The sequence below is a fragment of the Gemella sp. 27098_8_155 genome, from assembly GCF_041433725.1.
GTDB classification, from domain to species: domain Bacteria; phylum Bacillota; class Bacilli; order Staphylococcales; family Gemellaceae; genus Gemella; species Gemella haemolysans_D.
In genome coordinates this window covers 115,344-159,753 of sequence record NZ_JAPWCA010000003.1, presented here as the reverse complement: position 1 = coordinate 159,753, position 44,410 = coordinate 115,344, and the positions used below count along the sequence as shown (strand labels likewise).

The window sequence follows — 44,410 nt, the reverse complement described above, 5'->3', positions numbered from 1 at the left end:
CCAGGATCAAACTCTCCAAATAAATTTGTTAGCTTGATTAGCTCATTAAAAAGTTTTATAGTTTCTTTTTAAAACTGTCCTTTTTTGGAATTAACGTTGACTTAATTCGTTTAGTTTTCAATGTTCAAATCGTTGCGATTAACAACTTTTATATTTTAACATTTTTAAAATTCTTTGTCAAGTCTTTTTTAAAATTTTTTTTAAAAATGTTTTTTTGTCTTCATCGGAAGACTTAACTATTTTATCATTTCTTCGAATGTTTGTCAAGAAGTTTTTTTTTTTTTTTTAAAACTTTTTAACCGTTTACTTCGTTGAAATAATTGATGTTGTCTTTTCTTTAAGACTTTTTTTATTTTACCATTTCTTTTTTATTTTGTCAAGAAGTTTTTTCAATTTCTTAACATTTATTATTTTGAAATGTTTTATTGTTCGTCTTCTCTATCAGAAGACTTTTACTATTCTATCATTTAGTTCTAATTATGTCAAGCTTTTTTAAAAACTTTTTTAAAAAGAATTTATATTAATAGTTATCCTCCATCAGAAGACTTTTACTATTCTATCATTCTAGTTTGATTATGTCAACATATTTTTTAAGTTTTTTCTTTTTTTAATCAGTTAATCATTTAATAATTGTAAAAGAGAATACTATTCTACTATAGTATCCTCTTTTCTCTGCTTTATTTTCTTCTATATATTGTAAAAATCAAATACTGTAACAGGAAGATTACGTTTATGCTCTGATTTTAAATAGTGCCCTTCTATTATCTTTCTAATATCATCAGGTACATTTTTACCTTCTAAATAGTCATCTATATCATCATATGTTACACCTAGGGCTACTTCATCCGCTAAAGCCGGTCTATCTTCTTCTAAATCTGCAGTTGGTTTTTTCAAATATAAGTGTTCTGGACAATCTAAAGCTTTTAATATTGCCTTACCTTGTCTTTTATTTAATCTATATAATGGTACAATATCCGCTCCACCATCACCGTGTTTTGTAAAAAATCCTGTAATTGCTTCTGCTGCGTGATCTGTTCCAACAACTATACCTTTATTCATTGTAGCAATTGAATATTGAGCTTTCATTCTTTCTCTTGCCTTCTCATTTCCTTTAGCAAAATCAGAAATTTCTACTCCTGCTTTTTTTAACGAATTTACACTAGCATCTACTGCGTCCTTAATATTCACTGTATATACCTTATCAGGATTTATAAATTGCAATGCATCATTACAATCGGCTTCATCAAATTGCTCACCATACGGAAGTCTTACTGCAATAAAAGTATATTCTTCTCCCATTTCTTCTTTCAGTTCATTAATAGCCATTTGACATAACTTACCACATAACGTTGAATCTTGACCACCCGATATACCTAAAACAAGACTTCTTATAAAACTATTTTTCTTTATGTAGTCTTTTAAAAAGTTAATAGACAGTCTAATCTCCTCATCAACATTAATTTCAGCTTTACATCTTAATTTTTTTATTACTTCTTGTTGTAATGTCATATTCTCACCTATTAATTTGATTTTTTTGTTACTTTTTTCAATATTGTATTTCTATTTTCCCAACATTCTGTACTTAAATCCACCGGATAGAACTCAGGGTTTAATAATCGTAAGTACTCATTCCATAGTAGTTTTTTATTTTCTTTAAAGTATTCTGCACTTTCTTGTACTGTTGGAACTTCATAGATTTGCTTTCCATCTTTAAAAATATCTACATGTAGATCTCTTGCTTCAAAGTTTTTAACTTCTTTTTCTAAATAGGTGTGTGTCGGGTGGAATAATTTTATACTTGGCTCTGCACTTACATCTTCTTTTTCTAGGGCAATGTAATCACCTGCTGCCATTCCTGTATCTTTATTTATTATTCTATAAACTTTTTTAATACCTGGAATAGTTAATTTACCTGGATTTTCTGAAACTTTTAGTCTATCAATCATCTCTCCGTTAGAATTTTCTAAACATGCAAGTTTATACACTGCACCCAATGCTGGATTATCGTAAGCAGTTATAAGTTTAGTTCCAACACCCCATGCATCAATTCTTGCACCTTGTTGTTTAAGGTGAGTAATTGTATCTTCATCTAAATCATTAGAAGCCACTATTTTAGCATTTGGATAACCCGCTTCATCTAGCATTTTTCTGGCAGCTTTTGAAAGATATGCGATATCTCCTGAGTCTAATCTAATACCTAAGAAATTAATTTCATCTTTCAATTCATCTGCAACTTTAATAGCTGTCGGAATTCCTGAACGTAATGTATCATAAGTATCAACTAAGAAATAGCAATCTTTATGTGCCGCAGCATATTTTTTAAATGCAATTTCTTCATCTTCATACGCTTGAACGAATGAGTGAGCATGCGTTCCACTACATGGAATATTAAATAGTTTTGCTGCTTTTACATTACTTGTCGCTTCAAATCCACCAATTACAGAAGCTCGAGTCCCCCATATTGCTGCATCAAATTCATGAGCACGACGTGTTCCGAATTCCATACAAACTTCATCTGGACATAAGTGTTTAATTCTGGCAGCTTTTGTCGCTATTAAGATTTGATAGTTAACTATATTTAATATAGCAGTTTCCATAATTTGAGCTTGAATTAGAGGTGCCTCAATTCTTAGAAGAGGTTCATTCCCGAAAACAATCTCTCCTTCTTGCACACAACGGATATTACCTGTGAACTTCATTTTGCTCAGATAATCTAAATAATCCTCTGCATAACCTAATTCACGTAAAAAATCTATATCTGATTCAGAGAATTCAAACGAGTTCACATAATCAATAATTTTGGCAAGTCCAGCGAACACTGCATATCCTCCACCAAAAGGTATCTTTCTAAAATACACATCAAAATACGATTTTCTCTCATGTATTCCATCTTTGAAATACGCATATCCCATGTTAATTTGATAAAGGTCGGTATGCAATGCATCACCTTGATATTTATTCATAATTTCCTCCGATTTATGTATCATTAAATTTATTATCTATATATTAACATTTTAACAACTTTTTAACAAATATTTATACTTAAATATACACAATTAAATACTACTAAATTAACCCTTATATGTCTATACATTACGTATATTAACTATTCATACTGTTAACAATGAAAAGTATTTTTCTATAATATATTTTTTAAAATTCTACTCAATATAAAAAAGAAGTAACAAGTATTACTACCCGTTACTTCTTCGATTATTAGTGTTTGAATTTCTATTGGTTGCTCTTTGAGTTTGATTTTTCTCATTATTATTAGCGACTTCTTCATCTTTATCTTTATCATTTTCAGAAGATCTATCTTCCAATTTCTTTGTATCGCTAGTCTTTTTCGTATCATTAGTTTTCTTATCCGTTGTTTTGCTATCTTCCGCTTTAGTAGATTTCTTATCATCTTTTTTTGCTAACTCAGGAATTTTACTATCATCAATTCGTCCATTATTGTCTTCTATTTTTTCTAAATTACCATCCATAATAGATTTTATTGCAGCTTGAAGAAAGTTCTCCTGTAATGGAATATTAAAAATTAATTCACCTTGATAACTAAGACCATACTCTTGTCTTACCAAATCAGTAATAAAATATGGATCTTTTAACTTATCAATCACTAGCTCGTTAACTTTATTTTCTTTATCTAGATTTTCAATCATTTTATTCTGCTCTGCTAATTGCGAATTAATTTGTTTTTTATCACGTATGTACAGAAATGTTTGCAACAATGTTACAGATAATGCAAAAGTCATAATAACTAATATAATAAACTTACGTCGTTTTCTATATTTTGCCTTAGCTTTTAGCACATCTTTTTTAAATTGGCTATTCTGTTCTCTCATTTTCTAGTTCTCTTGATTTTTCTGAAAGAATTTTAAACATTTTTGTTGCATCTTCTTTTTTAGTGCTGTCTTTTAATTCTAACACCTCATACTCTACTTCTTTTTTCGCAAAATAAATAGTAATTTTATCCCCTATTTTTAAAGTACTAGATGGTTTTGCTTTTTTACCATTAATAGCTATGTGCCCTTCTGATGATATCTCATTAGCAACTGTTCTTCTCTTAATAATTCTTGATACTTTTAAAAATTTATCCAAACGCATTTAATCACCCCTAAATATTAGTACATTCTATTATCACATATTTACTTACTTTTCGCAAATAAAATCCTCGATAAATATTTCAAATTTTAAAATCCGCTATTTTATCCTATAAAAAACGAGAGCGACTTAAAATCTTGATTCCACAGAAATCAATACCTCTAAGTCAACTCTCTACATTTGTTAAAGTATTAAAGATTTAACAAACTACTTTATTATCATGAGTAGAATAATCCTACTATGCCCAGTTTCCATCTTTGAAAATAGCTATTTCTTTACCATCTTCTGTGTAACCAGTAATATTTGTTGTTGCTTCTCCTATCATAAAATCAACGTGAATTAAACTATCGTTAGCTCCCGCTTCTGCTAATTGTTCATCAGTCATTTCAGGACCACCTTTAACACATGTTGGATATGCTTTTCCTAACGCAATATGACAAGCTGCATTTTCATCAAATAATGTTTCTAAGAATAATATTTTCGTGTTAGATATAGGAGAATCAAATGGAACTAAGGCCATTTCCCCAATTCTTCTTGCCCCTTCATCAGTGTCTAATAAATTCTTAAGAACATCATAACCACGTTCTGCCCCGAAATCTACTACTTTACCATTTTCAAATTTTAACCAGAAATTATCAATTAGTACTCCACCGTAGTTTAATGGTTTTGCATTATATACAATCCCACTAGTTTCATCTTTGTGAGGCATTGTAAATACTTCTTCAGTTGGAATATTAGCTACAAAACGATCAGCCTTTTTAGCATAACTTCCCGCACTTTGCCAAATATGATTTTTCGGAAGTCCTACATATAAGTCTGTTCCTAAATCATTTGTAATATGTAGTTTCACCAATTCATTTTCATGTAAGAATTTAGCTTTTTCATCTAGAACTTTAATATGTTCTTCCCAATCTGCAACTGGGTCATCTCCAGTTGAACGACAAGCACTTAGAATTTGATCCCAAAGTTTTAAGTATGCTTCTTCATCACCTAGTTCAGGATATAGTCTTTTCGCCCATCCAACTGTTGAAGCAGACACAACACACCAAGGGCATTCGTCACTCATGATAGATTTCATGTAGTTACGCATCGCTTTAGAACGACCTACCATAGAAGCTTTTAATTTTGCACTATCTACTCCCGCTAACCCATCTGGATCATCACCGATAATAGATAAGAATGCTGCTCCTCCATCTAGCTCATCTTGATATTTGTCAATGTACCATTGTCCTACCGTACTTAGAGTTTCTTCCGTTTGATAATTCAAGTGTAATTTTGTTAACTCTTGATCACGCCATTCTACAGACACTCTTTTAGCCCCTAATTCATAGCATGCTTCTACTACTTTAGCAACAAAATCACGTGTTTCTGTACTAGCTCTAACTAAAACTGGTTGATCTTTTTGAATATTTAATCCAACTTTAGCTATAAGTTGTGCATATTTTTTTAATTGTATGTTTAAATCCATATGATTTACCTCGATTTTTAGACTAAATTTTGAAATAATCGCTAAATTTATTTCAATAATATATATTATACCACTTTTTATAAAATATTAGTAGAAGGTTCCAAGCGAACTTGAAACCTCCTGTTAAAATTATACTTCTCTAGTAGCTTGTTTTAGCCATTCTAATTCTTCACCTTCAAAGTGTGGTGCTAAAACTTCAAATACTTTTTTATGATAATTGTTCAATTCATATTTATCTTCACTTGTAAGAATAGATACATCAATAGCTTCTAAATCCCAAGGAACAAAAGTCATTACTTCAAATTCTAAGAATTGACCATATTCGTTTTTAACAGTATTTCTAATAATTAATTCATTTTCTAAACGAATACCATGTGAACCTGAAATATATAATCCTGGTTCATTAGTCATAGTCATACCATGTTTAAATGGCTCTGATGCACGATAAATTCCCCAGTGGATTCCTTGAGGTCCTTCGTGAATATTTCCTAGGTATCCTACCCCATGTCCAGTACCATGGTTGAAGTTTTCATAATCATACCATAATGGAGCACGAGCAAATAAGTCTACGTTTGCCCCAGAAATACCTTCCATGAATTTAAGTCTTGACAGACGTAAGTGACATTGAAGTACTCTAGTATAATCTCGTTTCAATCTATCACTAACTTCACCCATAGCTGTTGTACGAGTAATATCAGTTGATCCTTCTTCATAGTGTGCACCAGTGTCAGTTAAGAAGAAAGTACCAGTGCGTAATGGAATAGATGTTTCTTTAGAAGATGAGTAGTGTACGATTGCCCCATTTTCCGCATGTCCACAAATTGGCGCGAAACTTGGGCAGATAAATCCACCTTGTTCTTTTCTGAATTCTACAAGTTTATCAGATGCAGAAAGTTCATCTTCTTGCTCACTAATACCTTGTTTAACTAATTGTTTTAACCAATAGATAAATTTAGTATGAGCAATACCATCTTTTACGTGAGCTTTAATTGTGTGTTGTAATTCAACTTCATTTTTTATAGCTTTCATTAGAATTGTAGGATTTCTACGTTCTACTAATGTAATTTCTTTTGGAATATTGTTGAATACTGCATAGTTTAAGCAATCTGGGTCAACTAAAACAACGTCATTTCCTGAGAATTTTTTCACATCTTCGTAAACATTATTGTAAGGTTTAATATTTACATTGTTTTCAGCTAGGTGTTTTTTGATTTCATCTGATAATTTTCTTTCATCAACATATAAATCTACTTTATCTTCATAAACAACAGCATAACTTAATAGTAATGGGAAGAAATCTACATCCATACCACGAATATTTAATAACCAGCCAATGTCATCAAGAGTAGTAATAACATGGATATTCGCTCCAACTTCACTCATTTCTTTACGTACTCTTTCAAGTTTACTAGCAACAGATTCCCCAGCACGTTCCAAGTTTAAATAAAACGCAGGTGCTTCCGATAACGATGGACGATCTGTCCAAATTTCATCTACTAAATCTACTTCATATTTTACAGTAGCATTTTTGCGTTTTAATCTTGTAGCAAGGTTTTTACCTTCCCCAAAAGTTACTACACGGCCATCGAATCCTAACACACCATTTTCTGGAGTATTTTCTGTGATAAATTCTGCTATAGTTGGAACTCCTGGTTCACGCATTTTTTGTAATTCGATACCAGTTCCTTCTAATTGTTTTTCACCTTGTAAGAAATAACGACCATCTGTCCATAACCCTGCAAAGTCTTTAGTTACTACCAATGTCCCTGCAGACCCTGTGAATCCACTCATGAACGCACGAGCTTTGAAATGTTCCCCTACATATTCACTATTATGAAAATCAGCTGTAGGAACCATATAGACATCAATTCCATTTTTTTCCATTAATTCTCTTAGTTGAGCTATTCTTTCTTTTACTGCCATTTCCCTTACTCCTTTGTTATTTGTATTATATTTTCTGCAACTTTTAAATTTAGATGTAGCAGTTACATTTTTTACTACATTTATTTAATTATTACACTTATTATTCTATCATATAATGAAGCGTTTTTCATTATCAATACAAGTCATTAGTTATATTTTTTATTAAACTTACAACTTTAATATGTTAGATTTAATTAAACAATTAAACTCGAATCATCATTTTCATGTTTAACTATCATCTATACTATTTTAATAGTTCTTTAAAGTAATCAGTCGATCTAACTAAAGAATCTACGATTGCAGGTTCTCCTGATGAATGACCTGATACAACAATATCTAATTTACAATTATTTAATTTTTTACTTAATTCATATGCTCCTATAGCACGACAGTCAACGTCATAACGACCATGAGCTATTGTAGTTGGAATATCTTTAATAACATCAATATTATTTAAAATCCAATCGTCATCATCCCAGAACATATTATTCATCCAGAAATGACATTCAATTGTCGCCATAGAAATAGCATAATTGATTTCACCAAAACTTTGTTCTAGATTTGGATCAGGGTATAATGTTACTAAGCTTCCTTCCCACATACTCCATTCTTTTGCTGCTACTTCTCTCGTTTCTCTATCTTCACTTGTAAGTCGTTTATAATATGCACGAATCATATCATGACGTTCTTCTTTTGGAATAATACTTTCGTATCTTTCAAAAGATTCAGGATGTATATTACTTGCTCCACCTTTTTCATAAATCCAAAGTATATCTTCCCTACGACCTAAGAATATTCCACGTAATACTAATCCTAAAACACGTTCAGGATGTTTAATCGCATAACAAAGTGATAAAGTAGAGCCCCAACTACCACCGAATACTAGCCATTTATCAATATTTAAATCTTCTCTAATTTTTTCAATATCTTCAATAATGTGCCAAGTATCATTATTTTCTAAACATGCGTGAGGTGTAGATTTTCCACTTCCACGTTGGTCAAATAATATTATACGATAAAACTCGGGATCAAAGTATTGTCTGCAACTCGGTGCAGTTCCACAACCAGGACCTCCATGTAAAAATACTACAGGTACTCCATTAGGATTACCACTTTCTTCATAATAAATTGTATGTGTGTCATCTACTTTCAACATTTTAGAGAAATTCTCTTTAATAGCAGGATATAATGTTCTTAATTCCGCCATAATGACACCTCCTTTTGCATTTTTTCTTACAATTTAATTTTAACATATAATTTATATTTTTTCATTATTAATAAAAAATAAAATTTTATATTTTACTATTTTATAAATGAAATATTTTTTAGTGAATTTAGTTATAATACAATAAATAAAAATATTTCATAATTTTACAATACAACTACAAAAATCTATTTATATCGTTATATAAATGATTTAGATTTTATAAAATTATTTATTAGACGATAAAAAATAAGTAGAAATAAAATTCCTACTTATTTTTTATTTGTTTTATTCTTCTACTAGTGTTTCACCTTCACGTAATTCTACAAGAGAAGCTAGTTTTTTCTCGAATAAGAATACTAAAACGGCTACAACTACACAGACAATACCAATTCCTAATGAAAGTTTAATAATTGGTACTTCTGCAATTGCCGCATATAGAAGCCCATATCCTTTTGCAGCACCGAATGTTGCTACAATCCATACAGCCATCATAATTGATAGGATATGTTTTGGAGAGTATTTAGATACGAATGAAGCTCCAAGTGGAGAGAAGAACATCTCAGATACACTTAGTACAATGAAGAATAACACTACCCAAAGAATACTAGCTTTTTGAGTTTCTGGAGCTCCCACTCCACGACTAAATTCAGTTAATGCTAATACCCCAAATGTTGTTCCAAGAAGGAATAACGCAATAGATGCTTTTTTGTATAAGCTCCAGTCTCCTTGTGGACGAGTAGCAAGTTTATACCATAAAGCTCCTAAGATTGGACCTAAAACGATACAAGCTAATCCATTAATAGAATCTAACCAAGATGTTGGCACTGTAAATGTTCCTAACTTATCATCAATGAATTTTGGCATATAATCGTATAAAATTACGTATGTTAAATACCAGAATGTCCAGAAAACAACAGATAATAATGAAATAATTATGATTGAGTACACACGACGAACTTCGTATTTTTCTAATGAACGGTGTACTTTAGGTTTATTATCTTCATGTTTGTGTTCACCTTGAGCAAAAGGATGTTTCCCTGCATCCCCAAGAGATTTATAACCTAAAACGAACCAAATTGCTCCAATAATACAAATTAGACCTGCAAGTTTAAAACATTGTAAGTATCCGTTTGAGCTTGCTGTAGCAAGTTTTAAATATATAACCCCTACGAATGTTGTTCCAATAAATGATCCGATATTAATAAATGAATACATTGTTGAAAAAGCATCATCTTTACGTTTTTCATCACCTTCGAACAATTGCCCTACAACTGCTTGAAGATTACCTTTGAAAAACCCTGTTCCTAAAGAAACTAGAACAATCATAACCCAAAGAGCCGAATAAGAACCTACAAATCCTGCATATCCATATCCTAACCCCATCAATACAAGTCCAAGCGGAATCAAGTATCTTGCCCCTACAAATCTGTCTGCAATAAAACCAAACAGCACCGGCGCCAAATATGTAAAGGCTACAATATTAGATTGCATTGCTGCACCCTCTACCTTACCTAAACCAAGTCCACTTTCTCCCATTCCTCCAGCTATTACTGCTACAGTTACATATGTATATAGTAGCCAACGAGAAGAATAGTATGCACATCGTTCAAAAGCGAACGTGATTGAACTCATATAGAAACTCCACGGTTTACCTTTTTTAACCGCTACTTCTGACATAAAAACCCCTTCTTTCTTTAGTGATTAACCACCATTTTTTCTTTATTATATCACAACATATTTTATCATTCAACTATTTTCCGGAAAACGTTACAGATATTCTCATAATCGCTATTGTATTTACTTATTGTAAATGATATAATTATATTAAAGTTCATAATATTTTTAAAGGAGTTGTATAATATGAAACTTTCAAGAACTAATAAAATTTTATCTAAAATGAAAGAACAAGGGATTAACCAAGCACTTATTAGTGACTCTTATTCAATCTTCTATTTAACAGGACACCTAGAACATCCAGGTGAAAGATTTTATGCAGTACTTCTTGATGAAAATGGGAACCATAAACTTTTCATCAACGCTTTATTCCCACTGGATAAAGATTTAGGTTTAGAAAAAGTAGTTTATTCTGATACTGATAAACCTATAGAAATTCTATCAAAATCTATACCTAACGGTTCTGTTGTTGGTATTGACAAAGTTCTTCCAGCTAGATTTTTACTACCACTGATGGATTATTTACCAGAAAGTAAATTCGTCGATGTATCTCAAATCGTTGACCGCGTTCGTATGATTAAAGATGAAGAAGAAAAAGAACTTATGCGTCGCGCTTCTCTTCTAAACGACGAAGCTTGTCAACGAGTTATCAATAGTATTTCTGCTGAAAAATCTGAAAAAGATATTGTAAAAGATCTACTTGAAATCCACGAAGATTTAGGGGTTGAAGGTTTATCATTTGATCCAATCATCGGATATGGTGCTAACGGAGCTAATCCTCACGGAACAGTTGGTGATAGATATCTAAAACCTGGCGATTCAATCATCATCGATATGGGGGGAATTAAAGATAACTACTGCTCTGATATGACACGTACTGTATTTTGGAAACAACCAAGCGAAAAAGCTCGCGAAGTATTCGAAACAGTATTAGAAGCACAAAAACGTGGTGTTGCACTAGTTAAACCAGGTGTTAGATTCTGTGATATAGATGCAGCTTGTCGTGACTATATCACTGAAAAAGGTTATGGAGAATTCTTCACACACCGTACAGGACACCACATCGGTCTTGAATGTCACGAGTACGGAGATATTTCAAGTGTTAACGAAACTAAATGTGAACCTGGAATGATTTTCTCTATTGAACCAGGTATCTATCTTCCTGGAGAATTCGGTGTTCGTATCGAAGACCTTGTTCTTGTTACAGAAGATGGTTGCGAAGTATTAAATAAACTTAACAAAGAACTAGTTGTTATCGGGGAGTAACTAGTTAATATTGTAAGGGAAATCACTATTTAATAGGAATTTAAATTTGTAACGAATAATTGTAAAAAAGCATTGTATAGCAATACACTAATAACTTAACTCATAAAAAATAATAACTATAGTATAAAAGACGACTGATAAATTTATCAATCGTCTTTCTTTTATTATTCAAAATGTTTCTTTAAGAACTCTCCTACAATTTTCCAGTATTGTTCTCGATATTTTCTTTCTGCTTGAACGTGTTTCATACCAGGAAAACTATGAAATTCTTTTTCTGAAGTTATTAAATTATAAGCTTCTTTACCATGTTCTAAAGGAACAAAACCATCTTCCTCCCCATGTAATACTAATGCTGGAAGTTTCGTTTCTTTCAAACCTTTCGTCGCGTCTACATCTCCAAAGAAGTATCCCGCACGAATTTTAGTTACTGTATTCGCTGCTGGAATAACTGGGAAACTTGGTAAATTAAATAATTTTTTTAATTGATAAGTAAACTCTACTTTCAAATTCACATATCCACTATCTTCTATAAAAGTTTTTACATTTGATGGTAAGTTTTTACCTACTGCATTCATTACAGTAGCAGCTCCCATACTAATTCCAAATAACGCTGTATCAGCATTATTATTTTCAGCTGATATTTTCTTCACCCAATTAACTAGGTCATCAGAATCATAGCCACCCATTGAGATAAAATCACCCTCACTATTACCATGAGCAATTAAGTCTGGGGCAAAAACACTATATCCCATATCATAGAATTTTTTAATATAGTTAGCCATTTTCTTAGCATCACTAGTATATCCGTGAACTACAAAGATCCACTTCTTAGCAGCGGGATTAACAAACTTATAACCTACCAGCTTGTTCTTGGTAACAGACTCCATTTCTGTAACTTGTTTTGTCTCATCAAACCACTTGTTTATGGTTGTTTTATCCTCTTTACTACCATCACTATCTTGATTTACTATACCACTTTTATCAACTTTCGGATTCAACCCAAAGTTATAGAAATAATTTCCAACAAAACCAAATGCAACAACTAAAACAATTAGTAATGTTGCCAATATTTTTTTAAAATGCTTTTTCACTTTCGTCTACCTTTCATTTTCAACTTCAATAAAACTATTATACTATTGCTTCTAATAAAAGTAAACAAAAAATAACACCAATAGAGACTTCTAATATCTCTATTGATGCACTTTTTATTATTCTATTCCGTATTTTTCTTTAATAGCATCTGCTACAACCATGCCTGTAAACCATGCCACCATTAAATTATATCCACCGATTTCTCCATGTAAATCTAGTATCTCACCCGCGAAATATAAATTCTCTATTTTTTTGTGACTACAAGTTTTCGGACTTACTACTTTTAAATCTACTCCTCCCGCAGTTGTAAATGCGTATTCTAAAGGCATCGTCTTAACATCAATTAATTCATAACGTTTGATTTTCGTTACAAACTTCCTTAACTCCTTCTTACTAACATTTTCTGGGAAATATTTTTCTATCATAAAATTGTAAAAGCTCTTAGGTAATTTCCCTTGTAGGAATTTATTATCTTCCCACAATTTAGCAAATAGTTCCTCTTCATTTAGTTCAGGATAAAAATCCAAGTAAAACTTATCTTCAGGATGCCTTGCTACAAACTCACCCATAGATATTGATAACGGACCACTTAATCCTTTATGTGTAAACAACAAATCTCCGCTTCTTTCATTTTTCTTATGGAACATCCTTACATTTTGCAGTGCAACTCCTGATAACTCTGTAAAATCTTCAAATACTAAGGCTACCTCACTAGGATATATTTTCGTAATCTTAACCCCGTGTTTTTTCAGAATTCTATGTAGTGAACCATCACTTCCACTCTGAGGGTATGTTTTTCCACCTGCACACACTACGATATTCTTTCCGTAATAAGTATCTACATTTGTTTTTACACCAACTAATTTATCATCTTCAAATACTAAGTCTTCTACCTTTTCCTTATAGTTAATCTTTGCATGGTCTATTTTAAAAGCATTAACTACATCTCTAGCCTTCTCACTAGCTGGATATAATCTTCTATTTTCTTGTTTTAATTTCAAATTATGTTTATCAAAAAACTTCTTAACATTATATTTATGATACGCACTTCTTAAAAATCTACCATTATGCACAGCGGCTACAAAATCTTCAGCATTATCGCTACTCATAACATTACAACGCCCATTTCCTGTTAAAAGTAATTTTATCCCCGCTCTTCTATTTTGCTCAAGAACCAGAACTTTCAAACCACTATCATTAAGCCTATCAGCTATCATAAGCCCCGCACTACCAAGACCTATTACAATTACATCATATTTCATCTTAAATCTCAACTTTCTCTTATAAAATCAAACATCATCTAATTATAACACGTAATGATTTAGTTTCAAATTTTTCCTTATGGAAATTATAATAAGATTATTTACTATAGTTAAAATTTCTTAAATCTCCTCCTTCTTATTGGAATTTTTCCTTATTTTGTAATATACTAGAGTGTATATGTTTAGAATTATTTTCTCATTCATTCATTATGAACTGAATAGTGGGCTAACATTATTCTAAACAAGTTTGAAATAAAGGATTGAAATAATGAAACTAAAAAAAATTAGTATTTTGATTTTACTTCTTGTTTTCTTAATTCCAAACTTCACAAAAGCTGAAGATAACTTCCTAGATAATAATGCGGTAATTGATTTTAGCGACGTTAATTCTCATCTAGTTGTTTCGGAATTAAATACTGGAAAAATCATTTCTAAACGTGGAGAAAATGAAAAAGTATCAGTAGGTAAACTTCCTAACTATCTTGCACTTTACCTACTTGCTGACAATTTAAAAAATAATAAAATAACATTAGATTCAAAAATTGATATTAAAAATAGTGATGATATATTAACTAAATATAAATTTGAATCAGCTATTACCGTTAAAGATGCTATCTTCTTATTAGAAAATGAAGCGTCAAATGGTCTTAACCAAGCAATCTTTAGTCATTTCAATATCGATATTACAAAAGCTAAGGATATACTTGCAACTATGTCTCTTAACGATACAAAACTAGAGACTTTTGATAACAACAGTTCTACTAATATTAGTACTGCGAAAAATATTTCATATCTGACTAGTTTAATATTAAAAACTTATCCAGAAATAACAGAAATAACAAAAAATCCAGAACACACACTTGCTACTGGAGAAAAAATTAAAAATAGTGTTGAGTTTAAAGAATCTGATAAATTTAGAGTTTTAGGACTAGATTATTCTGAAAAGAACAGCGTTACATATGCATATAGCGGTAATACTAAACTTATCATTACTGTGCTAAACCAAAGTGATGATAAAGCTGCTTATTTTGATAAACTTCAAAAATCTTATGACTACTTATTTACAAACTATCAATATAAACTAGCACTTAAAGCTGGTACTTATACAATAAATAATGAAAAAATTACCTTCAATGAAGATATTTATGATTTATTCTATGAAAAACATTCTATAAAAGATGTAACATATTTACTAATGAATAAGAAAATACTTCTTTTCCAAAAATATGAAACTACATCTGCAAATGAAGGAACAGTTTTTTCTGAGTTCGCCTCTAATAACAACACTGGTACATTCGATAAAGTTAAGTCAAACTTTATCAACGATGAGAACTTTGATAAAAAAGATAACTACGAAAAAACTACTATTGTTATAGATCGTACGAAGTACTTTGCTACTGGTATACTGGCAATATATACACTTGTTTTTGCAGCACTATACGTTATGAGACAAGTGGTTAGAAAGGATTAGATATGGAGCAAAATAATTTAGTTTTTGAAGTAGAAGGTGCTATTTACGAACTTGTCTACAATTTTAAAGATGCCTTCCAAAAAGAAACGTTTGAAGAGAAATTAGTAGACGTTTTAAAAAATAAACCCTATATTGTCGGAGATATTTCTCATGAAAAACTACGACTTACTGGATTTATTTTAACAAAGGATAACAATAATCCTAAGAACATAAACAACCTTGAAGATTACATTCTAGAATACTGTAATTTTGGAGCACCGTTCTTTGTAGTAAAAAAACGAAACTCATAAAAGAAATAAGGCTGACCCAAAAGTCATAAAATTTAACAAAGTGTATATGAGAACTCATAGACGCAGTGGTTTATTGATATCTAAATTCGCTTTATAAAAGCTTTTTAGATATCTAATAAACTGCGCGGGGGTGACTCGACAAAATCGATTTCTACGAAATCACGATTTTTGAGTCACTCCCATTTTTCTATATAAACTTAGCGCATACAGCTTCTGGAACAGTAATCTCTGAATCAACAACTGTTAACTGTCCTGTCGTTTTATCTATTCGATATACAGTAATCGTTCCACTATTTTCATTCGTCGCTAGCGCAAACTTATTATCTTTTGATAAATCAAAATCTCTAGGCCCTTTACCAAAAGTACTAATAGTTTGAATTTGTTTTAATCCATCTTTAGTATTTTCAAAAACAACTATCGCATCTTGTCCTCTGTTAGAAACATATATATACTTATTGTCATTTGAAATTTTTATCGCACTACCTTTATTTTCTAGTGTAAACCCTTCTGGTAATGTAGAATAATATGTTGGATTAGCTAAATTCCCCTTTCCATCATAATCAAATGTAATTATTTCACTAGTAAGTTCCGTCATTACAAAAGCTTGTTTTTCATCACTACTAAATACTATATGACGAACTCCACTTCCATCTTTAGCTTTAAAAGTAGCTACTTTTTCTAGAACTCCCTCATTAAGTTTATACGATGTAATTTCATCAGTTCCTAAATCACATGAGAAGACATACTTTTCACTTGGAGTAAAGCCAGAGAAATGAACATGGGGTTTTTCTTGTCTTTCATGTACTCCACTTCCTTCATGATGGTCAGTCGATAGAAGTTTTACTAATTTCCCATTTTCAACAGAGTAACTATCAATTGTACCTAAATGATAGTTGGCTGATAATAAAGTATTTTTCTCTGAGTTCAATTCCACATAACAAGGAGGATTTCCTTCTTGAGCTACTGATGTTAATTCTTTCAAGTTACCATTCTCTTCAACCTCAAAGCTAGAAACAGCTCCTTTTCCATCTACTCTAGATACACTATATAAATACTTGTTATCATTAGATAATGCTAAATACGTTGGATTGTCAACCTTTGCTGTATTTCTAACTTCTAATACTTTCCCTTCTTCTGATAAGTCTACTAAGTATATCCCTTCACTGTCTTGTTTTGTATATGTTCCAATATATGCTCTTACCATTATTTTTCCTCCTACTTTCTATATATTAATTATAACATTTTCCAAAAAATTTTTATAAAATTTTCTCTCACCTATTATTCGTATAAACCAAAATTATCATTTTTTTTGAAAACTAAAAATCCTGTTTTACGGATTTTTCATCATTTTCATAAAGTTAAAATTCGTTTTTTGTTGTTTTTTTGTCAAAAAATCAATTTTTCAAAGAAAAAAACTCCAAAAATTCTAACATTTAAGATTTTACATATCTCAAACTTCTTGTTATAATAGACTATATTAATTAAAGTATATTTTAGGAGGAAAACCGTGAAACACGAATTTATATTAGTTCTTGACTTTGGTAGTCAATATAACCAACTTATCACTCGTCGTGTACGTGAACTTGGTGTATATTCTGAACTACATGACAATGAAATTTCTATAGAAGAAATCAAAAAAATGAACCCTAAAGGAATCATCCTTTCAGGTGGACCAAACTCAGTTTACGAAGAAAACTCTCTTACTATTGATGATGAAATCTTCAACCTAGGTATCCCTGTACTAGGAATTTGCTACGGAATGCAACTTATGCAACACAAACTAGGAGGAAAAGTAGAATCTGCAACAAGTAGAGAATACGGAGCTCACAATGTTGATGTAACTCCAGGAGCTAAACTATTCGAAGGCACTCCTGCTTCTCAACAAGTATTAATGAGTCACTCTGATAAAGTAGTTGAACTTGCTGAAGGATTCAAAGTTGTCGCAACAAGTGATAACTGCCCAATCGCAGCCGCTGAAAATGTAGAGAAAAACTTCTACTGCTTCCAATTCCACCCAGAAGTGCGTCACTCTGAATACGGTTATGACTTAATTAGAAACTTCATCCGTAACGTGTGTAACTGTACTGGCGATTGGACAATCCAAAACTTCATTGATGAGAAAATCGAAGAAATTCGTGCAGAAGTTGGAGATCAAAAAGTTCTTTGTGCGTTATCTGGTGGTGTAGACTCATCAGTTGTAGCTGCCCTACTAGACAAAGCAATCGGTGATCAACTTATCTGTATGTTTATCGACCACGGTTTACTTCGCAAAGGTGAAGCTGAAGCTGTAATGAACACATTCAGTAAAGAAATCGAAGGTGGATTCAACATGAATCTTATTAAAGTCGATGCTAAAGATAGATTCTTAGGAAAACTTAAAGGGGTAAGTGATCCAGAACAAAAACGTAAAATCATCGGAAATGAATTCGTTTATGTATTCGATGAAGAATGTGCTAAACTACATGACGTACCATTCTTAGCTCAAGGTACTCTTTACACTGACGTTATTGAATCAGGAACTAAAAACGCTCAAACAATCAAATCTCACCACAATGTAGGTGGATTACCAGAAGATATGCGTTTTTCTCTAATCGAGCCTCTTAACACTCTATTCAAAGATGAAGTTCGTGCATTAGGAGAAGCTCTTGGTCTTCCTCATGAAATTGTTTGGCGCCAACCATTCCCAGGACCTGGACTTGGTATTCGTGTCCTTGGAGAAGTAACAGAAGAAAAACTTCAAATCGTACGCGACAGTGACTTCATATTACGTGATGTTATCGCTAAACGCGGATTAGAAGGCGAAATTTGGCAATACTTCACATGTCTTCCAGACATTCGTTCAGTAGGAGTTATGGGAGATGTACGTACATACGACTACACAGTTGCAGTTCGTGCCGTAACAAGTATCGACGGTATGACAGCAAGCTGGGCTCACATTCCATTTGAAGTACTAGAAGAAATCTCAGCTCGTATCGTAAACGAAGTTGCTCACGTTAACCGCGTAGTCTACGACATTACTAGTAAGCCACCAGCAACTATTGAGTGGGAATAATATTATAGTAAAATATATAGATAAAAGCCTTGATTTTTAAGGCTTTTTCTTTTAAAAAAATTAAGCAAAATAAACTTTTAGGCATAAAGTACCCTGCCAACTCCCCTGCCGAAGAGTAAAATTTACAATGTATGTAAGTAAACAGAATAAAGAATGAATAACACCATTCAACTACTAAAATAGTCGTAACCTTTAATTTAAGGTTGCGACTATTTTTTTGCCCAAATTGACTACTATGGGTATACCCATATTGGATAAAATCAAATTCTACTAAATCAACAACCAAAATGTCCGTTATACATGTCTAAAAACTAAATTACAGGAGGTTCAAAAAAATGAAAATCGGATATATACGAACGTCAACCATAGACCAAAACCTAGATAGGCAAAAACAAATTATGAAAGACCATAATATTGAATTGCTGTTTAGCGAACAAGAAAGTGGAAAAGATACAAACAGACCTATTTTAAATGAAATGCTAAACTCTATTCGTGCAAATGATGAAATTGTCATAGCCTCACTCGATAGACTTAGCAGAAATTACAAAGATTTAAAAGAAATAATACAAATAATAAAAGATAAAGGAGCAACTCTAACAATAGTAGATGCTCCTTTTCTTAATTTTAATACTGGTAACTCTACCCTAGACATCGCTATGTTCGACATACTCCTTTCTCTACTTGGATATATTGCACAGAATGAACGTGAAAAGATACTCGAAAGACAACGTCAAGGAATAGAACAAGCCAAGAAACGTGGTGTCTATAATGGACGTCCCCTCAAATACCATGCAAATGCTAAAAACTCTCAGGATAGATTTATATACGAAAGTGTAGTATCTATGCTCCAAGAGAAAAAACCTGTTCAATCAATTGCAAAACATGTGGGAATAGCAAAATCCACTGTGTATGAAATCAAGAAACGAAATAATTTCCTTTAAATTTTTTATTGCATTGTTTATCGAAATTTACTTATTTTTATTTATATATTATAACTTTGAGAGTTTAGCTTTTCTACATGGACATTTTAACCTTATTTTGTCCTTGTTATTTTCTATAATTTTTGTATCTAAACTTATCAAAATATTTTATGTATAATAAAATCATGAAGAGAGGAGCGACTTTGTATGAAGGACAAAATTAATTCACATAATACCTCTGATAATTGGCACTCTGTCTACGCTGATATAGCAAACCTTGTCGGAGAAGATAATACCATAAAAATATACAGATACTTTAGAGGAATGAATATCAACTTTCCTATGAAGCTATTTACAAAAACAGGTCTAGAGAATATAATAAAAAACGAGTACAATGGTTCTAATGTAAAAGACCTAGCTAGAAAATATGGCTACTCTATGCGTCATATCAATCGCATTGTAATTGATAATAAATTAAGAAATAAAAAAGGAGAATAAAGGTGAATAAAAAAATAATCACAATAGTATCAAGCATAGCAGTTATCCTTATTATTGCTGTTGGTTTCTTCTTTTTCCAAAGTTCTGGAAAAAATAGTATAAAAGCTGAGCATGATAAATACTTAGCTCTTATCAATGATACCCATGATTTTAATGGCGGACTTAAAGGATTAGAAACTTTAGATAATGACAAAGGACAAGAAGCTTTCAAAAATATTAAAATTGAAATAAAGATCGCTAAAGAATTAAAAAATGCTGACTCCAGTCTTGATAATAAAGATGTGGATTCTGCTAAAAAATCTATAGATAAAGTTGATTCTCTTACTACTGATAACTCTTTTGATAAAGCTATTGAGTGGCTAAAAGAAGATATCACTAATTATGAAAAAGCTCTAAAAGAAATTAAAGAAGCTAAATCTGATGATATTAATTCAATACTAGATAAATATAAATTTAAACATAGTTCTTTAAAAATTGTCCTTACAGAAGGTTCTCCTTCAAAAACTGATAGCTCTAAAACTAAAGTATCAGAAGATACAAATAAAACTACTCAAAAGAATACTGATCAATATAAAGTCGATAGCTACGATTCAGCTTTAGCTCAAAACTACAATCACTATCAAGATGCTATTTTTGACTACATAAAAAAATCTAGTGAGGCTGTTTCTGAAGCTACTGGTGTTCATGCAGATAGAGTATCATATGGAGGAATTGATTCTAGAGGAATAATTGTAAAAATTTTTGATAACCAAAAAGGTGAAGTAGGTCACTATATTTTCACATATAACATTAATACGAATATGTGTACATTGGATAGCGTTCAAGCAGGACCAGTAGTTACATACAAAGCTATATATCACGTTTAATAAAATTGTAGCTTATAAAAATCCGCATACTAGTTCGATTAGTTAACGCTACAACTAACGTGCACGTTGAATTTTAAAAAATAATAATCTAAACCTCAGGACATTTATATGTACAAATGTCCTGAGGTTTTTTATCTTATATTATCATTAATAATCTAGTAAAATTTAAAAAGAGTTAGTTATAAATAAATAATAAAAAAGGAGATGTCACATGGCAACTATTACACCAACATTAGCAACAAGTTTAGAGGAAATAAATAAAGAAATTGTAAACTCAACAACATCAATAATAATTACAAATAAAAATCTATTTCCTGCTATAAAGAAAAGATTTAAACATATAAAGCTAGATAATAAAATAAGTAAAGCTTCTAAAATTACTGGATTCAGTATGTTAGCTCTGACGATCTTATCAGCTGAAATTACTGTACCTGTTGGGCTTACACTTGCTGGAACAAGTTTCCTATTAAGTAGAATACCTGGTTTCGTGAAACAAGCTGGTCAATATAAGGTTTTAGATTTATCACAAAAATCTGACACAGAAGATTTCTTAGTTCTATTAAAAGTTAAAGGACAAAATTCATTTAATGAAAACAATGATGTTCTTGACTTAGAGAATTTCAAAGCACCATTATCTGAAAATAATAACGAGGTTCACAATGAAGACAGTATTTAATATAGAGTATAATAATTATTTAATAGAATTAAAAATGTTAGGAGACTTTATATTTCTTTATATAGATAATATTGAACAAGATTTTTCAGAATTTGAAAGAAAAGTCACATTATCATATAATGGTAATGATACAATTAAAATATCATTAAAAAAACCTCGATTTCACAAGCAATGGAAGCTAAATGTAATATTTAATAATCAAGTGATTAATGAAAAATTCATTACCTCAACGGGAACAATAATAACAAATGATACAACAAAAAAAGAAAAAGGTGTTTTTATAAAGAGATAATCACAACCTAAACTAAAAAACCTAATTGGCATAAAAGCTAATTAGGTTTTTTTACTTTTTATAAAAAGGAGCATATAAAAACAATGACAAAAATACAAGTTGTACAACTTAAGCAAGAAATATTAAAAGAAATACATATCAATAATAATACTACCTTCTCCTCTCCCGATGTTTCTGGAGAGTTTTTTATTGACTATATTGGTAACTTTGATAGAGAGGTATTTGCAGTTGTTGGTATGAATGTGAAAAATAAACCAACTTACTGTGAAATTTGCCACATAGGAGTATTAGATTACTCACCTGTTCACTTTAGAGAAATATTTAAAGGTGCTATACTCGCTAATTCAAGTTCAATAATAGTTAGTCACAATCATGTATCTGGTAATTTAAAACCTAGTAATGAAGATATTAAGATAACTAAAGCTTTAATAGAAGCTGGAGAATTATTAGGTATTAATGTATTAGATCATATAATTGTAAATGATACAGACTATCTATCACTCAAAAAAGACAATAATAACTGGGGAGGTACACTATGGTAGACAACACTCAAATTTCTCATTTACTACAAGAACAGCTAAATCTAAATATTAGAGAGGACTATTTAACATCTGAAAGCTATCTATTAGGTACAGATGAACTAGATTCAGAGTTATTACCTACTAACTTTTATAATGTAATGAGTCCCGCTTCATATCTAATTATCTTTTTCTATTACAATGACATTACTATCTATGTATTTTATAATTCAGACTGCACTAAGAAACTCTTAACTGGAATACTTAAAAATGAAAGGTTGGTGTATTACAAATATGAATAAAAATAATTCAAAAAAGGAAATCGGTATATTAGATTGGCTAAAAGCCATATATGAAATAACCGTAATAATAATTAAACTATACAAAAAAAGAACAGCATAGAGAGGACTATGAAATGACTGAAATACTAACATCAAATATCCAAATAGAAATATTTATGTCGGATGACAAAAAAGAAAGATACATATTAAAAAAGGTTTGGAATACAGAGAAACCAATAGCAACTATTATCACTCTTTATCCGAGTACTAGCGACCTTATTATAAATGATTCTACAACTACATTTATTACTAATAACGTATTTAAATGTGGCTTTGGCGGATTCTATAGTGTTAACCTATATTCTAAGATTTTAACGGAAAAACGGGAGTTTGGAAAGCAAGATACTAAAGTTAATGATAATTATATACTAAAATGTGCTAAAATCTCTGATAACATTATAATTGCCTGTGGCTCACTTCCTAAGACAAATAAATTAGTACAAAATAGACTAAACTCAATTATCGAATTACTAACAAAGAATAAACTAAGAAAAAAAATTCTCTTCCTTACTGATAGTAATAAACAAGATAACTTCCATCCATTAGCACCTAAAGTACGAGCAAAATGGGAGTTTATGTGATATAATTTGATTAAAATGTATGGAGGAAAATGATGAATAATAAGGAAAAAACATTTACTACAGATTGGAAATTTTTTAAAAACTATATTATTTATGTAAATGAAAGAAATACAAAAGTTGATGAAGATAAGTATGAGAAAAAATGTTACATCGGACTTTTAGATCAATCACAAAAAAGATTAGACTTGTTAAGTAATAGAATCGACAAATCATTATACACAATATATATACATAATTCATATTTAGATGTATTAGACTTAGATTTTGTAAAAAAATATGAAGAATCTAATAAATCCATATTAGATTGTGAAGACTTTACACTATATAAAAAATCGGAATTTAAAATAGAAGATAAAAGAATATCTTTCCTAGTCTATATTATGTCCTCGTTCTTTCATATAAATAATCTCCATACTAATCTAATCGCTACAGAAGATAACTTTGACTTTGTGAAAAACAAAGACTACAATATACATCAATTATATATCGATGACTTGTTTCTATATATTCTTCTAAAAGCTATACAACTAATAAGAACACCGAGTAATTTAAAGCATAATTTTATAAACGAATTAATCAAAGAATATAATCTTGCCTTAAAATACTACTGTGATAGGCTAGAAAAGCTACATTTAAAAACTACTTCTGAAAATTTTATGAACTTATTTTCTCACAATTCATATTTATTTTCCTCAATTGAAAATGTTAATGAGTCTATATTTACAAAGAATATTACTCTTGAATATGAAAATAGCATAGATGTAAAAGAATATTATTCTGATTTCACTGATATTGATATTTTATATATGTTAAGAATTGTAATTAATATCTTCAAAAATGATATCCAAATCGATAATTATAAGTCATATACATCTGGAACTTCAAAAAAAGATTTCTACTATGCTCACCTTAAGAATAAACTTGACGTAAAAGTAGATAACATAAAAAATACAATTGAAAATATACACTCCCTTCTACAAAAATATACTATTGAATATAATCCAGAAATTGACACAACAGTAATTCTGTTAAATTATTTAGAGATAATAAACTACTGCATATTTTTACTGAAGGGATTGAGATCAGAATTAAAGCGATTTATTCCTTTAATAGAGTCCGAGGACGAAGACATAATAGATAATATAAATTCATTACTTGAAACTATAAAACATAGTATCTCCTCATTAAATACATCATCTAAAATCCTGAATATCTTATTACTAACCGAAAACCCAAATTCAAGAGAAAAGCTTATCACTAAATTGGTTTCATCTATAAATGAAGTCTCTTCACATATAGATGATTTATATATAAAAACAAACCTCCTTTCCGCTGAACCCAAGTCTATAGCTGAAGCTATTAATATTGCTACTAAAAACAATAAAGAACCTATGACAACTAAAAATCTTTCTACGCTACAAGACAAAATAAAAAATAAGTTACAGCAATCACAGAACAAGACTACTACTCTACTATCATTTATCGAACTATTTAATCTAGAGCAATATTCTATTTTCGATTCACTCGTAATCATTAATCCTGAAATTGAGACCATTTATCTAGAATTAATAAACGATATAGATAAGAAATTAATAGAAACTCACCTTGGATCATTTCCATTTATAAAATCAATATTATAGATAAATACAAGTATTATTATTTAATAGTATAATACTTGTATTTATTTTTTAACATTTTATTTTCGTACTTAACATTATGTATTTTACTGTATATATTTAGTACGTTTACTCCGATGATTTGTTCTTATCAATCCCCTATACTATACATTGTAAGACGCATAAGATGCTCTTACAAAAAAATTAATAGATTACCTAGTTAACCTATTTAAGCAGTGAACTAAAATAAATAATAATTAAATTTTATGTAACAGTGCTTTTCATGTAATGGGTTATCTGGGTTACTTGGGTAACCCAAGTAACCCAAGTAACCCAGATAAAAATATAGGAAACTATCTGTACTGTTAAATTTAATATGATGGTCTCCCTCTAAAAATACTGGGTTGTATAGGAAACAAAAGTAATCTAAAAAATATATAAAAAAACCGGAGGAAATTAAAATGCCTAAAATAAATAAAGAATGTATACAAAAAACATTAAGTATACTTAGTAATAATGGAGTAGATAAAATTAATATCCGTAGTATTGGAGGAGGAAGAACAACAAATACCATCTTTTCTACAAACGAATCGGAAAATATACTAAAACATATTGAATCAATCAATAGCAAAGCTAATATTTACATTACGTTTAATTATTTCAAAATAAGTAATAAAGAAGCTATCAGTGATAATGATATTGAAAGAATTAAGTTCATTCTATTAGATATCGATCCAGAACGTCCAAGGGGGACTGCTTCTACCGATAAACAAAAAGAAGAAGCGAAAAAGGTATTTGATAACTGTCTACAGTATCTGGAAGATAATAGTATCCAATATTATTATACTTTTGATTCTGGAAATGGGTACCACGCCCTGATACCTATTGATATTGAATGCACTAAAGAGAACAGTAGAATCATTAAAGAGCTACTATACCACCTAGATAGCAAGTTTTCTTCAGAAAGAGCTCATGTAGATAAAAGTGTACATAATCCAGCTAGAATAACTAGATTATACGGTACACTTAACACCAAAGGGATACAAAATGGACCTGAATATTGTAGAATATCTAAGTTTCTATATGATAAAGCAGACGGTAATACTAATGATTTCAATAGTATAAAAAGTATAATTAGTAAAAACAAAGTTGAAGACATAGACTTTGATAATACGATGAATCATAAACCATACTTACTTGTCAAAAATCCTATGGAATGGCTATCTTCTCACAATCTAACTGTTGATAAGATAAAAGATTTAGATGGAGGTTATCTGTATAAGTTTGATAGATGTCCAATGAGAGATCATCATAATTCAGATAAAGGATACTATTTCATAGTAAGAGAAAATAACAAATGTTATTTCGGGTGCCATCACGCAAGTTGTGAGCACCAAGACATCAATACTTTTAATGAAAAATATCCTTGTCCTGAGAGTTTACTATTAAGGGAAGAATGTTATTCATCTGATCCACCTACTATAGATAGACTCTTGAACGGGGAAAAATTCAAATTTGGTAAATATATACTAAATAAAAATGGAGTTGTTAGATTAACTAAAGATGGAGAAGAGATGATTTCTTCAAATCCAATTTATGTAAAAGAAGCGGTGTTTAACGTAGATACTGAAATTTTTTACTACAATGTTGAAGTAATAGGTATCGGAAATAAGATTATTAATTTCCCATTGAATGGTAAAGAATTAAATCCTAGAGTTTTAGGTAATATACTTGCAGAACGTGGAGTTTTTGTTACTAGTGAGTATAAAATTCACCCCTACATTAGTCAACAAATACGTAACACTCCTATAAAACATATTCACAACAAAGTAGGATGGGTTGAATACGAATCACTTTCATACAACTTAATGAATAGTTTTGGAGCTATAGAAAAGAGTACATTAAATGCTAACAGCTCTTTCAAATTAGCAAATTCTGGTAGTTATGATGAAATTCTTTCACTTGTTAATGATAATGTGTTAGGTACCAATATGGAAATTGCATTAGCTATTGGTTTCACACCTATCGTAGTAGGATATCTAGCTAAAAATGATTTACCAGATATTGGTTCGCTGATGATAAATTTAATGGGTAGAAGTTCAACAGGAAAAACAACTGCTCTGCACTTTATTCAAAGCATTTATGGTCACCCTATTTCTAACATGTTAACCTTCAATACAACAGCTAATGCTTTATTAACTGAGTTGCAAGATAATTATGGTGTAGCTACAGTAATTGACGAACTTTCTAGCTCCGATATTTTTGATATGAGTCAACTAGTCTATCAGATAGCAAATGGTAAAACAAAAGGACGATTAAGTTCAAGGTCTAAACCTTTACCAAAGTTTCTGTTTAACACTACCGTGATATGTTCATCAGAGATTAGTTTTGATACTCGATTGAATGACAATCCTGGACTCAAAGTAAGGCTCATAGAAATAGACTTAGATGAACCCTGGACAAAAAATGCAGAAAGTTCAGAGAGGATAAAACGCCTAGCAAATATTAATTATGGAATCCTATCCGAAAAATTTATAGAAAATTTATTCTCTCAGGAACAGAAACATGAACTCATAAAAGAACATTTTCAAAGTTCCAAAGACAAGCTAACTAATGTTTTACCAGATTCTGAGTATAAGTCAAGAGTAGCTAATAACTATGCTATCATATTAGCAAGTGCTACACTCGTGAAAGATTTGTTGAAAATTGAATTGAACATAGAAAAAATAACTAACCTTTTTGTAAAATTGGAAAATAAAGCAATCCAAAATAGAAAAGGTATTCCATATAATATTAAAGAAAAAATCACAGAGTTTATTCATCGTAATAGTAATAGATTCTACTATGATAAAGCTAATATACGTTCAAGTGGAAAAATAGGACTTATAAAGTCTGACTCTTCTAAGGTTTATGCTGATATTTTTGTTGGAGTTTTTGAAAAATTTCTTAGACAAGAACTAAACGTTGAAGACACTAAACTCGTTATAAAAAGACTTATAGGTGAAAATATTATACTTACGAATGATAAACAACGTAACAACACTCGTCGATATATAGCAGGAAGTCGTGAAAATTGCTATCGAGTTAAAATTGCAGAGGAAGATTACCAATTGATTATCAATAACTTGGCTCCAAGCGATAATACTTTATTAGACTCATCTACAGTAAGAAGTAATTTAATAAACCCACTTCCTAACGAATCGGTTGATGACATAGAGCTATAAAAAACACCCTAACTAAAATTAAGGAGGAAAGAAAATTATGGTTACAGTAAACTATAAAGACATTATGAATCTAGGATTCCCTAGACACACAGCTCGTTCAATAATAAAACAGGCAAAAATACAATTAGTTAACAGAGGTTTAACGTTATATGCGAATAATCGCATCGGTACAGTACCAAGAGAAATTATAGAGGAAATATTGGGAATACAATTCCCTATTAAGAAGGAGGGTATATAAATGGCTACTACTAAATATCCAGGAGTTTATAAGAACGAAAAAACTGGTTATTTCTTTTACAACGTAGAATTAGGTGTAGACCAAATAACTGGTAAAAGAATTCAGAAGAAAGGAAGTCGTGACTCTCACGGCTTACCTTTCAAATCAGCTAAATCATGTCATGATATGTTGGTATCGGTAAAAGCTGAATTTAAAAAAACAAGAGGTGGTGCACATAATTATAATATGACCTATGAACAATTTATGAATAGCGTCTACCTACCATATTATAAATCATCTGTAAGTGAAAATACTTGGAATAACAGAAAGCTCATTTTCCCTATTTTTGTAAATAGATTCAAAGCTAAGAAACTACGTGAAATCAGTATTGCTGATTGTGAGAATTTTAGAATATATTTACTGAATCACAGCGGATACTCTCAAGCTTATTGTTCCCAATTATATGGTTCATTTAGAAAGTCACTAGATTATGCCGTATATAGACAATTCTTAAATGAAAACATATCAAAAAGAACTCATGCAATTCCTAAGGGGAAACACAATATACCTTACTGGACTAAATCTGAATTTGAAAAAGTCATATCAACATTTAATAAGTCAGATTACTTAGAACACCTGCACTTTACAATGCTATGGCTATACTATGTTACTGGTATTAGAGTTTCTGAAGGATTAGCATTATACTGGTCTGATATTGATTTTTCAAAGAAAACATTAAGAGTGCATCATAATTTAATTATGGACTCTAAGAAAGTTTATACTAGAAGCCTTACTCTTAAAACTGAGAATAGTAAAAGAATCATCTCATTAGATGATGATACAGTTACTATACTTAAAGATTGGAAAAATAGACAACATAAACTAACTAACAGTTCATTTGTAATGAGTTATGACGGGAGTCCACTCCATCGTTGTATCGTTGGTAGAATTATTAATAAACACTCTTCTCTAGCTAAAATACATAGAATTCAAGCTAAAGGTTTAAGGCACAGCCATGCAAGTTATCTGATAAATGAACATAATGCAGATATTCTTGTAATATCAAAAAGATTAGGTCACTCTAGTCCAGAGATAACTCTAAAACACTACTCTCATCTATGGGGGAATAATGATCGAAGTATCGCTGATATGATAACAGGAAATATCAACATTAAATTCAGTAATAAATCAAAATCTAACTTTACAGGTAATCAATATATCTCTAACGAAATAATGAAAACTCCTCTTCAAAGCACCTCTATCAAAAATGATACCCACACTATATAAAAAACAAAATAACCTTCTTACTATCCTCCAAAAAGATATAAGAAGGTTATATCTTATTATATATCATTTAGAAACAATATATAACAATTACCTAATACCAATAGTGTATTTTGACTAGAACCTGTTGCTTTTCTACTTTATTCATGCTAAAATAAAAGCATGGAAGCGAAGAGCCGTTTTTAAAGACGGTGGCTCAGTTATTTAGTTAAATTATAACCATCTTAACCTGCCAAAAAGTTTAAAGATGGTTATTTTTTATTGTCTTTTTATGGTGATATCTAAATAAAATAAACGAGTGTCTAAGTAATGTTTAGACACTCATTTTTATTATTTTGTATAATTCTATTATTCAGCGAATCCGTTTGGATGTTTACTTTGCCATCTCCAAGAATCTTCACACATACGTTTTATATCGTATTGAGCTTCCCATCCAAGTTCTTCTTTTGCTTTTGTAGCATCGGCGTAACATGCAGCGATATCTCCTGCACGACGTGGAGTTATAACATACGGTAAATCACGCCCGACAGCATCTGATGCACTTTTAATAATATCTAATACAGAATAACCAATTCCTGTTCCTAAGTTATAAATAGTTAAGCCACTACCTTTTTCTAATTTCTTAAGAGCAGAAACGTGACCGCGAGCTAAATCTACTACGTGGATGTAGTCACGTACTCCAGTACCGTCATGTGTGTCAAAATCATTACCAAAAACTTGAACTTTTTCTAGTTTACCTACAGCTACTTGCATAATGTAAGGAATTAGGTTATTTGGTACTCCTTTTGGATCTTCACCGATATCTCCGCACTCATGTGCTCCAATTGGATTAAAGTAACGAAGAAGAACAATATTCCATTCGTTGTCTGCTTTATAAACATCTTTTAAAATATCTTCAGTTATTAATTTAGTACGTCCGTATGGATTAGTTACAGATAATGGGAAATCTTCTTTAATTGGTAATGTATGAGGATCTCCGTATACTGTAGCTGATGAACTGAATATTATATTTTTACAGTTGTGTTTTTCCATAACACGGAACAAAGTAATAGTTCCAGCTATATTATTATCATAATATGCTAATGGGATTTCACAAGATTCACCAACTGCTTTTAATCCAGCGTAGTGAATAACTCCATAAATATTTCCTTCTTTTTCGAAAACTTCATTTAATTTATCTTCATCACGAACATCAACTTCATAAAATGTTACCTTTTTACCAGTAACTCGTTCAACTACTTCTAAACTCTTTTTATTTGCATTATATAAGTTATCAACGACAACTACTTCATTTCCATTGTTTAATAATTCTATACAAGTGTGTGACCCGATAAATCCAGCTCCACCTGTAACAAGTATTTTTTTAGTCATAGTATACTTCTCTCGCTAAAGCGAGTCCTTTCTATAATTTTATATATTAATTCTATAAGAACTAGAAGTAAGTGTCAATAGATATAGTGAAAATTATTACAGAAAAGGTTGAAAATAAAGAATAAGTTCCTTCATTTTCATTATTTTCCGTAATAATTTGACTTTAACATTGATTATTAGAGTAATTAAATGTCTCTGTTAATTCCCAAAGTAAATTCCAGTTCAAATAAAAAACTGGAATTTAACCTAAAACTATTTTTTAACTGAAACTTAAGTTGAGACTTCAATGATGTCATTCCCAGTATCCTAAAAAGAGCTAGATAATAAAATACTAATAGATTTCTTTATTATTTACTACAATTTTTCTAAAAAGCCTTTTGATTTCAAATGTTAATGATAATTCTTAATTTAAAATTGACCAATAACAACAGCAGTAGCTCTATCTAATGTGATTGAATCCACTGCATCTAATAATTCATTATAGTAAAAACCATCCTCTAAACCTGTTTTATCTGATAATGCGAAAACTTCAATTGTGTATCTATGATCCTTATCAGGTGGTGTTGGTCCAACAAAAATTGAATCAATTTCAGTAAAATCCATCCCCAATAGTGGACTAGAAAAACTATTTTTCCCCTGTTTAATAGAATTTTTATAGTCTAAACTATAGTTTTCAGGAATAACAACCTCATTATCCACTACCTCTATATCAGTGACAAGCCAATGAATCCATGGGAACGAACAAACTGGAATAGCATCATAGTCTATTAATGTAATAGCTACATACTTTGTTCCTTCTGGCAACTCTGTTATCTCAAACGGAAATGAACGTACTGGATTATTCTTAATAACATCACCAGGTTCTGCTTCTTTCCCAAATCGTTTAGGTAAAATATTTTCATTAAAAGGTAAGTTAATCTTCATTTTCAATCTCCTTTACAGATAAAATTAAATAATATATGAATTATATTATAAATTCAATAAACATGTCAAGGGTGAAGGAAACTTAGATATAGTAAAATTATTACGGAAAGGGTAGAAAAAAAGAATAAATTCCTTTAAACTATAAATTGCGACACTCATAGAAAGGAATTTATTCATATGAACATTATAACACAAATCTTTATCAAAAATATAGAAAAAACTTTAAAAAGATAAAATCATTGCAATTAAATTATGTTTATGATAAAATAAAAACATAGAAGAGAGAGCCGTTTTAAAGACGGTGGCTCGTTAAATAGTTAAAAAACCATCTTATCTCGCCAAAGTATAAAGATGGTTATTTTTTATTGTCTTTTTTTAATGCTAGAATACATACATTAACCACTGAAACAATCAATAGATTTATTCCAATAATCGTTTGTACAATTTCGTGAGCTGACAACCTGCTACTCCTTTCATCCAGATTTTAGTGTATGCGAGCATAGCACCATCCCCTTTCATATTGAAGTAGCCACCATCTTTATCGGAAGTTTTACACTCCCTAACTTCTCTCTCCAGTTTTGATTATATCAAATTAAACTATCATAATCAACTATTTATAAATACTAATATATCAACACTTTTTACTAAATAATTATACTTTTTATACCCTGCCATTTCCCCTGCCAATATAAAAAATAAAGTCGATACTTCCTATGATATCAACTACTCAGGATAGATTCTTCTCCTATTGAATGGGAGTAATGCGGTGTACATTTGAATTATTAGGAGTTTAACGACGACATAATTCTTAGGTACAGCGTATGCAACAAGAACTTTAATCTTAACGAACAAAGCGAGGAAAAGATTATTAGTTCTAACTGCCCATATGTTAAAATATATAGATTGAAAATTAGTTAAAACACTATGGATTGTCTCCAAAGTGTCTCCAAAAAGACCTTATCAAAAACTATTGATAAGGTCTTTTTATTAAAATCTTTGATTTCTTACCTTATCTACACTAAAATATAAATATAAAAATAGATAATCAAGAATAATACATTCAACACCAAATTTTATCAAAATAGCAACATTTCAATTTCTTGTGACTATTTGTATGATACTTATTATCTGTGTTATAATTAAATGGAATTATAATTTTGAGAGGAAAATAATATGGATTTAATAATTAAAAAAATAATAGACAAGAAAGAAAAAGAAATAATATCAAAAGAGGTTCTTTACGACCTTCCTGAATGGTTTGGTCTACCTGAAAGTACAAAAGAGTATATTGAAGATTCACAAGATAAACCGTTTTTGGCTTGCTATGCAGATAATGAAGTTGCAGGTTTTATCGTATTAAACGCAACAAGTAAGGATACTGCAGATATTTTTGTAATGGGTATAAAGAAAAAATTTCATAGAATGGGAATTGGAACAAAACTAAATACAGAATTCGAAAATATGGCAAAAAATCTTGGATATTCTTACTCACAGGTAAAAACTGTAAAAATGGGACACTACAAAGAATATGATATTACTAATGAATTCTATATCGCAATGGGATATAAAGAATTAGAATGTTTTCCTACCTTATGGGACGAATGGAATCCATGTCAAATATATATTAAATATTTAGGGGAATAATACTTCAATAATATTTTATTTATAAATAAAATATTTTAGTATCTAAAAGCTCAATGAATAAAAATAAAAGTAGTACATTTACCAAGAAACTTGATATAGTTTAATATAGTTTACTTTTAAAAACTAAATACAAGATAAATACAAATTTATACCTTGCCATTTTCCCCGCCAATATAAAAAATAAAGTCGATACTTCCTATGATACCAACTACTCAGGATAGATTCTTCCCCTATTGAATGGGAGTAGATTTTAAAAGTCAAGAGACCTTGCTATAACTGACTTTTAGAAATTATATACAGATAAAAATAAGTTAAAACGCTTTGGATTGTCTCCAAAGTGTCTCCAAAGAAACCCCACCAAAATTTTTGGTGGGGTTATCTCATATCTAAAACTTCAAATTAAATAATCTATATCTTCTACAAAAAGTGTTTACAAAGATTTTTATTAGGAATATAATTAAGTGAAGTATCATAATAGCTTCTTACACAATCAATTTAAAAAGGAGAACTACTCTATATGAATAAAAAACTTATAGCTATACTGTCTAGCATTATTGTTCTTTTATTACTTGCTAGTGGTCTTTATTATTTCTTTGGTTCTAGCAATAGTTCTATTAAGGAAGAACATACTAAATACCTAGCTCTAATTAATGATAGCCATGACTTCAAAGGAGGCCTTGCTGGATTAGAAACTTTAGACAATGATAAAGGACAAGAAGCTTTCAAAAATATTAAAACTGAAATAAAAATCGCTAAAGAATTAAAAAATGCTGATTCAAGTCTGGATAATAAAGACGTTGATGCCGCTAAAAAATCTTTAGAAAAAGTAGATTCGCTTACTACTGATAACTCTTTTGATAAAGCTATCGAGTGGTTAAAAGAAGATGTTACTAATTACGAAAAAGCTCTTAAAGAAATTAAAGAAGCTAAGTCTGATGATATCAATTCAATATTAGATAAATACAAATTTAAACACAATGCTTTAAAATCGGAATTAAGCAATAAAAATATTAAACAAACAGAGGTTAAAGATACATCCGAACAATCTGCTGAAAATAAAAACACTTCATCAAGTCTTTCTTTCGCTGAAAGAGTTGGTAAAAACTATGAATATTACGCAGATACAATAAGAAATGATGTATTAGCAAAGAGTAAACGACCAGATGGAATAGAAGCTCCGACTGATGGAATTGATGTTTCTTATAGAACATTTGATAAATACAATAATTTAATAATGCTTAATTATACTGCAAGAGATCCTCAATATAATGCCATCATTTTATTCAAACTTAATAATGACGGAACTTGTTCACTTGTCGAATATGGAAGCCTTCAACGTACTATAGCAACGTATAAAGCAATATATTAAGAATTAATCTTCATAGTTACACTCCTCTTATTGACGTGACTATGCTATTATTCTATAATTAATTATGTAGAAAATGAAAGGAGAATATTATGAAGAAAAATAATAAAACTATAATTTCAATTATTTCAGTAATCATTGCTGCTGTTATTTGTTTTATTGGATATAATTCTTATCAAAGGAAACAAGCAGAAGTTGTTTCATCTGAAAAACTAACTGCTTTACACGAACTTACAAAAAAATTTAATGACAAGAACGATAGAAATGAACGGCTTAACATACTGAAAGAAACCCTTGATGAACAGTCACAATACAACCTGAATTCTAATAAAGAACCAAAAGTTCAAGATGAGTTTAAAAATAGTATAAATACAATGCGAACTTATTTCCATAACGATTATGACAATACTATAAAAACATATACTCTTTCAGATATCACTACAGTATCCGATGAGAAAAAAATCAATGATAATAAGTCAAAATTAAATGAACTAACTAAAACAATTGAGACTGAAAAAGACTATACTTTCGAATCAGAACAACAAGCTCAAGAAAAACAAACTGAAGTAGAGAAACTTGTGAAAAAGTATGATGAGCGTATTAATGAATTAAAGAAAAAAGAAAATGATAAAAAACAACAGAAATCATCAAGTAAAAGTGAAGCAAAAACCGAGCAAACTGCTTCTACTCATTATGAAAATGATTACTTTAGTGTTGATGTGCCAGATAAATGGGCTGGAATATGGTCATTCACTGAAGTCACTGATACTAGCAATCTAGGAACACCATCTCAACCGGCAAAAATTTATTCATTTAAACATGATCCTGAAGGTAATGTTCCATTTGGTGGTGCTCAAGCAATCTATGTTTTCCCTAACGGAATTCCTAGTAAAAGTGAATCTTCACCAATGTTAAAAAAACTAAGATCAAATGTCTACTTAGCACCTGGTGCTGCTTCTGGTTTCTTCTCAACCGATGGTAAACCTGATCGAGCAACTATTAACGTTAAATAATATATTAAATAAATAATACTAAAAAAATATATTTAGATTAAATGAATGGATTCCTTCTGTATTATGCAGAAGGAGTCCATCTTATTTCTTAAATAATCGTATTATTATAACAATTAAAGACTTCAACTCCCCCCTCATATTGACTAAATATTACGATTACACTATAATTATTAAAGTAATTAATCTAAAGGAGAATTTTATGAATAAAAAAAATAACAAAACTATAATTTCTATTATTTCCATAATAGTTGTGTTAGTTATTTGTTTTTTCGGATATACTCTTTATCAAAAGAAACAAGTTGAAACAGTATCTGCTGAAAAACTAACTGCATTACATGAACTTACGAAGAAATTTAATGATGAAAATGATAGAAATAAGCGTCTGGAGTTACTAAAAGACACTCTTGATGAACAATCAAAATTCAATTTAAGTTCTAATAAAGACTCAAAAGTTCAAGATGAGTTTAAAAATAGTATAAATACAATGCGAACTTATTTCCACAATGACTATGATAATACCCTAAAGAAATATACTATTTCAGATATTAGTAGTACATCTGACAATAACAAAATTAATGACAGTAAGTCAAAATTAGATGAGTTAACAAAAATAATAGAAAAAGAAAAAGACTATACTTTCGAAACAGAAAAAGAAGCTCAAGAAAAACAAACTGAAATAGAAAAACTTGTGAAGAAATATGAAGAACGTATAACCGAATTAGGTAAAAAAGAAAAAGAGATAGAAAAAAGAAAAGAAGATTCTTCAGTGAATATTGGAGAGAAATTTGTAGAAATGACTTCTACTCATTATGAAAATGAGTACTTTATTGTAGATGTTCCAGAAAAATGGTCTGGAAAATGGTCGATTAGTAAAACTGTAGACACTAAAGATCTTGGAACACCTTCTCAACCTGCAATAACTTATGCTTTCAGTCGTGCAGGAGATAATCCTATGTTTGGTGGAGGTGGACAAACCGTCCATGTATTCCCTAACGGACTGTCAAGCAAGGCTGACAACATTAAAGAATGGACTAAACTCGGTTCAAATATTTACGTTGGAGTTGGTGCTAGTAGCGGTTTCTTTAACGAAAAAAATGAATCGTACTATAAGGATGAAATGGCTAGAATCAAAGCCAAATAACTAATATCACCTCAATCAAAATCTTGGTTGAGGTCTCTTTTTATACAAAATAAAAAAGTAGTCCTTGAAACATGGAAGTTTCAAAGACTACTAATTTTATTATCTTAAACCTTTATCGTATGGAATACCAAGTGCTTCTGGAGTAGCAGTTTTCTTAGAAAATACGATAAGTGCAATAATTGTAGCTACGAATGGGAACATGTTCCAGAATGACACCGGGATTGGTAGGTCTGGTGCTAAGATAGAAACTTTCTCAGCGAATACTTTAGTTCCTCCGAAGAATAACGAAGCTAATGTGATTGTAATTGGGTTATATTTACCGAAGATTAATGCCGCTAATGCTAAGTATCCGAATCCGTATACTGTGATAGCTGCGTTGAATCCTTGTGAGAATGTAGTTGCGATGATAGCTCCAGCTAATCCTGCTAAACATCCTGAAATAAATACCCCAATGTAACGATATTTAAATACATTTAATCCAAGTGAATCACTCGCTTGTGGGTTTTCCCCTACAGAACGTAAACGTAATCCGAATGGACGTTTATATATTACATAGTATGTTACAATTACTAAAATTACAGCTATAAATACCGTTGGATAAATAGTAAATTTACCAAATACTGTGTATCTTGGGAAACCACTTGCTAATAATAATTCATATGTACCATTAAAGTGGTTAACTAAGAATAATGCTATAGCCGGTGTAATTAAGTTAATCGCTGTACCTGAAATAACTTGGTCAGCTTTTAAGTTAATACTGATATATGCGTGAATTAATGACATTAACCCACCTGCAAGTGTTGCAACAACTAAACAAATTACTAATTGGAATAATGTTGGAGATCCATCGAACACTGATAATGCTAATAGCGATGCGATGAATGATCCAAAGATTACGAAACCATCAAGGGCAATGTTAACAACCCCACTTTTTTCTGAATAGAAACCACCAATGGCAGCTATAAGAATTGGTGCAGTATATTGTAACATTGAGTCTAATAGTGATAATACTGTATCCATCTATTTATCTCCTTTCTGTTTCTTACTACTAAATAATTTATCAAGCAACTTGTTATCAAAGATAGCTTTAGCTGCAACGAATAATACGATTAATCCGATTAAAATATTCGCGATATCTTTTGGAATACCGATGAATGATAATTGTGGAGTTAATACTCCTAAGAATCCGAATAATAATGCTCCTAATAATGATCCAACAGCTGTGTTAGCTCCGATTAATGCAACCGCGATTCCCATATATCCAAATCCTTGGAATGTTGAACCTGCTACTACTTGTCCTACAGGTCCCATATTATAAAGAGCACCACCTAACCCAGCGAAAGCTCCTGAAATAGCCATAGATAACACAGTATTTCTATTTACTTTCATACCTACGAATTTTGATGCACTCGGGTTAAATCCTACAGAACGTAATTCATAACCGAATACTGTTTTTTCCATAACGATATAGAAAATAATAACACTAAAAATAGCTAAGAATAAATCAGTTCCTAAACGATAGTTATTGAAAATACCTTCAACTAAACTATTTTGTAAATATCCTGTTCCATCAGCTGAAACGATAGGTTTAGAAATAATATCGTTAGTTCCTTTAATATATTTAGGTACAGCAAATTGTACGAAATATAAAGCTGTATAGTTTAACATAATTGTTACAACTACTTCACTAATATTGAATCTAGCTTTTAGGTAACCTGCAATAGCTGCCCAAAGACCACCTACTACAACACCAACTAGAATACTAGTAATTAATACTAAATAGAAGTTCATACCTTCCATTTTAATCGCAACAAGTCCAGCGAAAAGACCACCCATAATGAATTGACCTTCCGCCCCAATATTGAATAAACCTGTTCTAAATGCAAATGCAACAGATAATCCAGTACAAATAAGCGGAATTGTTGATACAAAAATTTCAGCTATACTGTTTGAGTCTGAAAAAATATCTCCGATTACTCCAAACACATCTCCTGGTGCTGCCCCTATCGCTGAAATAAGAATTGCTCCAATAATAAATGAAGCTAATATCGGTAGCACCGCATTAGTTAAAACTTTTTTTAACATACGTTCTCCTCTCTACTTCTTAACCCCTGCCATAAGCAGACCAAGTTGTTCTTTTGTTACATTTTCATCATTATCCACTACATCGATAATGTTACCATTGTGAATAACCGCGATTCTATCAGATAACGTTAAGATTTCATCTAAGTCAAATGAAATTAATAATACACCATTACCTTTATCACGATAATTAATTAACATTTTATGAATACCGTTAATAGCTCCAACATCAAGACCACGCGTAGGTTGAGTTGTTACTAGTAATTTTGGATCTAATTCTAAAGCACGTCCAATAATAAGTTTTTGTTGGTTACCACCACTCATACTACGTGCAGAAATTTTTTCATCTCCAGCTTTACGAACATCATATTTTTCACAAATTTCTTTAGCAAATTTTGATATAATATTCTTTTTCAAGAATCCACGTTTAGCAAATTTTTCTGTATAATAATTTTCTAAAACTGAGTTTTCTTCAACACTGAAATCTAATACAAGACCATCTTTATGTCTATCTTCCGCAATAATTTCAAGTCCAAGCTCTTTACGTTTTGCTGTTGATAATGAATTAATCTCTTTTCCGTCAAAAATAATTTTTCCTTTTGTTTCTTTAAGTAAAGCATTTAGTACTTCTACAAATTGTTGTTGACCATTCCCGTCAACTCCTGCAATACCAAGGATTTCACGTTCACGTACATTTAAGTTGAAGTCATGTAGAATATCTTTCTTCTCAGCAGTGTCAGCATAAACACCTGAAACTTCAAGAATATTTTTCTTACCGTCTCTTGAACGCTCATATTTAATTATTTCTAAGTCTTTACCAATCATAAGACTAGCTAGTTTTTCTTTTGTTGTTTCTGCTATTTCAACTGTTCCGTAGTATTCACCACGACGAATAATACTACAACGGTTAGCTACAGCCATAATTTCATTAAGTTTGTGAGTAATTAATAAAATAGTTTTTCCTTCCGCTTGAAGATTTTTAAGAATAGCTAAGAATTCTTTAATCTCAGCAGGAGTTAAAACTGCAGTAGGTTCATCAAAAATTAAAATGTTAGCATCTCTATATAACATTTTTAAAATTTCAACCCTTTGTTGCATCCCAACACTAATATCTCCAACTAATGCTTTAGGATCAACTTCCAAACCATATTTTTTAGATAAATCTTTAATTTTCACTGCAGCACTATCTAAATCAATTTTTCCACCTTTAACTTCTTCCATACCTAAAATAATATTTTCAGCAACTGTGAAGTTTTTAATAAGTTTGAAGTGCTGATGCACCATCCCTATTCCAAGTTGGTTAGCATGCTTAGGATCTTTAATATCAACTTCTTTACCATTCAATTTAATAGCACCGGCTTCTTGATGGTACATACCAAAAAGAACCGACATCAACGTAGATTTCCCTGCACCATTTTCACCAAGTAAAGCATGAATTTCATTGTTCTTTACCTGAATAGTGATATCTTTATTTGCGTAGAAGTCGCCAAACTTTTTAGTTATGTTTAGCATTTCTATAGCGTACATATCTTTACCTCTCTTTTATAAATTCTTACATACTATATATTATAATATATTTTGACAAACTAGTATAGCTTTTTAATAGATTTTTTTCATATATTTACCATAATTTCAGTTATTATAAAATTATTAATTACCAAGGTGTATTCGTTTTATAGTTTTATAATATACTACTAGTTTTATAACTTTTATAATTTTAATTATAATATAAATTTTTTAATACTATTTAAGAAATATAAAAATAATTTGCTAAAAAAGACCTAGCAATCGCTAGGTCTTTGAAATATAAACTTCTTAAAATTAAAGTTCTCCGTCGATATTAGCTTTATCAGCTACACCAGCAGCATCAGCTGCAACTGTTGCTTTACCAGCTTTTAGATCTTCAACAACTGTTTTGATTTTAGCTTTGATATCATCGCTTAAGTTAGGGTTTTCTGCTGGAAGTCCAACACCATCTTCTTTAATAGTGAAGACTCTAGCTTTTCCACCTTCAAATTTTCCAGCTTTGATAGCGTCTAAGATGTTAGATACTGCAACGTCGATACGTTTAACAGCTGAAGTTAAGATAACTGATTTTTCAACATCTTTTCCATCTTTATCTTTAGCTTTGAATACACCTTCAGAATATTGGTCTTTATCTACACCAACGATCCAGTGTTTAACTTCTCCACTTTCTTTAAGGTCTTTAGTTGCTCTTTCTTGAGCTTCTTTAATAGAACCACTTCCAGTACCACCAGCTGCTACGAAGATTACGTCAGCTCCAGCATCGTACATAGTTGCTGCTAAAGTTTTACCTTTGTTAGTGTCGTTGAATGAACCACTGTAGTTGTAAACAACTTTGATGTCTTTTTTAGCTGCTTTAGCACCTTGAACGAATCCAACACCAAATTTAACTACTGCTGGGATTTTAGCTCCACCAATGTATCCAACTTTACCAGTTTTTGATTGTAAAGCTGCTGCATATCCTGCTAAGTATCCTGCTTCGTGTTCTGAGAATGTAACTGATTCTACGTTTTTGTTTTGAACTACACCATCGATGAAGATGAATTTTTTATCTGCAAATGAATCTGCAACTTTTGGTAATTCTTTTTCAAAGTAGAAACCAGCTAATGAAATTACGTCAGAAGCTTTTGCTGCATTTTGTAAGTTTGCTGCAATATCACTTTGGTTTTTAGTTTCGATTGGGTTTAGTGCTTTTCCACCATTTTTTTCAGCCCAAGCTTTTACTGTTTCAACGTTACTTTGGTTGAAACTTTTATCTTTTGCTCCACCTTCGTCAGTTACAACACCGATTTTTAATCCAGAGTTGTTAGAAGATGAATTTCCGTTAGATGATTTAGAAGAACATCCAACAATAATTAATGCTGCTGATAAAACAACTGCTATTAACGAAAATACCTTTTTCATAAATAAAAAGTCTCCTTTATTTGTATATTGTTTATACCTAAATAATACCACATTATCTTTCAAACTTCAATGATTTATTAAAAAAATATTAACATTTTTTTATAATGTTCGTTTTCTAATTATAAAAACCTATAAAAGTAGTATTTATAGGAATTATCATATCTATTCTTCTATATTCATATAAGATTATTTTAGAATAATAAAGCATTTTCAAAACATTAAGAACGTTTACATTTTTATACGAATTTTATATCCGAGACTATTATTACACATTAATTATATTCTTTGGATAAAGACTTTATTTTATGGATATAATTGTATTTAATATTTTACGAACTTTAAAATATCACACTCTAATCATTGAATAATAATGTATATTAATACTTATTCTTAAGATAAAACAATTTATGTAAAACTACAGTTTTTAATAAATATTTAAAATCAACATTATCCAAAATAGATTATATTCAACTATTGTTCTATTCCCTCTAGATACGATAATTTTAGATACTTTACTTTAATAAATTATCACGTATTAGATATCTCCTATATCTTATTTAGAAAAAATAGGAGTGTCCAAAATCAAAATCTCTTAGAAACTTTGATTCAAACAGCTCCTATATTCTTTAATTATAGTTCACCTTCTAAATTAGTACCTAAACCTTTTGCTTTTAATTCATCTCCAGTAGCTGCTACTTCAACTTTCCCTGATTTTAATTCTTCTATAGCCTTAGCAATTTTTGTTTTTGCCTCTTCGCTTAAGTTAGGATTTTCTTTTGGAATACCTACACCATTTTCTTTAATACCAAAAATGTGTTCACCTTTAGTGAACTTACCTTCTTTGATTTCATTTAAGATTTTTGTTACAGCTACTTCAATATTTTTAACAGCAGAAGTTAAGATAGCAGATTTTTGATATTCTTTTCCATCTTTATCTTTCCCTTTAAAAATACCTTCTTCATATTGATCTTTATCCACACCAACAACCCAGTGCTTAATTTCTCCACTCTTAGACATATCAATTATTCCACGTTCTTTAGCTTCTGAAATTACACCGTTACCTGTATTCCCAGCAGCAACAAAAATTACATCTGCTCCTGAGTCATACATAGTAGCTGCTAAAGTTTTACCTTTGTTTGTATCTGAAAAAGTTCCACTGTAATTGTACATTACTTTAATATCACTTTTAGCTGCTTTAGCACCATGTACAAACCCAATACCAAATCGCTCTACCGGTGGAGTTTTTGTTCCTCCGATAAATCCAACTTTCCCCGTTTTAGATTGTAACGCCGCTGCAAATCCTGCTAAATAACCAGCTTCTTGTTCTTTAAAGATTAAAGAAGCAATATTTGGAGCATCAACAAAAGTATCAACAAACATGAATTTTTTATCTTTATATTGTTCCGCTACTTTTGGAATTTCTTTTTCAAATTCAAAACCTGCTAAAGAAATAATATCAGACACTTTTGCAGCATTTTGTAAATTAGAAGTTATATCCGATTGAGTTTTCGTTTCTAAAACAACAGGCTCTTTCGCACCATTAGCCTTTGTCCAAGCTTGAATAGCTTCTACGTTAGCTTGGTTAAAACTCTTATCTTTTGCTCCACCTTCACCAGTTACGACACCAATTTTATATCCGCTCTTACCGTCAGATTTAGTGTCATTCTTAGCATTCTTTGAAGAACAACCAACAACAATTAATGATAATGCAACTAGAATTGCAAAAATAGTACGTAATTTTTTCATAATGCCCTCCTTAAAAATTTATGTACTAAGAACATAATACTATTTTTTTAAACCGTTTGCAAGATATTTTTTACAAATAAATATAAAATATAAATAACATGAAATATACTTCTAAAAAAATACTACTATTCCTAATAATTTAGTACTTTCTATTTTTTAATCAGGCTAGAATACTACTTTTATTATATAGTCTATATAATTCGTCCTATCAACTATTACTTTGTTTCAAAATTAATCTCTAAAATTGTAAACGTTAATAATAAATAGGTTAGAAATTATATATTTTCTCAATTTTTTATGCTATAATATTTTTGATGAAGCATTTTCAGGAGGATTTATATTATGACATA

At 30.4% G+C, this 44,410-nt stretch carries 39 protein-coding genes (1 of these 39 running past the window's edge); 21 read left to right on the top strand and 18 right to left on the bottom strand.

Annotated features, from left to right (window positions below):
- Positions 1 to 687: 687 nt before the first annotated feature.
- The 8 genes from nadE to O5Y44_RS02570 all read right to left on the bottom strand — a co-directional run bounded on the left by nadE (position 688) and on the right by O5Y44_RS02570 (position 10,382).
- Entirely contained in the window at positions 688 to 1,509 is an 822-nt protein-coding gene (gene nadE, locus O5Y44_RS02605) for an ammonia-dependent NAD(+) synthetase (RefSeq protein WP_271987197.1), read from the bottom strand.
- Positions 1,510 to 1,520: 11 nt separating this feature from the next.
- Positions 1,521 to 2,963: a nicotinate phosphoribosyltransferase gene (locus O5Y44_RS02600; protein WP_271965220.1), complete on the bottom strand. Its 1,443-nt coding sequence runs from the start codon at positions 2,961 to 2,963 to the stop codon at positions 1,521 to 1,523.
- Between the two features lie 231 nt (positions 2,964 to 3,194).
- Positions 3,195 to 3,848 (bottom strand): FtsB family cell division protein, encoded by a 654-nt coding sequence (locus O5Y44_RS02595; RefSeq protein WP_371465462.1) that lies wholly within the window; start codon positions 3,846 to 3,848, stop codon positions 3,195 to 3,197.
- Positions 3,832 to 4,110 (bottom strand): RNA-binding S4 domain-containing protein, encoded by a 279-nt coding sequence (locus O5Y44_RS02590; protein ID WP_102170456.1) that lies wholly within the window; start codon positions 4,108 to 4,110, stop codon positions 3,832 to 3,834. The genes O5Y44_RS02595 and O5Y44_RS02590 overlap by 17 nt, the downstream gene beginning before the upstream one ends.
- A gap of 235 nt (positions 4,111 to 4,345) precedes the next feature.
- Complete coding sequence (locus O5Y44_RS02585; protein ID WP_271987196.1) at positions 4,346 to 5,575, bottom strand: aminopeptidase; 1,230 nt, start codon at positions 5,573 to 5,575, stop codon at positions 4,346 to 4,348.
- A gap of 129 nt (positions 5,576 to 5,704) precedes the next feature.
- Entirely contained in the window at positions 5,705 to 7,498 is a 1,794-nt protein-coding gene (locus O5Y44_RS02580; protein WP_271965218.1) for an aminopeptidase P family N-terminal domain-containing protein, read from the bottom strand.
- 244 nt (positions 7,499 to 7,742) lie between these two features.
- Positions 7,743 to 8,705 carry a prolyl aminopeptidase gene (gene pip, locus O5Y44_RS02575; RefSeq protein WP_271965217.1) on the bottom strand — a complete coding sequence of 321 codons (963 nt, stop codon included), beginning with the start codon at positions 8,703 to 8,705 and terminating at the stop codon, positions 7,743 to 7,745.
- Between the two features lie 285 nt (positions 8,706 to 8,990).
- Complete coding sequence (locus O5Y44_RS02570; protein ID WP_371465461.1) at positions 8,991 to 10,382, bottom strand: peptide MFS transporter; 1,392 nt, start codon at positions 10,380 to 10,382, stop codon at positions 8,991 to 8,993.
- Between the two features lie 183 nt (positions 10,383 to 10,565).
- Between O5Y44_RS02570 and O5Y44_RS02565 the strand changes: the two genes are divergently transcribed.
- Positions 10,566 to 11,645: a M24 family metallopeptidase gene (locus O5Y44_RS02565; RefSeq protein WP_371465460.1), complete on the top strand. Its 1,080-nt coding sequence runs from the start codon at positions 10,566 to 10,568 to the stop codon at positions 11,643 to 11,645.
- Between the two features lie 164 nt (positions 11,646 to 11,809).
- On the opposite strand, the gene O5Y44_RS02560 is transcribed toward O5Y44_RS02565, so the two are convergent.
- Both O5Y44_RS02560 and O5Y44_RS02555 read right to left on the bottom strand, forming a co-directional pair.
- Entirely contained in the window at positions 11,810 to 12,712 is a 903-nt protein-coding gene (locus tag O5Y44_RS02560) for an alpha/beta hydrolase (RefSeq protein WP_371465459.1), read from the bottom strand.
- A 141-nt stretch (positions 12,713 to 12,853) separates the two neighbouring features.
- Entirely contained in the window at positions 12,854 to 13,999 is a 1,146-nt protein-coding gene (locus O5Y44_RS02555; protein ID WP_371465458.1) for a BaiN/RdsA family NAD(P)/FAD-dependent oxidoreductase, read from the bottom strand.
- 268 nt (positions 14,000 to 14,267) lie between these two features.
- On the opposite strand from O5Y44_RS02555, the gene O5Y44_RS02550 reads away from it, so the two are divergent.
- The gene (locus tag O5Y44_RS02550) at positions 14,268 to 15,470 is read left to right on the top strand and encodes a D-alanyl-D-alanine carboxypeptidase family protein (protein ID WP_371465456.1); all 1,203 of its coding nucleotides are present in this window, start codon (positions 14,268 to 14,270) and stop codon (positions 15,468 to 15,470) included.
- 2 nt (positions 15,471 to 15,472) lie between these two features.
- Positions 15,473 to 15,760 carry a YutD-like domain-containing protein gene (locus tag O5Y44_RS02545; RefSeq protein ID WP_003147842.1) on the top strand — a complete coding sequence of 96 codons (288 nt, stop codon included), beginning with the start codon at positions 15,473 to 15,475 and terminating at the stop codon, positions 15,758 to 15,760.
- A 187-nt stretch (positions 15,761 to 15,947) separates the two neighbouring features.
- Here the strand turns inward: O5Y44_RS02545 and O5Y44_RS02540 are convergent, their stop codons facing one another.
- Positions 15,948 to 16,964: a lactonase family protein gene (locus O5Y44_RS02540; protein WP_271965208.1), complete on the bottom strand. Its 1,017-nt coding sequence runs from the start codon at positions 16,962 to 16,964 to the stop codon at positions 15,948 to 15,950.
- A 303-nt stretch (positions 16,965 to 17,267) separates the two neighbouring features.
- Between O5Y44_RS02540 and guaA the strand changes: the two genes are divergently transcribed.
- From guaA to O5Y44_RS02475, 13 genes are all read left to right on the top strand, one after another.
- Positions 17,268 to 18,812 (top strand): glutamine-hydrolyzing GMP synthase, encoded by a 1,545-nt coding sequence (gene guaA, locus O5Y44_RS02535; RefSeq protein WP_271965207.1) that lies wholly within the window; start codon positions 17,268 to 17,270, stop codon positions 18,810 to 18,812.
- Positions 18,813 to 19,147: 335 nt separating this feature from the next.
- The gene (locus tag O5Y44_RS02530; protein ID WP_371465454.1) at positions 19,148 to 19,753 is read left to right on the top strand and encodes a recombinase family protein; all 606 of its coding nucleotides are present in this window, start codon (positions 19,148 to 19,150) and stop codon (positions 19,751 to 19,753) included.
- Positions 19,754 to 19,939: 186 nt separating this feature from the next.
- Complete coding sequence (locus O5Y44_RS02525) at positions 19,940 to 20,230, top strand: Mor transcription activator family protein (RefSeq protein ID WP_371465453.1); 291 nt, start codon at positions 19,940 to 19,942, stop codon at positions 20,228 to 20,230.
- A 2-nt stretch (positions 20,231 to 20,232) separates the two neighbouring features.
- Positions 20,233 to 21,096, top strand: coding sequence for a hypothetical protein (locus O5Y44_RS02520; RefSeq protein WP_371465452.1), 864 nt, complete (start codon positions 20,233 to 20,235; stop codon positions 21,094 to 21,096).
- Between the two features lie 211 nt (positions 21,097 to 21,307).
- Positions 21,308 to 21,772 (top strand): hypothetical protein, encoded by a 465-nt coding sequence (locus O5Y44_RS02515; RefSeq protein WP_371465451.1) that lies wholly within the window; start codon positions 21,308 to 21,310, stop codon positions 21,770 to 21,772.
- On the top strand, positions 21,756 to 22,064 hold the full coding sequence (locus O5Y44_RS02510; protein ID WP_371465450.1) for a hypothetical protein: 309 nt from the start codon (positions 21,756 to 21,758) through the stop codon (positions 22,062 to 22,064). Before O5Y44_RS02515 ends, O5Y44_RS02510 begins: the two co-directional genes overlap by 17 nt.
- A gap of 83 nt (positions 22,065 to 22,147) precedes the next feature.
- On the top strand, positions 22,148 to 22,606 hold the full coding sequence (locus O5Y44_RS02505) for a JAB domain-containing protein (protein WP_316446886.1): 459 nt from the start codon (positions 22,148 to 22,150) through the stop codon (positions 22,604 to 22,606).
- Positions 22,600 to 22,884: a hypothetical protein gene (locus tag O5Y44_RS02500; protein ID WP_371465449.1), complete on the top strand. Its 285-nt coding sequence runs from the start codon at positions 22,600 to 22,602 to the stop codon at positions 22,882 to 22,884. Before O5Y44_RS02505 ends, O5Y44_RS02500 begins: the two co-directional genes overlap by 7 nt.
- Positions 22,885 to 22,997: 113 nt before the next feature.
- The gene (locus tag O5Y44_RS02495; RefSeq protein ID WP_371465448.1) at positions 22,998 to 23,504 is read left to right on the top strand and encodes a DUF1643 domain-containing protein; all 507 of its coding nucleotides are present in this window, start codon (positions 22,998 to 23,000) and stop codon (positions 23,502 to 23,504) included.
- A gap of 32 nt (positions 23,505 to 23,536) precedes the next feature.
- Positions 23,537 to 25,144 carry a hypothetical protein gene (locus O5Y44_RS02490; RefSeq protein WP_371465447.1) on the top strand — a complete coding sequence of 536 codons (1,608 nt, stop codon included), beginning with the start codon at positions 23,537 to 23,539 and terminating at the stop codon, positions 25,142 to 25,144.
- 437 nt (positions 25,145 to 25,581) lie between these two features.
- Positions 25,582 to 28,344, top strand: a complete 2,763-nt coding sequence (locus O5Y44_RS02485; RefSeq protein WP_371465446.1) for a DUF927 domain-containing protein — start codon at positions 25,582 to 25,584, stop codon at positions 28,342 to 28,344.
- Positions 28,345 to 28,381: 37 nt separating this feature from the next.
- Positions 28,382 to 28,582, top strand: a complete 201-nt coding sequence (locus tag O5Y44_RS02480) for a DUF3173 family protein (protein WP_371465445.1) — start codon at positions 28,382 to 28,384, stop codon at positions 28,580 to 28,582.
- Complete coding sequence (locus tag O5Y44_RS02475; protein WP_371465444.1) at positions 28,583 to 29,848, top strand: tyrosine-type recombinase/integrase; 1,266 nt, start codon at positions 28,583 to 28,585, stop codon at positions 29,846 to 29,848. It abuts the gene before it with no gap.
- A 345-nt stretch (positions 29,849 to 30,193) separates the two neighbouring features.
- Here O5Y44_RS02475 and galE read toward each other — a convergent pair whose 3' ends face one another.
- Together galE and O5Y44_RS02465 are read right to left on the bottom strand one after the other, a co-directional pair.
- Positions 30,194 to 31,216, bottom strand: coding sequence for a UDP-glucose 4-epimerase GalE (gene galE / locus O5Y44_RS02470; RefSeq protein ID WP_271965188.1), 1,023 nt, complete (start codon positions 31,214 to 31,216; stop codon positions 30,194 to 30,196).
- Between the two features lie 408 nt (positions 31,217 to 31,624).
- Positions 31,625 to 32,140 (bottom strand): YbhB/YbcL family Raf kinase inhibitor-like protein, encoded by a 516-nt coding sequence (locus O5Y44_RS02465; protein WP_371465442.1) that lies wholly within the window; start codon positions 32,138 to 32,140, stop codon positions 31,625 to 31,627.
- A gap of 1,173 nt (positions 32,141 to 33,313) precedes the next feature.
- Here O5Y44_RS02465 and O5Y44_RS02460 point away from each other — a divergent pair.
- The 4 genes from O5Y44_RS02460 to O5Y44_RS02445 all read left to right on the top strand — a co-directional run bounded on the left by O5Y44_RS02460 (position 33,314) and on the right by O5Y44_RS02445 (position 37,304).
- Entirely contained in the window at positions 33,314 to 33,784 is a 471-nt protein-coding gene (locus tag O5Y44_RS02460; RefSeq protein ID WP_271965812.1) for a GNAT family N-acetyltransferase, read from the top strand.
- Between the two features lie 517 nt (positions 33,785 to 34,301).
- A complete protein-coding gene (locus O5Y44_RS02455) occupies positions 34,302 to 35,153 on the top strand; it encodes a hypothetical protein (RefSeq protein ID WP_371465441.1) in 852 nt (283 codons plus the stop codon).
- An 89-nt stretch (positions 35,154 to 35,242) separates the two neighbouring features.
- The gene (locus O5Y44_RS02450) at positions 35,243 to 36,163 is read left to right on the top strand and encodes a hypothetical protein (RefSeq protein WP_371465440.1); all 921 of its coding nucleotides are present in this window, start codon (positions 35,243 to 35,245) and stop codon (positions 36,161 to 36,163) included.
- Between the two features lie 199 nt (positions 36,164 to 36,362).
- Positions 36,363 to 37,304, top strand: coding sequence for a hypothetical protein (locus O5Y44_RS02445; protein ID WP_371465439.1), 942 nt, complete (start codon positions 36,363 to 36,365; stop codon positions 37,302 to 37,304).
- A gap of 99 nt (positions 37,305 to 37,403) precedes the next feature.
- On the opposite strand, the gene O5Y44_RS02440 is transcribed toward O5Y44_RS02445, so the two are convergent.
- The 5 genes from O5Y44_RS02440 to O5Y44_RS02420 all read right to left on the bottom strand — a co-directional run bounded on the left by O5Y44_RS02440 (position 37,404) and on the right by O5Y44_RS02420 (position 44,060).
- Entirely contained in the window at positions 37,404 to 38,324 is a 921-nt protein-coding gene (locus tag O5Y44_RS02440) for an ABC transporter permease (protein WP_048801993.1), read from the bottom strand.
- The gene (locus tag O5Y44_RS02435; RefSeq protein WP_003147813.1) at positions 38,325 to 39,389 is read right to left on the bottom strand and encodes an ABC transporter permease; all 1,065 of its coding nucleotides are present in this window, start codon (positions 39,387 to 39,389) and stop codon (positions 38,325 to 38,327) included.
- A gap of 12 nt (positions 39,390 to 39,401) precedes the next feature.
- A complete protein-coding gene (locus tag O5Y44_RS02430) occupies positions 39,402 to 40,913 on the bottom strand; it encodes an ABC transporter ATP-binding protein (protein WP_271987685.1) in 1,512 nt (503 codons plus the stop codon).
- Between the two features lie 294 nt (positions 40,914 to 41,207).
- Positions 41,208 to 42,314 (bottom strand): BMP family lipoprotein, encoded by a 1,107-nt coding sequence (locus O5Y44_RS02425; RefSeq protein WP_271965786.1) that lies wholly within the window; start codon positions 42,312 to 42,314, stop codon positions 41,208 to 41,210.
- A 630-nt stretch (positions 42,315 to 42,944) separates the two neighbouring features.
- Complete coding sequence (locus O5Y44_RS02420; protein ID WP_271987682.1) at positions 42,945 to 44,060, bottom strand: BMP family lipoprotein; 1,116 nt, start codon at positions 44,058 to 44,060, stop codon at positions 42,945 to 42,947.
- 342 nt (positions 44,061 to 44,402) lie between these two features.
- Here O5Y44_RS02420 and O5Y44_RS02415 point away from each other — a divergent pair, with 342 nt between their 5' ends.
- On the top strand, positions 44,403 to 44,410 hold the 5' end (the start) of the coding sequence (locus tag O5Y44_RS02415) for a purine-nucleoside phosphorylase (protein WP_204641693.1). The gene runs 817 nt beyond the window's last position; only the first 8 of its 825 coding nucleotides appear in the window; it begins with the start codon at positions 44,403 to 44,405; the stop codon falls past the right edge of the window.

Excerpts from the sequence above, each read along its gene's own strand:
- nadE (WP_271987197.1), bottom strand. The coding sequence starts at position 1,509 with ATGACATTACAACAAGAAGTAATAAAAAAATTAAGATGTAAAGCTGAA.
- O5Y44_RS02600 (WP_271965220.1), bottom strand. The coding sequence starts at position 2,963 with ATGAATAAATATCAAGGTGATGCATTGCATACCGACCTTTATCAAATT.
- O5Y44_RS02595 (WP_371465462.1), bottom strand. The coding sequence starts at position 3,848 with ATGAGAGAACAGAATAGCCAATTTAAAAAAGATGTGCTAAAAGCTAAG.
- O5Y44_RS02590 (WP_102170456.1), bottom strand. The coding sequence starts at position 4,110 with ATGCGTTTGGATAAATTTTTAAAAGTATCAAGAATTATTAAGAGAAGA.
- O5Y44_RS02585 (WP_271987196.1), bottom strand. The coding sequence starts at position 5,575 with ATGGATTTAAACATACAATTAAAAAAATATGCACAACTTATAGCTAAA.
- O5Y44_RS02580 (WP_271965218.1), bottom strand. The coding sequence starts at position 7,498 with ATGGCAGTAAAAGAAAGAATAGCTCAACTAAGAGAATTAATGGAAAAA.
- pip (WP_271965217.1), bottom strand. The coding sequence starts at position 8,705 with ATGGCGGAATTAAGAACATTATATCCTGCTATTAAAGAGAATTTCTCT.
- O5Y44_RS02570 (WP_371465461.1), bottom strand. The coding sequence starts at position 10,382 with ATGTCAGAAGTAGCGGTTAAAAAAGGTAAACCGTGGAGTTTCTATATG.
- O5Y44_RS02565 (WP_371465460.1), top strand. The coding sequence starts at position 10,566 with ATGAAACTTTCAAGAACTAATAAAATTTTATCTAAAATGAAAGAACAA.
- O5Y44_RS02555 (WP_371465458.1), bottom strand. The coding sequence starts at position 13,999 with ATGAAATATGATGTAATTGTAATAGGTCTTGGTAGTGCGGGGCTTATG.
- O5Y44_RS02550 (WP_371465456.1), top strand. The coding sequence starts at position 14,268 with ATGAAACTAAAAAAAATTAGTATTTTGATTTTACTTCTTGTTTTCTTA.
- O5Y44_RS02545 (WP_003147842.1), top strand. The coding sequence starts at position 15,473 with ATGGAGCAAAATAATTTAGTTTTTGAAGTAGAAGGTGCTATTTACGAA.
- O5Y44_RS02540 (WP_271965208.1), bottom strand. The coding sequence starts at position 16,964 with ATGGTAAGAGCATATATTGGAACATATACAAAACAAGACAGTGAAGGG.
- O5Y44_RS02530 (WP_371465454.1), top strand. The coding sequence starts at position 19,148 with ATGAAAATCGGATATATACGAACGTCAACCATAGACCAAAACCTAGAT.
- O5Y44_RS02525 (WP_371465453.1), top strand. The coding sequence starts at position 19,940 with ATGAAGGACAAAATTAATTCACATAATACCTCTGATAATTGGCACTCT.
- O5Y44_RS02515 (WP_371465451.1), top strand. The coding sequence starts at position 21,308 with ATGGCAACTATTACACCAACATTAGCAACAAGTTTAGAGGAAATAAAT.
- O5Y44_RS02510 (WP_371465450.1), top strand. The coding sequence starts at position 21,756 with ATGAAGACAGTATTTAATATAGAGTATAATAATTATTTAATAGAATTA.
- O5Y44_RS02505 (WP_316446886.1), top strand. The coding sequence starts at position 22,148 with ATGACAAAAATACAAGTTGTACAACTTAAGCAAGAAATATTAAAAGAA.
- O5Y44_RS02500 (WP_371465449.1), top strand. The coding sequence starts at position 22,600 with ATGGTAGACAACACTCAAATTTCTCATTTACTACAAGAACAGCTAAAT.
- O5Y44_RS02495 (WP_371465448.1), top strand. The coding sequence starts at position 22,998 with ATGACTGAAATACTAACATCAAATATCCAAATAGAAATATTTATGTCG.
- O5Y44_RS02490 (WP_371465447.1), top strand. The coding sequence starts at position 23,537 with ATGAATAATAAGGAAAAAACATTTACTACAGATTGGAAATTTTTTAAA.
- O5Y44_RS02485 (WP_371465446.1), top strand. The coding sequence starts at position 25,582 with ATGCCTAAAATAAATAAAGAATGTATACAAAAAACATTAAGTATACTT.
- O5Y44_RS02480 (WP_371465445.1), top strand. The coding sequence starts at position 28,382 with ATGGTTACAGTAAACTATAAAGACATTATGAATCTAGGATTCCCTAGA.
- O5Y44_RS02475 (WP_371465444.1), top strand. The coding sequence starts at position 28,583 with ATGGCTACTACTAAATATCCAGGAGTTTATAAGAACGAAAAAACTGGT.
- galE (WP_271965188.1), bottom strand. The coding sequence starts at position 31,216 with ATGACTAAAAAAATACTTGTTACAGGTGGAGCTGGATTTATCGGGTCA.
- O5Y44_RS02465 (WP_371465442.1), bottom strand. The coding sequence starts at position 32,140 with ATGAAGATTAACTTACCTTTTAATGAAAATATTTTACCTAAACGATTT.
- O5Y44_RS02460 (WP_271965812.1), top strand. The coding sequence starts at position 33,314 with ATGGATTTAATAATTAAAAAAATAATAGACAAGAAAGAAAAAGAAATA.
- O5Y44_RS02455 (WP_371465441.1), top strand. The coding sequence starts at position 34,302 with ATGAATAAAAAACTTATAGCTATACTGTCTAGCATTATTGTTCTTTTA.
- O5Y44_RS02450 (WP_371465440.1), top strand. The coding sequence starts at position 35,243 with ATGAAGAAAAATAATAAAACTATAATTTCAATTATTTCAGTAATCATT.
- O5Y44_RS02445 (WP_371465439.1), top strand. The coding sequence starts at position 36,363 with ATGAATAAAAAAAATAACAAAACTATAATTTCTATTATTTCCATAATA.
- O5Y44_RS02440 (WP_048801993.1), bottom strand. The coding sequence starts at position 38,324 with ATGGATACAGTATTATCACTATTAGACTCAATGTTACAATATACTGCA.
- O5Y44_RS02435 (WP_003147813.1), bottom strand. The coding sequence starts at position 39,389 with ATGTTAAAAAAAGTTTTAACTAATGCGGTGCTACCGATATTAGCTTCA.
- O5Y44_RS02430 (WP_271987685.1), bottom strand. The coding sequence starts at position 40,913 with ATGTACGCTATAGAAATGCTAAACATAACTAAAAAGTTTGGCGACTTC.
- O5Y44_RS02425 (WP_271965786.1), bottom strand. The coding sequence starts at position 42,314 with ATGAAAAAGGTATTTTCGTTAATAGCAGTTGTTTTATCAGCAGCATTA.
- O5Y44_RS02420 (WP_271987682.1), bottom strand. The coding sequence starts at position 44,060 with ATGAAAAAATTACGTACTATTTTTGCAATTCTAGTTGCATTATCATTA.